52 protein-coding genes and 1 riboswitch (1 of these 53 only partly in view) are annotated in these 56,929 nt (G+C 71.6%); of the genes, 25 read left to right on the forward strand and 27 right to left on the reverse strand.

Annotation, left to right across the window (positions count from 1 at the left end; all coding sequences use genetic code 11):
* Positions 1-124 precede the first annotated feature (124 nt).
* The 4 genes from QRN23_RS04440 to QRN23_RS04455 all read left to right on the forward strand — a co-directional run bounded on the left by QRN23_RS04440 (position 125) and on the right by QRN23_RS04455 (position 5,316).
* Positions 125-1,252 (forward strand): aminotransferase class V-fold PLP-dependent enzyme, encoded by a 1,128-nt coding sequence (locus QRN23_RS04440; protein WP_056048799.1) that lies wholly within the window; start codon positions 125-127, stop codon positions 1,250-1,252.
* A 258-nt stretch (positions 1,253-1,510) separates the two neighbouring features.
* On the forward strand, positions 1,511-2,854 hold the full coding sequence (phoH2, locus tag QRN23_RS04445; protein ID WP_285062780.1) for an RNA 5'-3' helicase PhoH2: 1,344 nt from the start codon (positions 1,511-1,513) through the stop codon (positions 2,852-2,854).
* Positions 2,855-3,895: 1,041 nt separating this feature from the next.
* Complete coding sequence (locus QRN23_RS04450) at positions 3,896-4,504, forward strand: putative endonuclease domain-containing protein (RefSeq protein ID WP_285062713.1); 609 nt, start codon at positions 3,896-3,898, stop codon at positions 4,502-4,504.
* Entirely contained in the window at positions 4,501-5,316 is an 816-nt protein-coding gene (locus tag QRN23_RS04455) for an A24 family peptidase (RefSeq protein ID WP_285062714.1), read from the forward strand. Before QRN23_RS04450 ends, QRN23_RS04455 begins: the two co-directional genes overlap by 4 nt.
* Positions 5,317-5,574: 258 nt before the next feature.
* Here the strand turns inward: QRN23_RS04455 and QRN23_RS04460 are convergent, their stop codons facing one another.
* The 5 genes from QRN23_RS04460 to xseA form a co-directional block, all read right to left on the reverse strand.
* Entirely contained in the window at positions 5,575-6,975 is a 1,401-nt protein-coding gene (locus tag QRN23_RS04460; RefSeq protein ID WP_255350807.1) for a class II fumarate hydratase, read from the reverse strand.
* Positions 6,976-7,060: 85 nt separating this feature from the next.
* Positions 7,061-7,651 carry a carbonic anhydrase gene (locus tag QRN23_RS04465; protein WP_056049244.1) on the reverse strand — a complete coding sequence of 197 codons (591 nt, stop codon included), beginning with the start codon at positions 7,649-7,651 and terminating at the stop codon, positions 7,061-7,063.
* A 142-nt stretch (positions 7,652-7,793) separates the two neighbouring features.
* Positions 7,794-8,477, reverse strand: a complete 684-nt coding sequence (locus tag QRN23_RS04470; protein WP_056048791.1) for a DUF4245 domain-containing protein — start codon at positions 8,475-8,477, stop codon at positions 7,794-7,796.
* Complete coding sequence (locus QRN23_RS04475) at positions 8,474-8,704, reverse strand: exodeoxyribonuclease VII small subunit (protein ID WP_285062715.1); 231 nt, start codon at positions 8,702-8,704, stop codon at positions 8,474-8,476. Before QRN23_RS04475 ends, QRN23_RS04470 begins: the two co-directional genes overlap by 4 nt.
* Before the next feature lie 9 nt (positions 8,705-8,713).
* Positions 8,714-10,003 carry an exodeoxyribonuclease VII large subunit gene (xseA, locus tag QRN23_RS04480; protein ID WP_285062716.1) on the reverse strand — a complete coding sequence of 430 codons (1,290 nt, stop codon included), beginning with the start codon at positions 10,001-10,003 and terminating at the stop codon, positions 8,714-8,716.
* Between the two features lie 124 nt (positions 10,004-10,127).
* On the opposite strand from xseA, the gene QRN23_RS04485 reads away from it, so the two are divergent.
* Positions 10,128-11,192 carry a 4-hydroxy-3-methylbut-2-enyl diphosphate reductase gene (locus QRN23_RS04485; RefSeq protein ID WP_233568507.1) on the forward strand — a complete coding sequence of 355 codons (1,065 nt, stop codon included), beginning with the start codon at positions 10,128-10,130 and terminating at the stop codon, positions 11,190-11,192.
* Positions 11,189-11,770 (forward strand): DUF6264 family protein, encoded by a 582-nt coding sequence (locus tag QRN23_RS04490; protein ID WP_159825643.1) that lies wholly within the window; start codon positions 11,189-11,191, stop codon positions 11,768-11,770. Before QRN23_RS04485 ends, QRN23_RS04490 begins: the two co-directional genes overlap by 4 nt.
* A 76-nt stretch (positions 11,771-11,846) precedes the next feature.
* Here the strand turns inward: QRN23_RS04490 and fbaA are convergent, their stop codons facing one another.
* Positions 11,847-12,875, reverse strand: a complete 1,029-nt coding sequence (fbaA, locus tag QRN23_RS04495; protein WP_159825645.1) for a class II fructose-bisphosphate aldolase — start codon at positions 12,873-12,875, stop codon at positions 11,847-11,849.
* A 111-nt stretch (positions 12,876-12,986) separates the two neighbouring features.
* On the opposite strand from fbaA, the gene glpX reads away from it, so the two are divergent.
* Complete coding sequence (gene glpX / locus QRN23_RS04500) at positions 12,987-13,985, forward strand: class II fructose-bisphosphatase (protein ID WP_043597850.1); 999 nt, start codon at positions 12,987-12,989, stop codon at positions 13,983-13,985.
* A gap of 65 nt (positions 13,986-14,050) precedes the next feature.
* Here the strand turns inward: glpX and QRN23_RS04505 are convergent, their stop codons facing one another.
* Both QRN23_RS04505 and QRN23_RS04510 read right to left on the reverse strand, forming a co-directional pair.
* Entirely contained in the window at positions 14,051-15,319 is a 1,269-nt protein-coding gene (locus QRN23_RS04505) for a DNA recombination protein RmuC (RefSeq protein WP_285062717.1), read from the reverse strand.
* A gap of 112 nt (positions 15,320-15,431) precedes the next feature.
* The gene (locus QRN23_RS04510; RefSeq protein ID WP_173152827.1) at positions 15,432-16,061 is read right to left on the reverse strand and encodes an exonuclease domain-containing protein; all 630 of its coding nucleotides are present in this window, start codon (positions 16,059-16,061) and stop codon (positions 15,432-15,434) included.
* Positions 16,062-16,180: 119 nt separating this feature from the next.
* Between QRN23_RS04510 and ychF the strand changes: the two genes are divergently transcribed.
* On the forward strand, positions 16,181-17,254 hold the full coding sequence (gene ychF, locus QRN23_RS04515) for a redox-regulated ATPase YchF (protein ID WP_159825651.1): 1,074 nt from the start codon (positions 16,181-16,183) through the stop codon (positions 17,252-17,254).
* 42 nt (positions 17,255-17,296) lie between these two features.
* Positions 17,297-18,484, forward strand: coding sequence for a N(5)-(carboxyethyl)ornithine synthase (locus QRN23_RS04520; protein ID WP_285062718.1), 1,188 nt, complete (start codon positions 17,297-17,299; stop codon positions 18,482-18,484).
* Between the two features lie 35 nt (positions 18,485-18,519).
* Here QRN23_RS04520 and QRN23_RS04525 read toward each other — a convergent pair whose 3' ends face one another.
* Positions 18,520-19,068, reverse strand: coding sequence for a TetR/AcrR family transcriptional regulator (locus tag QRN23_RS04525; RefSeq protein ID WP_285062719.1), 549 nt, complete (start codon positions 19,066-19,068; stop codon positions 18,520-18,522).
* A 53-nt stretch (positions 19,069-19,121) separates the two neighbouring features.
* On the opposite strand from QRN23_RS04525, the gene QRN23_RS04530 reads away from it, so the two are divergent.
* Positions 19,122-19,835 carry an MBL fold metallo-hydrolase gene (locus tag QRN23_RS04530; RefSeq protein ID WP_285062720.1) on the forward strand — a complete coding sequence of 238 codons (714 nt, stop codon included), beginning with the start codon at positions 19,122-19,124 and terminating at the stop codon, positions 19,833-19,835.
* Between the two features lie 51 nt (positions 19,836-19,886).
* Here QRN23_RS04530 and QRN23_RS04535 read toward each other — a convergent pair whose 3' ends face one another.
* From QRN23_RS04535 to mobA, 5 genes are read right to left on the reverse strand one after another with little or no spacing between them, the layout of a single operon-like run.
* Positions 19,887-22,199, reverse strand: a complete 2,313-nt coding sequence (locus tag QRN23_RS04535) for an FdhF/YdeP family oxidoreductase (protein WP_285062721.1) — start codon at positions 22,197-22,199, stop codon at positions 19,887-19,889.
* Positions 22,196-23,203, reverse strand: coding sequence for a formate dehydrogenase accessory sulfurtransferase FdhD (fdhD, locus tag QRN23_RS04540; RefSeq protein WP_350224685.1), 1,008 nt, complete (start codon positions 23,201-23,203; stop codon positions 22,196-22,198). The genes QRN23_RS04535 and fdhD overlap by 4 nt, the downstream gene beginning before the upstream one ends.
* A 53-nt stretch (positions 23,204-23,256) precedes the next feature.
* Positions 23,257-24,429, reverse strand: a complete 1,173-nt coding sequence (locus QRN23_RS04545; RefSeq protein ID WP_285062722.1) for a molybdopterin molybdotransferase MoeA — start codon at positions 24,427-24,429, stop codon at positions 23,257-23,259.
* Positions 24,426-24,683 (reverse strand): DUF6457 domain-containing protein, encoded by a 258-nt coding sequence (locus QRN23_RS04550; RefSeq protein WP_285062723.1) that lies wholly within the window; start codon positions 24,681-24,683, stop codon positions 24,426-24,428. Before QRN23_RS04550 ends, QRN23_RS04545 begins: the two co-directional genes overlap by 4 nt.
* Before the next feature lie 9 nt (positions 24,684-24,692).
* Positions 24,693-25,313, reverse strand: a complete 621-nt coding sequence (gene mobA, locus QRN23_RS04555) for a molybdenum cofactor guanylyltransferase (protein WP_056048759.1) — start codon at positions 25,311-25,313, stop codon at positions 24,693-24,695.
* A gap of 187 nt (positions 25,314-25,500) precedes the next feature.
* On the opposite strand from mobA, the gene QRN23_RS04560 reads away from it, so the two are divergent.
* Entirely contained in the window at positions 25,501-26,208 is a 708-nt protein-coding gene (locus QRN23_RS04560; protein WP_200413464.1) for a RodZ family helix-turn-helix domain-containing protein, read from the forward strand.
* Between the two features lie 70 nt (positions 26,209-26,278).
* Here the strand turns inward: QRN23_RS04560 and QRN23_RS04565 are convergent, their stop codons facing one another.
* Positions 26,279-27,259, reverse strand: a complete 981-nt coding sequence (locus tag QRN23_RS04565) for a bifunctional methionine sulfoxide reductase B/A protein (RefSeq protein ID WP_082460582.1) — start codon at positions 27,257-27,259, stop codon at positions 26,279-26,281.
* Between the two features lie 123 nt (positions 27,260-27,382).
* Between QRN23_RS04565 and QRN23_RS04570 the strand changes: the two genes are divergently transcribed.
* Complete coding sequence (locus tag QRN23_RS04570; RefSeq protein WP_285062724.1) at positions 27,383-28,999, forward strand: ABC-F family ATP-binding cassette domain-containing protein; 1,617 nt, start codon at positions 27,383-27,385, stop codon at positions 28,997-28,999.
* A gap of 44 nt (positions 29,000-29,043) precedes the next feature.
* On the opposite strand, the gene QRN23_RS04575 is transcribed toward QRN23_RS04570, so the two are convergent.
* The 3 genes from QRN23_RS04575 to QRN23_RS04585 all read right to left on the reverse strand — a co-directional run bounded on the left by QRN23_RS04575 (position 29,044) and on the right by QRN23_RS04585 (position 33,879).
* Complete coding sequence (locus tag QRN23_RS04575) at positions 29,044-29,970, reverse strand: glycerophosphodiester phosphodiesterase (RefSeq protein ID WP_285062725.1); 927 nt, start codon at positions 29,968-29,970, stop codon at positions 29,044-29,046.
* A 71-nt stretch (positions 29,971-30,041) separates the two neighbouring features.
* A complete protein-coding gene (locus QRN23_RS04580; RefSeq protein ID WP_285062726.1) occupies positions 30,042-31,703 on the reverse strand; it encodes a glycoside hydrolase family 53 protein in 1,662 nt (553 codons plus the stop codon).
* A 136-nt stretch (positions 31,704-31,839) separates the two neighbouring features.
* The gene (locus QRN23_RS04585; RefSeq protein WP_285062727.1) at positions 31,840-33,879 is read right to left on the reverse strand and encodes a beta-galactosidase; all 2,040 of its coding nucleotides are present in this window, start codon (positions 33,877-33,879) and stop codon (positions 31,840-31,842) included.
* 195 nt (positions 33,880-34,074) lie between these two features.
* Between QRN23_RS04585 and QRN23_RS04590 the strand changes: the two genes are divergently transcribed.
* The 5 genes from QRN23_RS04590 to QRN23_RS04610 all read left to right on the forward strand — a co-directional run bounded on the left by QRN23_RS04590 (position 34,075) and on the right by QRN23_RS04610 (position 39,280).
* Positions 34,075-35,382: an ABC transporter substrate-binding protein gene (locus QRN23_RS04590; RefSeq protein ID WP_173152794.1), complete on the forward strand. Its 1,308-nt coding sequence runs from the start codon at positions 34,075-34,077 to the stop codon at positions 35,380-35,382.
* A gap of 81 nt (positions 35,383-35,463) precedes the next feature.
* On the forward strand, positions 35,464-36,474 hold the full coding sequence (locus tag QRN23_RS04595; protein WP_123571571.1) for a carbohydrate ABC transporter permease: 1,011 nt from the start codon (positions 35,464-35,466) through the stop codon (positions 36,472-36,474).
* Positions 36,475-36,476: 2 nt separating this feature from the next.
* Positions 36,477-37,433: a carbohydrate ABC transporter permease gene (locus QRN23_RS04600; protein ID WP_285062728.1), complete on the forward strand. Its 957-nt coding sequence runs from the start codon at positions 36,477-36,479 to the stop codon at positions 37,431-37,433.
* A 79-nt stretch (positions 37,434-37,512) separates the two neighbouring features.
* Positions 37,513-38,526, forward strand: a complete 1,014-nt coding sequence (locus QRN23_RS04605; protein WP_056048744.1) for a LacI family DNA-binding transcriptional regulator — start codon at positions 37,513-37,515, stop codon at positions 38,524-38,526.
* A 67-nt stretch (positions 38,527-38,593) separates the two neighbouring features.
* A complete protein-coding gene (locus tag QRN23_RS04610; RefSeq protein ID WP_159825683.1) occupies positions 38,594-39,280 on the forward strand; it encodes an SDR family NAD(P)-dependent oxidoreductase in 687 nt (228 codons plus the stop codon).
* A gap of 19 nt (positions 39,281-39,299) precedes the next feature.
* Here QRN23_RS04610 and QRN23_RS04615 read toward each other — a convergent pair whose 3' ends face one another.
* The 7 genes from QRN23_RS04615 to QRN23_RS04645 form a co-directional block, all read right to left on the reverse strand.
* Positions 39,300-39,791, reverse strand: a complete 492-nt coding sequence (locus tag QRN23_RS04615) for a MarR family winged helix-turn-helix transcriptional regulator (protein ID WP_043596034.1) — start codon at positions 39,789-39,791, stop codon at positions 39,300-39,302.
* 97 nt (positions 39,792-39,888) lie between these two features.
* Positions 39,889-41,457 carry a hypothetical protein gene (locus tag QRN23_RS04620; protein ID WP_285062729.1) on the reverse strand — a complete coding sequence of 523 codons (1,569 nt, stop codon included), beginning with the start codon at positions 41,455-41,457 and terminating at the stop codon, positions 39,889-39,891.
* Between the two features lie 44 nt (positions 41,458-41,501).
* Positions 41,502-42,386, reverse strand: coding sequence for an ABC transporter permease (locus QRN23_RS04625; RefSeq protein WP_056048738.1), 885 nt, complete (start codon positions 42,384-42,386; stop codon positions 41,502-41,504).
* Entirely contained in the window at positions 42,373-43,359 is a 987-nt protein-coding gene (locus QRN23_RS04630; RefSeq protein ID WP_056048734.1) for an ABC transporter ATP-binding protein, read from the reverse strand. The genes QRN23_RS04625 and QRN23_RS04630 overlap by 14 nt, the downstream gene beginning before the upstream one ends.
* A gap of 46 nt (positions 43,360-43,405) precedes the next feature.
* Positions 43,406-44,500 (reverse strand): LolA family protein, encoded by a 1,095-nt coding sequence (locus QRN23_RS04635; protein WP_285062730.1) that lies wholly within the window; start codon positions 44,498-44,500, stop codon positions 43,406-43,408.
* 158 nt (positions 44,501-44,658) lie between these two features.
* Positions 44,659-44,970, reverse strand: a complete 312-nt coding sequence (locus QRN23_RS04640; protein ID WP_285062731.1) for an antibiotic biosynthesis monooxygenase family protein — start codon at positions 44,968-44,970, stop codon at positions 44,659-44,661.
* Between the two features lie 83 nt (positions 44,971-45,053).
* On the reverse strand, positions 45,054-45,536 hold the full coding sequence (locus QRN23_RS04645; RefSeq protein ID WP_056048726.1) for an FBP domain-containing protein: 483 nt from the start codon (positions 45,534-45,536) through the stop codon (positions 45,054-45,056).
* 56 nt (positions 45,537-45,592) lie between these two features.
* Here QRN23_RS04645 and QRN23_RS04650 point away from each other — a divergent pair, with 56 nt between their 5' ends.
* Entirely contained in the window at positions 45,593-46,480 is an 888-nt protein-coding gene (locus QRN23_RS04650) for a putative protein N(5)-glutamine methyltransferase (RefSeq protein ID WP_285062732.1), read from the forward strand.
* A 37-nt stretch (positions 46,481-46,517) separates the two neighbouring features.
* Here QRN23_RS04650 and QRN23_RS04655 read toward each other — a convergent pair whose 3' ends face one another.
* Complete coding sequence (locus tag QRN23_RS04655) at positions 46,518-47,000, reverse strand: hypothetical protein (RefSeq protein WP_192122749.1); 483 nt, start codon at positions 46,998-47,000, stop codon at positions 46,518-46,520.
* Between the two features lie 118 nt (positions 47,001-47,118).
* Here QRN23_RS04655 and QRN23_RS04660 point away from each other — a divergent pair, with 118 nt between their 5' ends.
* The 4 genes from QRN23_RS04660 (at position 47,119) to gcvP (ending at position 52,645) form a co-directional block, all read left to right on the forward strand.
* A complete protein-coding gene (locus QRN23_RS04660) occupies positions 47,119-47,571 on the forward strand; it encodes an SseB family protein (protein WP_054144917.1) in 453 nt (150 codons plus the stop codon).
* Positions 47,572-47,715: 144 nt separating this feature from the next.
* A riboswitch (glycine riboswitch) is annotated at positions 47,716-47,819 on the forward strand.
* 375 nt (positions 47,820-48,194) lie between these two features.
* Positions 48,195-49,316 carry a glycine cleavage system aminomethyltransferase GcvT gene (gcvT, locus tag QRN23_RS04665; protein ID WP_216844374.1) on the forward strand — a complete coding sequence of 374 codons (1,122 nt, stop codon included), beginning with the start codon at positions 48,195-48,197 and terminating at the stop codon, positions 49,314-49,316.
* A 27-nt stretch (positions 49,317-49,343) separates the two neighbouring features.
* A complete protein-coding gene (gene gcvH, locus QRN23_RS04670; RefSeq protein ID WP_056048718.1) occupies positions 49,344-49,721 on the forward strand; it encodes a glycine cleavage system protein GcvH in 378 nt (125 codons plus the stop codon).
* A 104-nt stretch (positions 49,722-49,825) separates the two neighbouring features.
* A complete protein-coding gene (gene gcvP / locus QRN23_RS04675) occupies positions 49,826-52,645 on the forward strand; it encodes an aminomethyl-transferring glycine dehydrogenase (protein WP_249408433.1) in 2,820 nt (939 codons plus the stop codon).
* Between the two features lie 279 nt (positions 52,646-52,924).
* Here gcvP and QRN23_RS04680 read toward each other — a convergent pair whose 3' ends face one another.
* Positions 52,925-53,683, reverse strand: coding sequence for a CPBP family intramembrane glutamic endopeptidase (locus QRN23_RS04680; RefSeq protein WP_123571560.1), 759 nt, complete (start codon positions 53,681-53,683; stop codon positions 52,925-52,927).
* Positions 53,684-54,040: 357 nt separating this feature from the next.
* Between QRN23_RS04680 and QRN23_RS04685 the strand changes: the two genes are divergently transcribed.
* From QRN23_RS04685 to QRN23_RS04695, 3 genes are all read left to right on the forward strand, one after another.
* Positions 54,041-55,663, forward strand: coding sequence for a peptide ABC transporter substrate-binding protein (locus QRN23_RS04685; protein WP_056048711.1), 1,623 nt, complete (start codon positions 54,041-54,043; stop codon positions 55,661-55,663).
* A 149-nt stretch (positions 55,664-55,812) separates the two neighbouring features.
* Complete coding sequence (locus tag QRN23_RS04690) at positions 55,813-56,742, forward strand: ABC transporter permease (RefSeq protein WP_043595472.1); 930 nt, start codon at positions 55,813-55,815, stop codon at positions 56,740-56,742.
* Positions 56,732-56,929: the beginning of an ABC transporter permease gene (locus tag QRN23_RS04695; RefSeq protein ID WP_056048708.1), read on the forward strand. The gene runs 756 nt beyond the window's last position; only the first 198 of its 954 coding nucleotides appear in the window; its start codon is at positions 56,732-56,734; the stop codon falls past the right edge of the window. The genes QRN23_RS04690 and QRN23_RS04695 overlap by 11 nt, the downstream gene beginning before the upstream one ends.

Raw genomic sequence — 56,929 nt, forward strand, 5'->3', positions numbered from 1 at the left:
AGTTGCCGGCCGCGTGCGGGCCGCCCGCGCACGGCCCCGCGCGGAGGACCGGACGAGGAGGCGCGGGTCGGCGGACCGCGGACGGCACTACGGTGGACCAGTCACCGCCGCCTAGGAGAACACCGTGAAGACCATCGACGACCTCGCCTCGGGGTTCACCGACGAGCCCGGATACTTCGACTTCGCGAAGTGGGGTCCCATCTCGAGCTCCGTCGCCGACGAGCAGCGCTCGTTGGTCGAGGTGCAGGCGAGGGCCCGCTTCGGGTCCGAGATCGCCCTGACCGAGCAGGCCGGTCGCGTCGGACGGGCGATCTCGTCCCTCGTCGGCTTCGCACCCGACCACGTCGTCTTCCAGCCGAACACGAGCGAAGGGCTCACGCACACGCTGTTCGGTCTCACCGGGCAGGTGCTCATGTCGCCGCGCGACTACCCGAGCATGCCCGTCGCGGCGACCCGCTCCTCCGAGGCCCTGCGCGTGCTCGAGCCGGTCTGGATGGACCTCGACCACGACGTGGTCACGCCGGCCGTGGTGCAGCGTCACCTCACCGACTCGGTCACCGCCGTGGCCGTCAGCCTGGTGGACTACCGCACGGGGTACCTGGTGGACCTCGAGGGCATCCGCCAGGTGATCGGCGACCGGTTGCTGATCGTCGACGCGATCCAGGGGTTCGGTGTGGTCGACGCGCCCTACGCCGTGGCCGACGTCGTGGCGTCGGGCGGTCAGAAGTGGGTCCGCGCCGGGTGGGGGACGGGCTTCCTGGCCCTGAGCGACCGGGCGCTCTCGGCCCTGACCCCGGTGTTCAGCGGTGTCGCCGGGAGCGACCTGACCCTCGGCGGCTCGTACCACGGACGGCAGCCGACCCGCCCGGGTGCTGCGGCGTTCCAGTTGACGAATCCCGACCCCATCGCCCAGGCGCGCCTCGCCACGGCCCTCGAGGACCTCGCCGACGTGGGCGTCGCCGCCGTCTCGCGGGCCGTGGCCGAGCGGGCCACGCGGGTGATCGACCTCGCCGACGAGTTCGCGGTGCCGGTGGTCTCGCCGCGCGACGAGGCGGAGCGCGCCGGCATCGTCGTGCTCGAACCCGCCCTCGACCAGATGACGACGCTGACGGCCGCACTGATCAACCACGGGGTCACGGCCACCGTGCGGGACACGACCGTGCGGCTGAGCGTGCACGTGTCCACGGGCGACGATTCGTTCGAGATGCTGCGGGGTGCGTTCACCTCGTTCGGCACGACCGTCTTCTACTAGGCGGGATCGCTCTGCGGGGTGGGGCTCGCGCGCTGCACCCTCGACCGTCACATGAGGGTCGTTCACCTGATCGTCACACGACACGGTGGCGTCGATGATGCGGATGTCGGAGGCGCGTCGTAGGTTCGTCACATCGGGCAAGGAGCCCGATCGAGACGGCCACGAAAGTTCGCCTCGCAACTGCTCCGCGGCCGTCTCTGCCGAAGGTACCCGGGTGCCCAGCCGCCCGAGGACGGAGTGGTCGTGACCGCGTCGAACATCACCTCAACCGAACGCAACACCGCAGCAACCGCGGGGGGTGACCAGTCGGTCGCCCAACGCACGTACGTGCTCGACACCTCGGTGTTGCTGTCCGATCCGCAGGCGCTCTTCCGCTTCGCCGAGCACGACGTGGTGCTTCCCGTCGTCGTCGTCAGCGAACTCGAGGGCAAACGTCACGACCCCGAGCTGGGCTACTTCGCGCGCCAGGCCCTTCGCCTCCTCGACGACCTCCGCGTGAAGCACGACCGTCTCGACTTCCCGGTGGCCGTGGGTGACGGGGGCTCCCTACGGGTCGAGCTGAACCACTCGAACATGTCGGTGCTGCCCTCGGGCCTGCAACTGAACGACGCCGACTCGCGCATCCTCGCCGTCGCGTCGAACCTCGCCGCCGACGGGCTGGCCGTCACGGTCGTCTCGAAAGACCTGCCCCTGCGGGTGAAGGCCGCGTCGATCGGACTGGCCGCCGAAGAATACCGGGCCGAACAGGTCGTCGACAGCGGGTACACCGGGCAGACCTCGATCGACGTCTCGAGCGACCAGATGGCCTCGTTCTACGAGTCCGAGAAGATCTCCGTCCGCGCACTCGCGGACGTCCCCGTGAACACCGGGGTGGTCGTGCACTCGGAGCGGGGCTCGGCACTGGGGCGCGTGGTCGCCCGCGGCGAGGCCCGTCTCGTCCGCGGCGATCGCGACGTCTTCGGGCTGCACGGTCGATCGGCCGAGCAGCGCCTCGCGATCGACCTGCTGCTCGACCCCGAGGTGGGCATCGTGTCGCTGGGCGGCAGCGCCGGCACGGGCAAATCGGCCCTCGCGCTCTGCGCCGGCCTCGAGGCCGTCCTCGAGAAGCAGCAGCACAAGAAGATCATGGTGTTCCGCCCGCTCTACGCGGTGGGTGGCCAAGACCTGGGGTTCCTCCCGGGCGACGCCGGCGAGAAGATGAACCCGTGGGCGCAAGCCGTCTTCGACACGCTGGGAGCGATCGTGTCCCAGAACGTCCTCGACGAGGTGGTCGAGCGGGGCATCCTCGAGGTCCTGCCCCTGACGCACATCCGGGGTCGGTCGTTGCACGACGCCTTCGTGATCGTCGACGAGGCCCAGTCCCTCGAGCGCAACGTCCTGCTGACCGTCCTGAGCCGCATCGGCCAGAACTCGCGGGTGGTGCTGACCCACGACGTGGCGCAGCGCGACAACCTGCGCGTCGGCCGGCACGACGGGGTCGCCTCGGTCATCGAGACGCTCAAGGGTCACCCGCTGTTCGGTCACGTGACGCTGACCCGCTCCGAGAGGTCCGCGATCGCCGCCCTCGTCACCGAGATGCTCGAGTCGAACGACCTGGTGTAGCAGGGACGCAGGAGGCGCGGGTCACCTGACCCGCGCCTCCTTGCGGTCTGGCGCTGCGCCTCCCGCGGTCTGGCGCCGCGCCTCCTGCGTGTCCGGCGCCGCGCGTCCTGCGTGTCCGGCGCTGCGCCTCCTGCGTGTCCGGCACCGCGCGTCGTGTCGGCAACTCCGGCGATCGGCAGGCTGCGAGGAGTCAGGGCCGCACCTGGTCGCCGTTCTCCTGAGTTGCCCACCGGACCAGGCTCGGGGTCGCGTGGTGCTCAATGGTCCGTGACGAGTCGGCGTCTCGGTGCGATCCGTGCCGTGCTCGACCGGCACGAGGGACCACCTGCCGGTCGGCAACTCAGCAGTCCGACACGGTTCGAGGCCGTGTCGAGGTCGGTGGGCGGCATTCTCCTGACTTACCAGCACGGTCGGGAACGCCCGGACGGGCGCGGGGCTTGGTCGGGAACGCCCCGACGGGCGCGCCACGGGGTCGACGAACCGCGCTGCGGGACGCCTCGGCCCCACCTCGCGCGACGCGGACGTTCTCCACCGGCGGGCTCTCGTGCGCCGCGGAGGAGGTGCGGGTCGCGTCAGCCTGTCGGCATGCAGCAGATCGCGACCCACGTCAGGAGGGCAGGCGGCGTCCTCCACAAGCGGGAACTCGTCGCCCTCGGAGCCACCGACCGGATGCTCACCGCAGCAGTGCGATCCGGGCACGTTCACCGGGCCCGACGCGGGTGGTACACGACCTTCGCGCCGGGGGAGGCACGGTACGAGGCCGTGCGCATCGGGGGCCGGTTGACCGGGGCGTCGCACTTGGCCCTGCTCGGGGCGTGGATGTGGACCACCGTTCCGATCGTCAGCGTCGTGGTGCCCCCTGGAGCCTCACGACTTCGGGCCAGGCACGGTGCGAGGGTGCTGTGGCGCTCCGACGGGCGCGTTCCCCCTCGTCCGTCACCCGGGACCGTGCCCCATCCGCCGGATGACGACGAACACGGATCGGAAGACGCACGGCGTGCGGCCTGGGCCGTTCCCATCGGCACCGCTCTGGTGGACGCCGTGACGGTGGCTCCTCTCGACGAGGCCGTCGCCCTCCTGGACTGGGCGCTGTCGAGCGGTCACTTCTCGGTCGCCGGACTGCACGCGGCCTTCGCCGAGGCTCCCGCGGATGTGAGGGGCATCGTCGACTGGGCCGACCCACGGAGCGAGAGCTTCATCGAGAGCGTCATGAGGGTGACGTTCGCCGACCTGGGGCACCGCGTCGAGTCCCAGACCCGGGTCGGCCCGCAGGACCTCCGCCGCATCGACATCGTCGTCGACGGTGTCGTCGCCCTCGAACTCGACGGGCGCAGGTGGCACGGCGACACGTTCGACGCGGACCGTCTGAAGGACCTCGCGATCACGGTCCAGGGACGAACCGCCCTTCGAGCGAGCTACGAGATGGTGCGCGACCATCGATCGCTCATCGTCGAGGCCGTGCACGCGGTGCTCGACGACGCCCGGCGACCTCGACGGCGACTCGTCGTGACGATGGGCCGTGCCCCCCGTCCGCGAACCCGGCGCACGCGAGGTCGACGCCCGTGGCATCTGGTCCGACCAGCTCGGGGACGTACTCCGCAGCCGGGTCGGTCAGGATCGGCGTCGGCTTCGTCATCAGGAGCATCGTGAGCTCGCCGGAAGGTCTCGTGGACGAGACGGTGTCGCCGGACGGGACGGGCTCGCCGGACGGGACGGTGTCGCTGGACGAGACGGTGTCCCCGGACGGAACGGTGTCCCCGGACGGGACGGGCTCGCCGGACGGGACGCGCCCGTCGGACGGGGAAGCGGTTCGAGGCGGTGATGGGCCGCGACAGGAGCGCACGCAGGCCCTCGAAGCAGTCGCCGCGGCTGCACTGTCGGCGGTCACGGTCGCTGCCGCCACACTGCATGCCGGTCCCCTCACGGGCGCGAGCGCCGGGGCGGTGATGCTCGTCGGGTGTCTCGGAGTCGCAGCCGTGACTCCGGCCCTGGTCCGGATCGACATCGCCGAGCGTCGACTGCCGAACGTCCTCGTCGGAGTGGCCGCGGGTGCGTGGGGGGTGTCGACCGTCCTGCTCGTCGCAGGGGGCGGTATCGCCACGGCGGCCACGAGCTTGGCCTTCGCCCTGGTCGCCGCCGGGCTCGGCCTGGTGGCTGCCATCGCCGGCGGCCTGGGCATGGGGGACGTCAAGCTCGGCGCCGTGTTGAGCGGACTCGTCGCGACGGGTAGCCCGGCGGCCCTCCTGGGTCTCTGGGCTCTTGCCGGAACGTTTGCGATCGGTGTGGCCGGCGTTCGGACGTTGGGCTCGAGGCCGCGACGGGCCGGCACGCCTCCGCGGCCAGGGCTGGCATCGGTCAGCCGAGGCATCCCTTTCGGGCCGTGCCTGCTCGCGGCCTTCTGGTGTGTCGTGGCCAGCCCGTCGGTGGCCGTCGCCGTCGATGCCGTCGTGACGGTTCCGTGAGGTCCGCGTCGCGGCGTGCCACCGTCGACGGGAACGGGAACGGGAACGGGAACGGGAACGAGAACGGGAACGGGAACGGGAACGGGAACGCGAACAGGCAGGCGAGAGAGGGTAGAGAAGCCGAAACGCCGAGGAGGCGCGTGTCCGTCGATGACGGACGCGCGCCTCCTCGACGTGCTGTGGTCCGGGCCGGCCGGGGATGGGCTCAGGCCGGAGGGCTCGACCCGGACCGCTCTGGGCTGGACGCAGGCCGGAGGCTCAGCCCGGGTGGGTCATGCTGAGCACGTCGAGTGCGGTGTCGAGCTGCTGCTCGGTGACCTCGCCCCGCTCGACGAACCCGAGATCGACGACGGCCTCGCGAACGGTGAGCTTCTGGGCCACCGCGTGCTTGGCCACCTTCGCCGCGGCCTCGTAGCCGATGACGCGGTTCAGCGGCGTCACGATCGACGGAGACGACTCGGCGAGGGCCCGGGCGTGCTCGACGTTGGCCTCGAGGCCGTCGACGGTCTTGTCCGCCAGCGCTCGGGTGGCGTTCGAGAGCAGGCGGATCGACTCGAGCAACGCCGTCCCCATCACGGGGATCGCCACGTTGAGTTCGAAGGCTCCGGAAGCGCCGGCCCAGGCGATCGTCGCGTCGTTGCCGATCACCCGTGCCGAGACCATGAGGACGGCCTCGGGGATGACCGGGTTGACCTTGCCCGGCATGATCGACGAGCCGGGCTGCAGGTCGGGGATGTGCAGCTCGCCGAGACCCGCGTTGGGCCCCGAGCCCATCCAGCGGATGTCGTTGTTGATCTTGGTGAGGCTCACGGCGAGCACGCGCAAGGCACCGGAGGCCTCGACGAGCGCGTCGCGGGCCCCCTGCGCCTCGAAGTGGTCGAGCGCCTCGGTGACGGGCAGCCCGCTGTCGTCCGCGAGGGCGGCGATGACCCGCTGCGGGAAGCCTTGGGGCGTGTTGATGCCGGTGCCGGTGGCCGTTCCGCCCAGGGGGACCTCTGCCACGCGCGGCAGGGCGCTCTGCACCCGTTCGATCGCGAGACGGATCTGGCGGGCGTAGCCGCCGAACTCCTGCCCGAGCGTGACCGGCGTGGCGTCCATGAGGTGGGTGCGGCCCGCCTTCACCACGTCGGACCAGGCCGTGGCCTTCTTCTCGAGGGCGACCGCCAGGTGGTCGAGGGCGGGCACCAGGTCGTGCAGCAGCGCGCCCGTGACGGCGACGTGCACCGAGGTCGGGAACACGTCGTTCGACGACTGCGACGCGTTGACGTGGTCGTTGGGGTGGACGGCGACGCCGTCGACCGTTCCGGCGAGGGTGGCGAGTACCTCGTTCATGTTCATGTTCGAGGACGTGCCGCTGCCGGTCTGGTAGACGTCGACCGGGAACTGGTCGTGATGGCTGCCACCGATGATCTGGTCCGCGGCCGAGACGATCGCATCGGCGACGGGTCGGTCGATGATGCCCATCTCGCCGTTCACCAGGGCGGCCGCGCGCTTGATGCGAGCGAGCGCGACGATCTGCGCCGGCTCGAGACCGGCCCCGCTGATGGGGAAGTTCTCGACGGCACGCTGCGTCTGGGCGCGGTAGAGGGCCGATGCGGGCACCCGCACCTCGCCCATCGTGTCGTGCTCGATGCGATACTCGGTCTCGGATGTGGTCACGACGTCGTGGTCCTTTCCTCGGGCCCTGCCGGGCTGCTGCGCCCATGGAGGGCGCGGGGCGTCGGAGCGTTCGCCCCGACTCGGTTCAGAGTCGGCCGACGACGACCGAAGGGTCGACCCGCCCGTTGGCGAGGTCGTAGTTCGCGCCGACCACGGCCAACTTACCGTCCGCGACGGCGGACGCGATGAGGGCGGACCGGTCGACGAGCGTGCGGACCGACGCCTCGATGTGCAATTGGCCGACCGTGCGGGGGTCGAGGTCGGCACCCGTCTCGAGGTCGAGCTGGGCACGCTCGACCGACGGCATGATCATGTCGATCAGCCCACCCAGGAAGGCCGACCCGGGGGCGGCGTCGGAACCGATGGAGTCGATGGCCGAAGCGACGGCGCCGCAGCTGTCGTGGCCGAGCACCACGATGAGGGGGACGTGGAGCACCGAGACCGCGAACTCGAGCGAGGCGATGACGGTGTCGCCGACCACCTGGCCGGCGTTGCGCACGACGAAGAGGTCACCGAGGCCGACGTCGAAGATGATCTCGGCGGCCAGTCGCGAGTCGGCGCATCCGAAGAGGGCTGCCACGGGCTCTTGACCGGCAGCGAGGGACGATCGCCGGTCACTGTCCTGGTGGGGGTGGCGAGGTGCCCCCTCGACGAAGCGGTGGTTGCCGTCCACCATCCGGCTCCATGCCGTCCCCGGCTCGGACGCGCTCGCCGGCGCGATGGCCGAGACGTCCGTGGGCAGGGACGTCGCGGTGTTCTCGGGTGCGGAAGGGGCCGCGGTGGCGGGCACACCGGCGGCGGGGTCGTGTCGGGTCACGTCATTCGCTTTCTTGGCTGGAGATCTGCTCGGCCAGGGAGGTGGCCAGGACGTCGAACTCGGCGTCGTCGGCCGTGCCGTAGAGCACGTACGAGCTGCGGTCGACCGTGGTGGTCAGGGCATAGGCGTAGTTGCCCGGGTCGTCGGCGTCGCGCCGATCGTAGACGTCCCAGGTCAGACCGCCGATCGACCGGGTCGACGTCGCCGCCGCGTTCTGCACCTGCAGGCTGACCCAGGTCGGATTGGCGTCGATGCCCTGTTCGAGCCCGATGAACTGCTGGGCCGGCGTGATCAACCCCACGTACCAGGTCGGTACGTCGTCGCGGGTCGTGGAGCGGACCTCGGCGGCGTTCGAGCTCCAGCCGTCGGGCAGCGGAGGCGCGGCCAGGGGGGCGTCGACGCTCGCCTGGGCCTGCGACGCGACCTGGACGTAGTCGATCTCCTGCCGGTTCACCGTGCCACTCGGGCGGACCACGACGAGCACCAGGAAGAGCACGATGCCGAGCGAGGCGACGATCGACAGGGTCAGGTTGATCGCCGTCTGGTTCGCGTAGTGCTTGCGGGTGTTCTCGGCCTTGCGCGCGGCGGTCTCGTCCGGGGTCTCGGGTCGGCCGAGTTCGGCGACGATGCGGGGCTCTCGGGGGCGTCGCGAGCCCCGGGGGCCGCCGTCGGAGGGGGAGGTCATTCTGCCGACACCTGACGGCGGGCCGCCTCGAGGCGCTCGCGCGCCCCCATCAACCATTCTTCGCAGCGCCGGGCGAGCGCCTCGCCGCGTTCCCAGAGGGCCAGCGAGCGCTCGAGGGTCGAGGCGCCCTGCTCGAGTTCGGACACGACGGACACGAGCTCGTCGCGGGCCTGCTCGTAGCTGAGCGACGAGACGTCGGGCTGGGTGCTGGTCGGGGTGGTGTCCACGTGACGATCCTAACGAGGGGTGCTGGCGGAGGTCGTGGCGGACGCCACGGGTGACGACTCGTCGGGAGCGTCGGAGCCTGGGGAGGAGGCGCCGGTGCTGACGGCGCCCACCGCGCCTCCGTCGGTGGTCACGAGCAGGCGCGTCTCGGCGGGGGCCTCGGCGGGGGACCGCAACACCCCGCCCGACGGCAGCTGCACGATCGCGTAACCGCGGCGCAGCGTGCCCTGCGGCGACAGGGCGCGCAGCTGTGCCGTCAGCTCCGAGACGCGGGTGTGCGCCCTCTCGACGGCCCGGCCCACGAGTTCTTCGCCGCGGGCCACCGCCCGGACGACCTCGTCGGCCCGGACGTCGACGAGGGTCTGGGGCGACGCCAGCACCGGCCGGCTGCGGATCTGTTCGAGCCGGTCGATCTCGGTGGCGACCAGCGAGGTCAGACGCACGCCGATGCGGGTGCGCGCCTGTTGCACGCGCGACAGTTCTTCGGTCACGTCGGGGACGACCCGTTTCGCGGCGTCGGTGGGCGTGGACGCGCGCAGGTCGGCGACGTCGTCGAGCAGCGGCCGGTCCGCCTCGTGTCCGATCGCGCTGACGACCGGCGTGGTGCACTCCGAGACGGCGCGGACGAGGCCTTCGTCGCTGAAGCCGAGGAGGTTCTGGAAATCGCCGCCGCCTCGCGCGACGATGATGACGTCGACCTCGTCGTCGGCGTCGAGGCGCTGGATCGCCGCCGTGACCTCGCCGACCATGCGGTCGCCCTGCACCGCCGCGTGCACGACGCGGAACGAGACCGAGGGCCATCTCAGCTGGGCGTTGCGCAGGACGTCTTTCTCGGCGTCGCTGTCCTTGCCGGTGACGAGGCCGATGCAGCCGGGCAGGAATGGCAGGGCCCGCTTGCGCTCGGGGGAGAAGAGCCCCTCGGCCGTGAGCTGGCGTCGGAGGCGCTCGAGTCGTTCGAGGAGGTCGCCGAGCCCGACGTGGCGCATGTCGAAGACCTGCATCGTGAGGCTGCCGCCCTTGACCCAGTAGTTCGGCTTGACGGCGGCGATGACCCGGTCGCCCTGCTTGAGGTCGGCGGGTACGCGTGACTTCACGCTGGACCAGATCGAGAACGAGACGGTCGCGTCGTGTTCGAGGTCGCGGAGCTTGCCGTAGACGTTGCCGCCCGAGACGTTCCACTGGGTGATCTCGCCCTCGACCCAGGCCGTCCCGAGGCGGTCGATCCAGTCGCGCACCTTGCTCGCGAGGAGGCCGACGGGCCACGGGGACTCGGCGGTGGGGGGAGGGGGAACGATCGTCATGGAGCTCCGTTCGAGGGGTGGTCGACACCGGCAGGACGAGCGGCGACCCCGGTGATCGACCGGTCGCGCGGTCGCTCCCAGTACGCGACCAGTCCGGCACACCTAGACTCGTCGGGTGAGCCACATCTCCAACGGCGCCCTCGCCATCGACCTGCCGACACCGCGTGTTCCTGCGGTGCGGAACAGGCTAAAGGATACCCCCGTCAACGGACGCAAGCAGGTGCTGCTCGCGGCACCCCGCGGGTACTGCGCCGGCGTCGACCGCGCCGTCATCGCGGTCGAGAAAGCCCTCGAGCACTACGGCGCGCCCGTCTACGTCCGCAAGCAGATCGTCCACAACGTGCACGTGGTCGCGACCCTCGAGAGCCAGGGGGCCATCTTCGTCGACGAGGTCGACGAGGTCCCACCGGGGTCGCACATCGTCTTCAGCGCGCACGGCGTCTCGCCGGCCGTCGTGAAGGGTGCGGCGGATCGCGAGCTGCAGGCCATCGACGCGACCTGCCCCCTCGTCACGAAGGTCCACCGCGAGGCCGTGCGCTTCGGCAACCAGGGCCGGCACATCATCCTGATCGGCCACGCCGGGCACGAAGAGGTCGAGGGCACGATGGGCCACGCGGCGGATCGCACCACCCTCGTGCAGAACCCGGGCGAGGTCGACGACCTCGTCGTCGCCGACCCCGACAACCTCGTCTGGCTGTCGCAGACCACCCTCAGCGTCGACGAGACGATGGAGACCGTGCGTCGACTGCGTGAGCGGTTCCCGAACATCCAGAACCCCCCGAGCGACGACATCTGCTACGCCACGCAGAACCGCCAGGTCGCCATCAAGAAGGTCGCCCAGGGCGCCGACCTCGTCATCGTCGTCGGATCGGCGAACAGCTCCAACAGCGTGCGTCTCGTCGAGGTCGCCCTCGAGCACGGCGCCAAGGCCGCCTACCGCGTCGACTACACGAATGAGATCAAGCAGGAGTGGCTCGACGGCGTCGAGACGGTGGGGGTTACCTCCGGCGCGTCGGTTCCCGAGGTGCTCGTCGACGAGGTGCTGGCCGACCTGTCGGACGCCGGCTACGTCGACGTCCACGAGGTCGTCACGGCTGAGGAAGACCTGATGTTCTCACTGCCGAAAGAGCTGCGGAAAGACGCGACGGGCCAGGTCGACGCCCGCGGCCTCGGCGGTCGCACCCGATGACGGACGACCGACCGAAGCCGCGCTACGGCGAGTACGCGCCCGAGGGCTGGGTCAATCCGGCCGCGGCCGAGGCCGACGCCACCGAGGAGGCGCGGGTCGCCGGTCAGGACGCCCGGCCCGCGGTCTCGACCGACGTCCGCCCCGGTGACGAGACCCGCACCGCGCCTCCTGCGCTCTCGACCGGGCGGCGCATCGACCGGGTGGCGACGTTCGCCCTGATCGGACTGGGAGCCTTCGGGGCGATCCAGGCCGTCGCCCGCGTGCCCGGTTACGCGACGACGCAGCTCGCCCAGTTCGAGACGTTCGGGCTCGACCTCTCGGGGTTCGGCTCGTCCGCTGCGCTGCAGACCTTCGGGGTCGTCATGGCCGTGTTGGCCGTGACGCTGTTCGCCGTCTCGACCTGGTGGACCCTCCGGCGGCTGCGCGCCGGGCGTCTCGGCTTCGTGGTGCCCCTCGTCGCCGGTGTGGTCTTCGGCCTCGTGCAGGGCTTCGGGGCGGCAGCGATCTTGATGGGCGATCCGGCTTTCGCCGAGGCGATGCAGAGCTTCACGAACGACTACTTCTCGGGGTCGAACTGACGTCCACCCCTCGCTCCCACGACGAAGCCCCCGAGCACTCGCTCGGGGGCTTCGTCGTGCGACCAGGAGGCGCGGGTCAGCTCGCCGACTGACCGTACGACCCGAGCTGCTTCGTCGCCTCGACGACGCGGGCGGCCATGGCGCTCTCGGCGACCTTGCCCCAGGCGCGGGGGTCGTACTGTTTCTTGTTGCCGACCTCGCCGTCGACCTTGAGGAACCCGTCGTAGTTCTTGAGCACGGTGTCGGCGATGGACCGGCTGAAGGCGTACTGCGTGTCGGTGTCGAGGTTCATCTTGACGACGCCGTTCGAGACTGCCTCGGCGATCTCGGCGTCGGACGACCCCGAACCACCGTGGAAGACGAGTTCGAGGGGCTTCGCGGCGGTGCCGAACTTCTCTTGGATGCCCTGCTGGATCTCGCCGAGCAGTTCGGGACGCAGCTTGACGTTGCCCGGCTTGTACACGCCGTGCACGTTGCCGAAGGTGAGGGCGGCGATGTAGCGGCCGTGTTCGCCGAGGCCGAGCGCCTCGACCACGCGGGTGACGTCGCCCACCGTGGTGTAGAGCGCATCGTTCGTGCCTTCGTGCTGCACGCCGTCTTCTTCGCCGCCGACGACGCCGATCTCGACCTCGAGGATGGCGTTGATGGCCTTCGTGCGCTTCAGCATGTCCTGCGCGATCGAGATGTTCTCGTCGAGCGGGACGGCCGAGCCGTCCCACATGTGCGACTGGAACAGCGGGTTGCGACCGGCCCGGACCTCTTCTTCGGAGGCGGCGATGAGCGGGAGCACGAAGCCGTCGAGGGCGTCCTTCGGGCAGTGGTCGGTGTGGAGGGCGACGGTCACCGGGTAGTTCTTCGCGACCTCGGTCGCGAACTTGGCGAAGGCGATGGCGCCCGCGGCGCGGTTCTTGACGGTGTGGCCGGCGAAGTAGTCGGCGCCGCCGGTGGTGACCTGGATGATGCCGTCGCTGCCCGCCTCGGTCAGGCCCTGCAGCACGGAGTTGATCGTCTGCGACGACGAGACGTTGACGGCGGGGTAGGCGAAGCCCTTGTTCTTCGCCTTGTCGAGCATCTCGGCGTACTGCTCGGGGGTTGCGACGGGCATTGAATCTCCTTCGATCACGGCTGGTGGCTCATCCACCCTAGTCAGCGCACGTCTGTTCGTCCTGGTCGTCGGAGCCCGGTCGGGAGGCGCGGCGCGGGTAAGATCCGGAGCATGGCTGACACGGATTCCGGAACCCTCTACTCGCACCCCGACCGCAACCTCGGCATGGAACTGGTCCGGGCCACCGAGGCGGCCGCGATCCGTTCGGCGCCGTTCATCGGCAAGGGCGACAAGAACGCCGCCGACAAGGCCGCGGTCGACGCCATGCGCAAGTTCTTGGGCACGGTGGCGTTCGACGGCGTGGTCGTGATCGGCGAGGGCGAGAAGGACGAAGCCCCGATGCTCTTCAACGGCGAGCACGTCGGCAACGGCTTCGGCCCGGCCTGCGACATCGCCGTCGACCCGATCGACGGCACGAGCCTCACCGCGGCGGGACGCATGAACGCCCTCTCGGTGATCGCCGTCAGCGACCGCGGCAGCATGTACGACCCCAGCGCCGTCTTCTACATGGACAAGATCGTGACCGGCCCCGAGGGCCGCGGCATCATCGACCTCGACCGTCCCATCGGCGAGAACATCACCGCCCTGGCCGCGGCCAAGGGCATCGCCGTCGAGGACATGCAGATCGCCGTCCTCGACCGTCCCCGTCACGCCGACCTCATCGCCGAGATCCGGGCCGTGGGCGCGTCGACCCGCCTGCTCCTCGACGGTGACGTCGCCGGTGGCATCAACGCCGCCCGTCCCGACTCCCGCATCGACATGTGCGTCGGTGTCGGTGGCACGCCCGAGGGCATCATCACGGCCTGCGCGGTCAAGGCCCTCGACGGCCTGATCCTCGCCCGCCTCGCCCCGAAGGACGACGCCGAGCGCCAGAAGGCGATCGACGCCGGTCACGACCTCGACCGCGTCCTCGACCAGGACGACCTCGTCACGGGCGACAACGCGTACTTCGTCGCCACGGGTGTCACCGACGGCGCGCTCGTCGCGGGCGTCACGCGCAAGCAGGGCATGATCCGCACCTCGAGCATCGTGCTGCGCTCGCACTCGGGCACCATCCGCCGGGTCGAGGCCGACCACCTCGTCTCGAAGTGGTACGGCGAGAAGGCCTGACCGGCGCGACACCCGCCTGACACCACGAACGCCCGGCCTCGGCCGGGCGTTCGCCGCATCAGGGGTCAGTCGTGGTCGGTGCTGCGGTCACCGAGAGCCGACGCGAGCTCGGGGGCGGTGAGTTCTCGGGGGGACTCCTCGACGGTCGTCGGGGTCGCGAGGACCTTGGACTCGTCGAGCATGCTGAGCCGACGGGCCGACGGGAGGACCGCCCGCTCGAGCGACCCGACGAACCGGTTGTAGTCCGTGACGCCGGCGCGCAGCGACCGGCCGAGCTTGTCGACGTGGCCGGCCATGGTCGACAGTCGACCGTAGAGTTCGCGGCTGAGGTCGAAGAGCTCTTTCGCCTCGGCGGTGACGACGTCCTGTTGCCAGCTGAAGGCGACGGTCTTGAGCACCGACCAGAGGGTCACGGGCGAGGCGAGGGCGACGCGCTTCTGGAAGGCGTAGTCCATCAGGGCCGGGTCGGCCTCGAGGGCGGACGACACGAGCGACTCGCTCGGGATGAACGCGATGACCAGCTCGGGCGAGGACTCGAGCCCGGCCCAGTACGTCTTGCCCGCCAGGGCGTCGACGTGGGCCCGCAGCGCCTTGACGTGCTGCCGGACCAGCTGGTCGCGTCGTGCGCCCTCGTCGCCCGTGGCGGATGCGGGGATGGCGCTGGCCTCGAGGTAGGCGGAGAACGGCACCTTGGCGTCGACCGCGATGTTCTTGCCGCCGGGGAGGTGCACCACCATGTCGGGGCGACCGGAGCCGGCGTCCGACGAGATCGACGTCTGCACGTCGAAGTCGACGCGCTCGACGAGACCCGCTGCCTGCACGACGTTGCGCAACTGGGTCTCGCCCCACACGCCGCGGGTGCTGTTCGACTTCAGCGCGGAGGCCAGCGACTCGGCCGTCCCGCGGAGCCGTTCACCCGATTCGGCGGCGGTGCGGAGCTGCTCGCTGAGGGCGCCGTACTGGAGGGTGCGTTCGGCTTCGAGCTCGGCCACCTTCTGCTGGACGGCCTGCAGGCTCTCGGCCACCGGGCTGAGCGCGACGAGCACCTGACCGTCGGTGCGCGCCCTCTCGGCCTCGGCGATGCGGACGTCGCGGAGGCGGTCCTGGAACTCGCGGAGGCGGTCTTCTTGCTGCGCGATCTGTCGACGGTACTGGTCGTCCTGACCTTCGAGGCGCTCGCGCGACGCGTCGGCCACGGCGCGGGCTGCGGCGAGGTCGGACGACAGGCGTGCCGTCGCCTCCGCGGCGCGGGTACGGGCGACGAGTGCCCCGACGGCGACGCCGAGGACGAGACCGAGCAGCAGGGCGAGGAACAGCGCGAGCGGAAGGGGCATGGCGGAAGTGTGGCAGCGGCCACCGACACCGGTCGGGAGTCGACGCGATGGGGTCGGGGGAGACCGACGCGCCCCGGGGGCGTCGGGCGTCGGACTGGCGGGAGGGAGGCGCCTAGCCGAAGGCCATCGGGCGTCGGTCGGCCCGGGGCACGGCGGGCGCCGTCGGCGCCCCGGCCGGCTGCAGCACCTTCACCTTGACCGACGCGATCGTCGCGAGTTCGGCCAGGTCGGAGGCACCGTGGAACAGTGCGGCGTGGGCGACGATGGCCGCGCAGGCCTCGGCGTCGGCGAGGGCGTCGTGGTGGGAGAAGGCGTCGAACCCGGCGGCCGTCGCGGCGACCGGCAGCCGGTACGAGTCGAGCGAGTAGGTCTTGCGGGCGACCTGCAGGCTGCAGAGGTACGACCACGGGGGAGGGGTGAGCCCGGTCGCCGCGCAGGCGGCCTTGATGACGCCCATGTCGAAGCCGGCGTTGTGGGCGACGAAGACGTCGTCGCCGGCGAAGTCGGCGAGCAGCTCGAACTGTTCGGCCCAGCCGAAGGCGCCGACGACGTCGTTCGCGACGATGCCGTGGATGCGGGTGTTCCACTCGGAGAACTCGTCGTGCCCGGTGGGTGGCTGGATCAACCAGCCGACCTTGTCGACGACGACGCCGTCGCGGACCTTGACGAGGCCGACGGAGCAGGCACTGGCGCTGCTCGAGTTCGCGGTCTCGAAGTCGATCGCGGTGAAGTCGATGGGCATTGACTCATGCTCTCACGCGCCTCCGACACCGCCTCCCCAGGCGCGGTGGGCGACCGTTCCCTCCACAGCGGACGCGGTTCCGACGGCACGGCTCGGCAGGCCCGGTACGCTTGACCCTCGTGGCTCTCACTATCGCGATCGTCGGACTGCCCAACGTCGGCAAGTCCACCCTGTTCAACGCCCTGACCAAGAACCAGGTGCTGGCGGCGAACTATCCGTTCGCGACCATCGAGCCCAACGTGGGCATCGTCAACCTGCCCGACCCGCGCCTCCAGGTGTTGGCCGGTCTCTTCGGCAGCGAGAAGATCCTGCCCGCGCCGGTGTCGTTCGTCGACATCGCCGGCATCGTCAAGGGGGCGAGCGAGGGCGAGGGCCTGGGCAACAAGTTCCTGGCGAACATCCGCGAGGCCGACGCCATCGCCGAGGTCGTGCGCGGCTTCGACGACCCCGACGTCGTGCACGTCGACGGCAAGGTCGACCCCGAGAGCGACATGGGCACGATCAACACCGAGCTGATCCTCGCCGACCTCGAGACGGTCGAGAAGGCGCTCGTCCGGTACGAGAAAGAGCTGCGGCTGAAGCGCGTCGAGCCGATCGTGCACGAGACGGCCGTCGCCGCCAAGGAGGCGCTCGAGCGAGGCGAGGCGCTCTCGGCCACGAGCATCGACCTCGAGCCGATCCGCGAACTCGGGTTGCTCACCGCGAAGCCCTTCATCTACGTCTTCAACGTCGACGAGGCCGTCCTGACCGACGAGGGGCGCAAGGCCGAACTGCAGGCCCTGGTCTCGCCGGCCGAGGCGATCTTCCTCGACGCGCAGGTCGAGTCCGAGCTGATCGGCCTCGACGACGAGGACGCCGCCGAGCTGCTCGCGTCGCTCGGGCAGGACGAGTCCGGTCTCGACCAGCTCGCCCGCATCGGCTTCGAGACTCTGGGCCTGCAGACCTACCTGACGGCCGGCCCGAAAGAGACCCGCGCCTGGACGATCGGCAAGGGCTGGAAGGCCCCGCAGGCCGCCGGGGTCATCCACACCGACTTCGAGAAGGGCTTCATCAAGGCCGAGGTCATCTCGTTCGACGACCTGGTCGAGACCGGCTCCATCGCCGAGGCCCGCTCGGCCGGCAAGGCCCGCATCGAGGGCAAGGAATACGTCATGCAGGACGGCGACGTGGTGGAGTTCCGCTTCAACAACTGACCCTCCGGCTCGGGGGCGAGCGCCACTCATCTACTCTCAAGCATGAGCCAAACGGATTCCCCGCCCACCGGCACCACCTCCGGCGCCCCCGCACTGCTGCGCCTCGGCGTCCTGGCCACCTCGCGCAAGCCCGACGAGCGGCGCCTGCCGATCCACCCCGCCCACCTCGACCGCATCGACGCCGACCTGCGCGCGAGCATGACCCTCGAGCGCGGCTACGGCCTGCGCTTCGGCATCCCCGACGCCGACCTCGAGCCCCTCGTGGCGATGGCCGACCGCGAGCAGATCGTCGCGGACAGCGACGTCGTCCTGCTGCCCAAGCCCCAGGCCGCCGACCTCGAGGGCCTGCGCGACGGTCAGAGCCTATGGGGCTGGCCGCACTGCGTCCAGGACCGCGAGATCACCCAGCTCGCCATCGACAAACGGCTCACCCTCATCGCGTGGGAGGCCATGAACCACTGGCAGTCCGACGGCGGCTACGGCCTGCACGTCTTCCACAAGAACAACGAGCTCGCCGGCTACTGCTCGGTGCTGCACGCCCTCCAGCTCTGCGGCTCGACCGGCGACTACGGCCGTCGCCTCAGCGCCGTCGTCATCGGCTTCGGCGCCACCGCCCGCGGCGCCGTCACGGCCCTCAACGCCCACGGCATCCACGACGTGCGCGTCCTGACGAACCGCAACATCGCCGCCGTCGGGTCGCCGATCCCGTCGGTCGACATCTTCCAGTTCGAACACGACCCCGAGACGCCCGGCGCCAGCACCGTGAACACCCCCGACGGGCCGGTCGCCCTCGCTCCGTTCCTCGCCGCCGCCGACATCGTCGTCAACTGCACCCTCCAGGACCCGAACGCCCCGCTCACCTACCTGCGCGAGACCGACCTCGACGCCTTCCGCCCCGGCAGCCTCATCGTCGACGTCTCGGTGGACGAGGGCATGGGCTTCGACTGGGCCCGCGCCACGACGTTCGCCGAACCGCTCATCACCGTGGGCGCCACCACGAACTACTACGCCGTCGACCACAGCCCGTCGCTGCTCTGGAACTCCACGACGTGGGAGATCAGCGAAGCCCTCCTCCCGTTCCTCCGCACCGTCATGGAGGGGCCGACCTCGTGGGCGGCGTCCGACACGATCCGTCGTGCCGTCGAGATCGCGGAGGGGCGGGTCGAGAACGAGGCGATCCTCGAGTTCCAGCACCGCGCCTCCTCGTACCCGCACGCACCGCTCGACTGAGCGGAGCCGCAGGCCGGGCGGTCGTGGGGGACGGCTCAGACCGCAGGAGGCGCGGCGAGGGCCGCGAGGACGCGCTCGGCCCCGAAGTCCCACGCCCCGTCGACGTCGCCGCCCAGCTGGAAGCCGCCGTTGAGCTCCATGATGACGAAGCCCGCCACCCACGCCGTGAGCGTGCGGGCGGCGTCGAGGGCCCGCTCCGGCCCGACGAGCTGCTCGCCGACCCGGAGGGCGGCCGCGCTCGCCGCGGCGCCGAACTCGCGTCGCGCGGTGGGGACGCCGGGCCCGGGCGTCATGACCAGTTGGAACGCGGCCGGACGTTCGTGCCCGAAGGCCCGGAAGGCGTCGAGCACCTCGCGGGCCGACCCCGCCCCGTCGAGCCGCGCGGCCAGGTCGGTGAGGGTGGCCTCCGCGACCGACCGCAGCAGCGCCTCCCGGTTCTCGACCCTCTTGTAGAGCGAGGGTGCACGCACGCCGACCCGTGCCGCGACCGCGGCCATCGTGAGGCCGGACGGGCCGTCGGCCTCAAGCAGCTCGCGCGCGGCGAGCAGGATGGCGTCGGGTGAGGTGCGGTCGGGTGTGGGCATCCGTCGAGTATAGCTATTGACAATAGCCATGATGGCTAACTACCGTAGCCATCATGGAACTCGCCCCCTCCCTCCACCGCATCGGCAACGACATCGTCGCCGCGTACCTCGTCGTCACGCCCGCGGGCGTGACCGTGATCGACGCCGGTCTGCCCGGCCTCTGGTCCGAACTCGTCTCCGAGCTGGCCTCCGTCGGACGCACCCTCGACGACGTGAAGGGCGTCGTCCTCACCCACGGTGACTCCGACCACGTCGGCTTCGCCGAGCGGCTGCGTCGCGACCACGGGGTGCCCGTGTACGTCCACGCCGCCGACGCCTCGCGGTCGAAGGGCAGGCCGAAGCCGAAGAACGGCATGCCGCCGATGAAGCTCGGCCCCCTGCTGGGGTTCGCCGGCTACAGCCTGCGCAAGGGCGGGGCGAGGACCGCCTGGCTCACCGAGGTCGTCGAGGTGCACGGGGGCGAGACGCTCGACCTGCCGGGTGCGCCTCGGATCATCCCGATGCCCGGGCACTCCGAAGGCAGCATCGCCGTGTTCGTCCCGGGCGTCGACGCCGTGTTCGTGGGCGACGCCCTGACCACGCGCCACGTGACGACCGGGCACGTCGGGCCCGCACCGGCTCCGTTCACCGACGAGCCCGAGCAGGCCCTGGCGTCGCTCGACGCCCTGCTCGACACCGGTGCCACCTGGGTGCTGCCCGGCCACGGTGCCCCCTGGGACGGTGGCGTGGCCGCGGCCGTCACCGCCGTCCGCGCCGCCGCCCGCTGACCCGACCGGGCCGGCTCGGCCGGCGCCGCACGGCGACGGGCCGACCCGGGGTCAGACCCCGACCGGCACCGCCGCCGGCGTCACCCGCACCAGCACGGCCTTCGACACCGGGGTGTTGCTGCCGATCGACGCGCTGTCGAGCGGCACGAGCACGTTCGCCTCGGGGAAGTACGCGGCGGCGCACCCGCGGGCCGTGGGGTAGGCGACGATGCGGTAGTCGCGGAGCACCCGTTCGACGTCGTCGGTCCAGACCGTCGACACGTCGACCTTCTGGCCGTCGGTGAGCCCGAGGTCGTCGAGGTCGAGCGGGTTGACGAAGACCACGTGCCGACCCTTCTTGATGCCGCGGTAGCGGTCGTTGAGGCTGTAGATCGTGGTGTTGTACTGGTCGTGCGAGCGCAGGGTCTGCAGCAGCAGCGTCCCCTCGGGGCGTTCGACGTGCTCGAGGTCGTTGACCGTGATCATCGCCTTGCCGACCTTCGTCGCGAAGGTCCGCGAGTCGCGCGGCCCGTTCGGCAGCACGAAGCCGTCGCGGCTGCGCACCCGCTCGCTGTAGCGCTCGAAGCCCGGCACGACCCGGCTGATGTGGTCGCGCAACGTGTCGTAGTCGTCCTCGAAGCCCTTCCAGTCGATCTCGAGGTCGGCCCGGTCGCCGAGCGTCGCCCGCGCCAGCCGACTGACGATGGCGACCTCGCTGAGCAGGTCGGGCGCGACCGGCGGCACCTGGCCGTGGCTGCCGTGCACCGAGCACACGGTGTCCTCGACCGAGACGAACTGCGGCCCGGCCTCCTGCACGTCGATCTCGGTGCGGCCGAGCGTCGGCAGGATGAGCGCCTCGGCGCCGACCACGGCGTGCGAGCGGTTCAGCTTCGTCGACACCTGGACGGTCATGTCGGTCCCGCGCATCGCGGCCTCGGCGAGCTGGGTGTCCGAGATCGCGGCCACGAGGTTGCCGCCCATGCCCATCCAGAACTTGATCCGCCCCTCCTGCATGGCCTTGATGCCCTTGAGGGCGTCGACGCCGTGCTCGCGCGGCGGGTCGAAGCGGAACTCCTTCTGCAGGGCGTCGAGGAACTCGTCCGAGACCTGCTCCCAGATGCCCATCGTGCGGTCGCCCTGCACGTTGCTGTGCCCGCGGATCGGCGAGGCGCCGGCACCCGGCTTGCCGATGTTGCCGCGCAGGAGCAGCAGGTTGATGATCTCCTTGATGGTGTCGACGGCCTTGCGGTGCTGCGTGATGCCCATCGCCCAGGTGATGATCACGCGGTCCGAGGCCAGGTAGCGGTCGGCCAGCTCGTCGATCTCGGCCCGGTCGAGCCCGGTCGCCAGCAGCACCTCGTCGTCGTCGACCTGCGCGATGTGCTCGCGGAAGGCCTCGAGCCCGACGGTGTGCTCGGCCAGGAACTCGTGGTCGAGCACCGTGCCGGGGGCGGCGTCCTCGGCCTCGAGGACGCGCTTGGCGACGGCCTGCAGCAGCGCCATGTCGCCACCGAGCCGGATCTGCAGGAACTGGTCGGCGATCTCCGTGCCGCGACCCGCGACGCCGCGAGGCAGCTGCGGGTTCTTGTAGCGACGCAGGCCGGCCTCGGGCAGCGGGTTGACCGCCACGATCTTCGCGCCCTTGAGCTTGGCGTCCTCGAGGGCCGTCAGCATGCGCGGGTGGTTGGTGCCCGGGTTCTGCCCGAGGATGACGATCAGGTCGGCCTGCTCGAAGTCGTCGTAGGCGATGGTCGACTTGCCGATGCCGACCACCTCGGCCATGGCGAGGCTCGTCGACTCGTGGCACATGTTCGAGCAGTCGGGCAGGTTGTTCGTGCCGAAGGCGCGCACGAACAGCTGGTACGCGAAGGCCGCCTCGTTCGAGGTGCGGCCCGAGGTGTAGAACGACGCCTCGTCCGGGCTGTCGAGCGACCTCAGCTTGTCGCCGACGATGCGGAACGCCTCGTCCCACGACACCTCGCGGTAGTGGTCGCTGCCGGCGGGCTTGTGCACGGGCTTGGTGATGCGGCCCTGCATGCCGAGCCAGTACTCGGTCTTGTCGAGCAGGTCGGTCACCGAGTGCTCGGCCCAGAACGTGTCGGGCACGAGCACCGGGTTGGCCTCCCAGGTGACCGCCTTGGCGCCGTTCTCGCAGAACTCGGCGACCTTGCGGTGGTCCGGGTCGGGCCAGGCGCAGCTCATGCAGTCGAAGCCGTCCTTCTGGTTCAGCGACGTCATGAGCTTGACGGTCCGGGCCAGCCCGAGCTGCTTGATGGCCGGGTCCATCGAGTGCAACACGCCGGGCACGCCGGCGGCCCACTCGCGCGGGGGGCCGACCTCGATGTCGGCGTCGGTCACGTCGGAGACGGGGGGTTTCTCGGTCACGGTCTGGTTCCGATCGTCAGGGGGACGGGCGAGGAGGCGCGCGTCGCGCCGCCGGGGAAGTCGGGGGCGTGGGCGTCGGCGGCGTCGGCGGAGTCGGGGGACGAGGAGGCGCGGGTCGCGTCGCCGGCGTCGCGCGAGCGGGCCGACGGCTCGGTCCCGTCGGGCTCGCCGAGCCGGTCCGGTCGCGAGTAGACGACCATCGACCGGCCGCGGAGGAACCCCACGATCGTGACGCCCAGCTCGGTCGCGAGGTCGACGGCGAGCGAGGACGGTGCCGACACGGCGGCGAGCACCGGGATGCCGGCCATCGACGCCTTCTGCGTGAGCTCGAACGAGGCGCGACCCGAGACCATCAGGACGGTCCCGCCCAACGGCAGCCGCGCCTCCTTGACGGCCCAGCCGACGACCTTGTCGACGGCGTTGTGCCGACCGACGTCCTCGCGCAGGACGAGCAGCTCGCCCGTGCGGCCGTCGAAGAGCGCCGCGGCGTGGAGCCCGCCGGTCTTCTCGAAGACGTCCTGGCCCTCGCGCAGGCGGTCGGGGAAGGTGGAGAGCAGTGCGGGGTCGACGACGAGGGGGTCGTGCCGCACGTCGTGCTGCGACGTCGTGCGGACGGCGTCGATCGAGGCCTTGCCGCATAGCCCGCACGAGCTCGTCGTGTAGAACGCCCGCTCGAGGCTCGGGTCGGGCGCCGGCACCCCGGGCGCGAGCGTGACGTCGAGCACGTTGTACGTGTTGAGCCCCTCGGCGGTGGCCCCGGCGCAGTAGCGGGCGGCGAAGAACTCGTCACCGGTCGAGATGACGGCCTCGGACACGAGGAACCCCGCGGCCAGGTCGAAGTCGTGACCGGGCGTGCGCATGGTGATGGCGAGCGACGTGCCGCCGACGCGGATCTCGAGGGGTTCCTCGACCGCGAGGGTGTCCATGGTCTTACGGACGCCGGCGCTGCCGTCGTCGCCGACCGTGATGCGGGTCACCGGTTTGCGGGACGTGATGCGTGCCATGAGTCAGGTCTACCCCTCGAACCCCGGAATCGAAAGCCGGCGGGGTCCGCGCCTCACCACGGGAGGCCGAGCGAGGGGACGACGTCGCCCGCCCGCGCCCCGCCCTCGGGCACGACGAGCAGCCCGTCGGCGTCGGCCAGGCCGCGCAACATCGCCGAGGACTGGCGCTCGGTCGGCACGGCTCCGTCCGGGGTCGCCCGGTACGCCTGCACGAGCGCGCCGGATCGGGGGTGGGCCACGTCGACGGCGAGCGTGACGGACCCGGGAGGCGCGGGTCGCCTCCCGAGGAGGCCGTCCACCACCGCGGTCCCCACGACCACGAGCCCCACGTAGGCGGCCATCGGGTTGCCCGGCAGGCACAGGTAGACCGTGTCGCCGCGGCGCGCGACGACCAGGGGCTGCCCCGGACGCATCGCGAGACCGTCGACCACCAGCTCGGCGCCCAGCCGGTCGAGGGCGGCGCGGACGTGGTCGGTCGGGCCGTGCGCGGTGCCTCCGGTCGTCACCACGAGGCGACGGTCCGAGCGGTCGAGGGCGGCGATCGTCGCGTCGAGGTCGTCGGCCACCCGCGTCGTGGTCGCGGACGCCGTGCCGAGGGAGCCGAGGAGGCGCGGCACCGGCACCGAGAACACGTCGCGGACCGTGCCGCGCTCGGGCACGCCCTCGGCCACGACCTCGTCGCCGAGCACGGCCAGGGCCACCGTCGGGCGGGTCACCACGGGCACGGCGTCGTGCCCGCCGAGGGCCAGCACGGCGACGCGGGGCGGGGTGAGGAGCGTGCCCGCGGTGATCAGGGCGTCGCCGCGGTCGATCTCTTCTCCGGCTCGCCGGACGTGCGGCGGACGGCGGGGGTCGTCGTCGGCCGTCAGGACGCCGTCGGCCACGTGCCCGGACTCCGAGCGCAGCACCCGGTCCGTCCCGTCCGGGACGACGGCGCCCGTGGTGACCGGTCGCGCGACCCCGGTCGGCAGCGAGCCGTCGTCGTCGGCGACCCGGCCCGCGACGATCGACGGGCCGAGTCGCCAGGGGCCCTCGCCGGCGACCGCCCAGCCGTCCATCGCCGAGACGTCGGAGCCGGGCACGCGCGCGAGGCTCGTGGCGTCCCGGGCCAGCGTGCGACCGACCGCGTCGGCGAGCAGGACGGTCTCGAGGTCGCGGGGCAGGGCCCGGGCGGCGTCGGACGCCTCGGCGCGGGCCACCCGCCAGTCGGCCCGCCGGACCGTCACGCCGGGTCGGCCGTGGCCAGCGCGGTGGCGGTCGCGGTCGCCCGGTCCAGCTCGGCCTGCGATCCGCCGGCGAGCCCCGCGGCGAAGCCGACGAGGAACGTCGTCAGCGGGGCGGCCGGGCGGGCGACGCCGTGCGCCGCGTCGCGGGCGAGGTCGAGCACCACGGGGACGTCGACCACGAAGTCGTCGGGCAGGCCCAGGGCCCGGACGAGTCGTGCGGCCCAGGCGTCGAGTTCGGCAGGTGTGTCGGTCATGGTCGACACTCAACCAGTCGCGTCGGCCTCGCGCCGGACGACACCCAGGCGGTCGGCGTCGGCGACGGTGTCGACGTCGGCGCAGAGCGCGTCGGGCACGGGGACCTCGAGCAGGTCGAGCCCGTCGAGCAGACGGCGGAGCGACAGGCCCTCGAGGGGGCCGTCGGCCCGCAGTCCTCCGAGTCGCGTCCGCAGGGCGTCGGTCCGGTAGAGAGCGAGCAGTGGCTGACGTCGCCCGCCCGAGTCGACGGCGAGCCGACCGTCCCGGTGTTCGTCGTCCTCGGCGCCGCCGGCGACAAGGGCCGCCACGGCCTCAGGCGCCCGCGGCAGGTCGCAGGCCAGCACGAGTGCCCACGGTGCCGGGTCGCCGACGACGGCGAGACCGGCCGCGAGGGCGGCCACCGGCCCGGACCAGGCAGGCTCCTCACGGGTGAGCAGGGCTCCGGCGGGCGGCACCCGACCGTCGCGCAGGCCGACCACGACGAGGGTCCGGGCTCCGGCCGCCGCCTGGACGGCCCGGTCGAGGAGCGTCGCGTCGCCACTCGTGAAGCCGGTCTTGTCGGCACCGTGCACCCGGGAGGCGCGACCCCCGGCGAGCAGGACGGCGTCGAACCCGGCGTCCCCGGTCATGCCCTGCCACCCGCGTCCACGCCGCGAGCCTAGACCTGCCCTCGACCGGCGTCCTCGGGGCGAGGCCATCCCGGAGGATGATCCGATGTCGTCCTCGGAGCCGAGGCTTCCTCGTGTCGTTGTCGTTAGGCTGGAGAGATCAGCCGACAGACCGGTCCGGCATCGGCCTGGCGAGGGGGAGACGACCATGAAGCGTTCCGTGAACACCGCCCTCGTCGGTCTTGCACTGGCCGGACTGCTGGCCGGTTGCGCGCCGGCGACGGGTGGAGCGGGCGCGTCGACGTCCGGTCCGACCGCCCCGGCGACCGACGTCGCCGCCTCGCCCGAGGCCACCGCGACCCCGTCGGAGACCCCGACGGCGACTCCGTCGCAGACCCCGACGACGCGGCCCGTGTCGATCCCGACGGACTGCACCGACCTGGTGGACGCCGCGACCTACGCCGCCACGATGGGCGACGCCCCCCTCAACGACCCCGCCTACTTCGGTCAGCCGATGGGACAGGTCGCTCCCACGGCACCCGGCGCCGACGCCGACCTGAGGGACGTCGTGGCGTCCGCCCAGGTGCTCCGCTGTGGCTGGGCCGACATGCGGGCCGACGTCACGGGCCTCTTCGCCGACGTCAGCACGGTGGACGCCGCGACGGCCGCGGCGTATCCCGCCTGGCTCGCCGAGGGACGCGAACCCACCTCGGTCTTCTGGCTCGACGGCGTGGTCTACGACTGCTCCGAGGCGTACGGCGGCTCGCTCTGCCAGTACGTCACGACCCACCCGATGTACGGCGTCGACATGGCGGACACCGTGCTGGTGCGCGACGACGTCGTCGTCACGGTGTCGCAACGGAATTTCCCGACCGACGACCTCATGGGATCGATCGTCACGCGCCTCTGGGGCTGAGGAGCGACCGGACGCCAGGAGGCGCGGTGCCGGTCGAACCGGCACCGCGCCTCCTAGGGTCCGACGGGCGTCAGCCCGCGGCGACCTGCTGGTCGCGCTTCGGCAGCACCCAGCCCGGACGGACGAAGTGGCAGGTGTAGCCGTAGGGGTCCTTCTCGAGGTAGTCCTGGTGCTCTTCTTCGGCCTCCCAGAAGTCGCCGGCCGGGGTGACCTCGGTGACCACCTTGCCGGGCCAGAGGCCGGACGCGTCGACGTCGGCGATGGTGTCGAGGGCCGTCGCGCGCTGCTCGTCGTCCGCGTAGAAGATCGCCGAGCGGTAGCTGTCGCCGACGTCGTTGCCCTGGCGGTCCTTCGTCGACGGGTCGTGGATCTGGAAGAAGAACTCGAGGATCTCGCGGTACGAGGTCAGACCCGGGTCGAACACGATCTCGACGGCCTCGGCGTGGCCGCGGTGGTTGCGGTACGTCGCGTTCGGCACGCTGCCGCCCGAGTAGCCGACGCGGGTCGAGACGATGCCCGGTCGGCGGCGGAGCAGCTGCTGGGCGCCCCAGAAGCAGCCGCCGGCGAGGATCGCGGTCTCGGTCGTGCCGCTGGGGGCGGGGGTGGATTCGGGGGAGAAGAGCGTCATGTAGGCACCGTATCCTTCGGTTTCGAGTGAGGCGTAGGGGACGAAGCGGAGAGCCGCCGAGTTGATGCAGTACCGCAGCCCGCCGGTCGCGGTGGGTCCGTCGCGGAAGACGTGGCCGAGGTGGCTGTCCCCGGCGGTCGAGCGCACCTCGGTGCGCTTGAAGAACAAGCCCTCGCGCTTCTCGACGACGTGTTCGGCGTCGATGGGTCGCGTGAAGCTCGGCCAGCCGGTGCGGCTGTCGAACTTGTCGACCGAGGCGAACAGGGGCTCGCCCGAGACGACGTCGACGTAGATGCCCGCGTCCTTCGAGTCCCAGAACTCGTTGCGGAAGGCGGGTTCGGTGCCACCGCCCTGGGTCACGCGGCGCTGGGTCGAGGTGAGGCGGGCGACCGCCTCGGGGTCTTTCCGGTACTGGTCCGACATGATGCCTCCTGTTCGTCGGCGTCGGTGCGATCGGATGGGTCGGATGCCCGCGGTCGCCTCGATGCCTCTCACGACAACAACCGCGCGGCGCCGGGTGTTCCGTCGGCCTGCGAGGATCGACGCATGAGCCTGATCCGACTGAACGACGTGACCGTCCGCTTCGACGGCACCCCGGTGGTGCGCGAGGCGTTCTTCCGCCTCGACGAGAAGGAGCGCGTGGGGATCGTCGGTCGCAACGGCAGCGGCAAGTCCACGCTGCTCAAGCTGATGCTCGACCAGGTGCAGCCCGACGAGGGCACGGTCACGCTCGAGCAGGGCGTCCGGGTGGGGTACTTCTCGCAGTTCTCCGAACTCGACGGCACGCAGACCATCGTCGAGGTGCTGACCGGGCTCTTCGCCCACGAGCGGGCGATCGAGGCCGACCTGGCGCAGATCGACGCCGACATCGCCGTGGTCGCGATGGACCCCGACGGCGGGGACGCCCTCGACCAGCTGATCCACCGACAGTCCGAACTGTTCGCCGAGATGGACCGGGTCGACGGCTGGGAGTACCCGCGCCGCATCGACACGGCACTGAGCGTGCTCGGATTCAGCGACGCGCACCGCACCAGCCCGATCGACGACCTCAGCGGTGGTTGGCGCAACCGGGCGGCCCTCGCGAAGATCGTCCTCGAGGACCCCGACGTGCTGCTGCTCGACGAGCCCACGAACTTCCTCGACGTGGCCGGCGTCGAGTGGCTCGAGTCGTGGTTCCGCGACTTCCACGGCGCGGCCGTGGTCGTCTCGCACGACCGCAGCTTCCTCGACGCGGTCGTCACCCGCATCGTCGAGGTCGAGAACTTCCACCTGCACGACTACCCGGGGGACTTCGCCGAGTACGTCGTGCAGAAGCAGTTCCGGCTGAAGAGCCTCGAGCAGCAGTTCGTGCACGAGTCCGAGCTGCTCGCGTTCGAGGCCGAGGGCATCTCGGACCGCCGCGACGCCGCCAAGGCCGCCAAGCGCCAGGACGGCGGCGACCTGCTCAAGCAGCTCGCCAAGGTCAAGAAGTCGCGGGCACCCCGCCCCGTCGACCAGATCATCACCGAGATCTACTCGGGGCTGCACGTCAAGGACGTCCTGTGCCGGGTCGACGGTCTCGGCAAGGCCCGCGACGACCGGACGCTCTTCGACGACCTCACGTTCGAGCTGCGGCGCGGCGACCGCCTGGTGATCACGGGGGCGAACGGCAGCGGCAAGAGCACGTTGCTGCGGGTGCTGACGGGGGAAGAACGTGCCGACGCCGGTCGGGCCGCCTGGGCGGGCGGGGTCAAGGTGGTCTCGTACGACCAGGTGCTGGCCGAGCTCGACGACGACGACACCGTCACGCACTCGGTCAACGCGATGCCCGACAGCCTCGCCCTGACCGCGACGCGGAAGTCGGTCGGGCGGTTCCTCGCGATGTTCCAGTTCAGCGAGGCCGATCTCAAGAAGCGCATCGGCACGCTCTCCGGTGGTCAGCGGGCCCGCGTCGCGATGGCGCAGTGCCTGCTCTCGGGGGCCTCGGTGCTGCTGCTCGACGAGCCCACCAACCACCTCGACGTGCCGAGCGCCCAGGTCATGGAGCGGGCGCTGCAGCACTTCCCCGGGGCGGTCGTCGTGGTCAGCCACGACCGGTTCTTCGCCGACAAGGTCGCCACGCGGCGTCTGGTCTTCGGCGCGGACGCCGACCGTCCCGAGCGCGTGGTCGTCACCGCCGCCTGAGCCGCGGGGCGCCGGGCGGGGGTCGGGTCCGCGTGCGGCCGGGCTCAGCCCTCGGTCGTCAGCTGCCGGACGACCTCGGCGACGCCTGAGACGACGAGCCCGGACGCACCCCCGTCGAGTGCGGCGCGAGCGGCGTCCAGGTCGGACACGATGTGGCCGAGGACCGGCTTGCCGGTGGCCGTCATCGTCGCCCAGGTCGCGGCCGGGGCGGACCAGTCGAGGCCCAGCATGCTCCAGCTGGCGGAGGTCCGGGTGAGCAGCTCGGGGTCGTCCGCCAGCTCGTCGGCGTAGTAGTACCCCCAGGTCGCGCACCCTTCGGAGGCGGCGAGGTCGCCCCACTCGGTCTGCGTGCAGTACCCCTTGCCGACGAAGGTCTGCGCCACCTCGGACGTTCCGAGCTGCATCCACGCGATCTCGAACAGCTCGGGGTAGAAGCGGGGGTCGACGTACTTCGGGTCGACGAACAGGGCGTGTTCGCGGCCGAACTCGCGCACGATGTCGTCGAAGCGGGCGTACGGCTGGTCGGACTGCTCGGGGTCGTTCGTCTCGGCCGCCGAGATGCGGTACTGCTGCACCTCGCTCCACGTGTGGTCGGCGGGGACGAACCCGGTCGTGCCCGAGGTGCGGTCGAGGGTCTCGTCGTGCAGTCCGAACCAGACGCCGTCCGAGGTGCGGGAGAGCGACACCTCGAGCCCGTCCACCCCGGCGGCGACCGACTGCCGGTAGGCGAACATCGACATCTCGGGCCAGTCGCCGGACCCGCCGCGGTGGGCGACGGTGGAGGGTCGAGCCGCCAGGAGGGTGTCGACGGGCCGAGGAGGCGCGGCTCGGGTGACCGGCGCCTCCTCGCTCAGTCGCGCGGAACGCAACCCGAGGGCGACGGCGGCCGTCCCGAGGACGGCGACGCCGCCGACGCCGAGCAGGACCGTTCGACGGGAGAGGCGTGCCAGGGGCTCGGGCGTGCGGGGCATGTGCCCACTATGGGGGGAGACCGGGTGCCGCGCCGACCACCGCCCGCCGGATCACCCGTCGTTCGCCCGGTTCAGTCGGCCGCGTACTCGTCGAGTGCGGGCAGCGGGCGACCGTCGTGGTCCCACATCGCCTGGTTCTCCCACGCGTTGCCCGAGGTCGGGTCGTCCGGGTCCCATCCGGCACCGTCGACCGCGGTCCACGCGGGTTCCCACGCGACGACGCCGATTCCGCGGCCGCCCGGGGCCGAGGCCACGACGTCCTGGATCGCACGGAAGTTCGCGGCCTGCCCCTCGGGCGTCGCGGGGTAGCCCGCGACGAGCTGCGACGGGTCGACGACGACGTTCTCCCAGAGGTGGTCGGGGTCGTCCTCGAGCGTCCAGGGGTACGACGTCTCGACGATCAGCACGTCGCGGTCGTAGCGCTCGGACAGCGTCGTGACCGCCTGCTGCATGCCCGACAGTCCGCCGTGCCAGTAGCCGTAGTACGACAGGCCGATCAGGTCGAACGGCACGCCGCGTGAGGTCGCCTCGTCGAACCACCAGGTGAGGCCGTCGACGCCGGCGTTGATGTTGGTCAGGTGCAGCACGACCTGCGACGTGGGCGAGGCCTCCTTCACCGCCGTCGCTCCGGCCGTGAGGAACATGGCCAGGTTGCTCCACTGTGCGCCGCTGACGCCGTCGCTCGGGTCGACGTCCCAGGTCTGGCCCAGCGGCCAGACCATGCCGGGGTTGATCTCGTTGCCGACCTGCACGGCGTCCGCCGTGATGCCCTCGGCGGCGAGGGCGTCGAGCACGCTGCGGGTGTGGTCGTGGATCCTCGCGGCGACCTCGGGGGCGCTCAGTCCGAGCCAGGCCCTCGGCATGGTCTGGGCGCCCGGGTCGGTCCACCGGTCGCTGTAGTGGAAGTCCACGAGCAGCTGCATGCCCGCCGCCTTCGCCCGCGCCGCCATCGCGACGACGTCGTCCTGGTCGTTGTAGCCGTCGGTCGGGTCGACCCAGACCTTCAGCCGCACCATGTTCGCCCCGTGGTCCGCCAGCTGCGTCACCGGGTCGGTGGGGCGGCCGGCGGCGTCGAGGTAGACGGCTCCGCGATCCTCGTTGCGGGGCAGACCCGACAGGTCGGCACCCCGCACGTCGCGCGTCACCCGCCCGGGCGTGACGGTGACGTCGTCGATGCTCGCCCAGGCACCGGCCGCACCACTCGTGGTGAACGTCGGAGTGCACTGGCTGTGCGTCACCTCGGCCGAGACCGAGAGGCGCAGCCACCCGTCGTCGGACTCGGTCGAGGGGATCACCGTCGTCGCCGCGGCGTCCTTGCTCGCGCCGGTGCCGCACCCGGTCAGCGACAGCGTGCTCGAGGCCAGGCCGCCACCGCTCTTCACCCAGGCCGAGAAGGTCCACCACCCGGGCGTCACCTTCTTGAGCTTCTGGCTGGTCGTGGCCGTGCCGGCCGTCGGCAGCACGTGCGTCAGGCGCGTGGCCGAGTCGTGCCCACCCGCCTCGAGCGTCGTGGTGCCCGACCCCTTCGAGACCCAGCCCGTCGCGCCGTCCTCGAAGCCGGGGTCCTGCACGACGACGGGGCGAGGAGCCGGGCCGCCGGGCACCGCGGTCGCGGGGGCGCCCGACAGCAGGCCGGCTCCCAGGGCCGCCGTGGCGAGGGCGGCGCCGACGGCGAGACCGCGCCGGCCCCTCCGGTCGACGGGGGGCCGGGGTGTGGTGGTGGGTCGTGTCATCGCGTCGTCCTCCTTGACGATCGGTGTGGCGGGGTGCTGCGGGGGCGGTACGGGGTTCGGGACGGTGGGGCGCAGGAGGCGCGGTGCCGGTCTCGACGCCGGCACCGCGCCTCCTGCGGTCGCCTCGCGTCGCGGCTCAGCCGCGCGGGCGGCTCACGACGCGGACCGCACCGGCGGGGACGCCCACGCGGCCGTCGACGGCGTCGCCGGTGATCAGCTCGGTGCCCTGACCGACCACGACGTCGGTCGCGGTCTCGGCGTGGTTGACCAGGAAGGTGAAGTCGACGTCGTCCCCGTGGCGCACGACGACCTCGAGCCCCTCGGGGTGGTCCACCGGCAGCGGCACCCCGGCGTCGTCGAGCACCGACCGGACGAGACCCTCGAGGTCGGCCCCGGTCGTGCGCGTCGAGACGTACCAGGCCGAGCCGTCGCCGTGGGCGTGGCGGGTGACCGCCGGACCTCCCGCCGCCGGGCCGTCGACGTAGCTCGCGACCGCCACGGCGCCCTCGAGCACGATGTCGTCGGACCAGCCCGTGCCCGTCGTGCCGTCGTCGAGGGTGACGACCTGGTCGGCGTACAGGGGCAGGAACTCGGGCACCGAGAGGCCGAGCACCTCGCGCAGGGCGCCGGGTGCACCACCGGCGTGGACGGTGTCGTTCTCGTCGACGACGCCCGAGAAGTACGACGCGACGAAGGTGCCGCCCTCGCGGACGAACGCGCCGAGGCCGTCGGTCGTCCGCCGGTCGGCCAGGTACAGCGAGGGCGCGAGCACGAGGTCGTAGCCCGACAGGTCGTCGTGCGGGTGGCGGAAGTCCACCGTCACGCCGAGCTGCCACAGGGCGGAGTACCAGGCGACGACGCGCTCGCGGTGCTGGAGTTCGACCGACGGCCGCCATTCGAGGTCGTGGGCCCAGAAGGACTCGACGTCCCAGAGGATCGCGACCCGCGCCTCCACCCGGCTGCCGCGGACGGCCGAGAGCCGACCCAGGTCGGCGCCGAAGTCGACGACCTCGCGCCAGGTGCGGGTCGAGGTGCCGGCGTGCGGCAGCATCGCGGAGTGGAACTTCTCGGCGCCGTACCGCGACGCCCGGAACTGGAAGAACAGGATCGCGTCGGCGCCCCGGGCCAGGTGGCTCGCGGCGTTCCGGGCGAGCTCGCCGGGGCGCTTGGCGATGTTGCGTGGTTGCCAGTTGACGGCCGAGGTCGAGTGCTCCATCAGCATCCACGGGGCACCGCCGGCGAGCGAACGGGTGAGGTCGGCGTCCATGGCGAGCAGCACGTGGTTGTCGCGGCGCTCGGCCACGAGGTAGTGGTCGTTCGCGACGACGTCGACCTCGCGGGCCCACCTCCAGTAGTCGATGGAGGGGCAGTTGGTGGCCATGAAGTTCGTGGTGACCGGGAGGTGCGGCGCGTGTCGTTTGATCGCGTCGCGTTCGGCGGTGAAGCAAGCCAGCAGGGCGTCGGAGGTGAAGCGGGCGAAGTCGAGGCGCGAGGTCTGGTTCACGACCGTGGCCGAGGTGCGCGGGGCGTCGATCTCGTCCCACTCGCCGTAGGTCTGGCCCCAGAAGCGGGTGCCCCAGGCCTCGTTGAGCGCGTCGAGGGTGACGTACTTCTCCTCGAGCCAGGTGCGGAAGGCGAGCACCGAGTGGGGGCCGTAGTCCTCGCTGATCGGGGCGCCGTACTCGTTGTGGACGTGCCAGAGCACGACCGCGGGGTGGTTCGCGTAGCGCTCGGCCAGCCGCTCGGTGATCGCGAGGGCCGCCCGGCGGTAGTCGGGGCTGCTCGGGCTGACCATGCCGCGGGAGCCGCGACCCAGGGTGACGCCGTCCCGCGTGACCGGGTGGGAGTCGGGGTAGGCCTTCCAGAACCAGGCCGGCGGGACGGTCGTCGGGGTGGCGAGGTCGACGTCGATGTCGGCGTCGTGCAGCAGGCCCAGGATGTCGTCGAGGAAACCGAAGTCGTACTCGCCCTCGCGGGGTTCGAGCAGGGCCCACGAGAAGATGCCGACGCTGACCAGGTTGACGCCCGCCTGCTTCATCAGGGCGATGTCCTCGAGCCAGACCTCGCGCGGCCACTGTTCGGGGTTGTAGTCGCCGCCGTAGCGCAGGTCGGCTCGGCCGGGCAGCCAGGTCGTGGTGGCCTGGGGCGTGGGTCGGGCGTCGAGCTCGAGTGACATGCGGTGATCTCCTTTGACTGTGTGCGCTCCCAGTTGTAACACACCGGTATCGAGCGGCGAAAGGGCCCGTAACGGTGTTGACAAGCGAAAACTGCTGTGCGTAACTGTAACCGCTCACAGGCACAGCGACGTGGTTCTCCGAAGCACGCGCTGTCCCGCCCCCACCACAGCTCTTGCTTTCCTCAAGGAGGACGAATGCGCAGCTCATTCCGCCGTCTCGGTGTCGCCACGGTCGCGACCGCCGCCCTACTGCTCACCGCCGGGTGCTCCGGCGCCGGGGGAGGCGCGGCCGACGACGGTCCCGTCGAGCTCAGCTACTGGGCCTGGGCCCCGAACCTCGACAAGGTCGTCGACCTCTGGAACCAGGACAACCCCGACATCCAGGTCACCGTCAACAAACAGGACGGCGGAGACCCGGCCATCACCAAGCTGCTCACCGCCATCAAGGCCGGGAGCGGCGCGCCGGACCTGATCCAGGCCGAGTACCAGAAGATCCCGACGCTCGTGTCCTCGGACGCGCTCGCCGACATCTCCGACCAGGGCGCCGCCGACCTCGAAGGCGACTTCTCGGAGGGCACCTGGTCGTCGGTGACCCTCGGCGGTGACGGCGTCTACGCCATCCCGCAGGACTCCGGCCCGATGATGGCGTACTACCGCACCGACGTCCTCGACCAGTACGGCCTGAGCGTCCCGACCACGTGGGACGAGTACGCCGACGTCGCCACGAAGCTCCACGCCGCCGACCCGACGAAGTACCTCGGCACCTTCTCGGCCAACGACGCCGGCTGGTTCGCCGGCCTCACGCAGCAGGCCGGTGCCTCGTGGTGGTCGATCGACGGCGACAGCTGGGGCGTCGACATCGAGGGCGGCCCGACGGAGAAGGTCGCCTCGTACTGGGGCGGGCTCGTCGAGAGCGGAGCGATCGACAACAAGCCGATGTACACGCCCGAGTGGAACGCCGGTCTGAACGACGGCAGCCAGGTCGGCTGGATCAGCTCGGTCTGGGCGCCGGGCGTGCTGGGCGGCAACGCCCCCGACACCGCCGGCAAGTGGACCGCGGCCCCGATGCCGCAGTGGGACGCCTCGAAGCCGGCGGACGGCAACTGGGGCGGCTCGACCACGGCCGTCACGACCCAGTCCGAGCACAAGGAGGCGGCGGTCGAGTTCGCGACGTGGCTCAACACCGACCCCACGGCCGTGGCGGCGCTCGCCGACATCGCCGGCGTCTACCCGGCGGCCACCGACGCGGCCTCGGACGCGCTGACCACAAGCCCCGAGTTCTTCAGCCAGCAGGACGACTTCTACGACATCGCCGCCGAGGCGTCCGAGTCGGTGCAGCCGTTCACCTACGGCCCGAACGTCAACGTGGCCTTCAGCGCCTACAACGACGAGTTCGCCAAGGCGGCCGACGCCAAGACGCAGGCGGCCTTCGAGGACGCGGTCGCGGCCATGCAGAAGATCACCGTCGACGACCTGACCAAGAGCGGCTTCTCGGTCAAGTAGCGACATCGGGCGGGGCGGCCGGGGTCGCCCCGCCCGCCCCGTCACCCCTCCGTCACACCCGTCTCGACCCAAGGACACGGCATGGCCGACACCCTCACCCCCCTCAGCCCGCGAACCGACGGGGCCGGCCCTCCGCCGTCGTCGGCCGGCCGCGAGGCGCCCCGCCCGGCGACCCGCAAGGGCAACGGCAGCTTCCGCACGCGGGTGCTGACCCCCTACGCCATGCTGGCCCCCGGCATCGTGCTCTTCGTGCTGTTCATGGCGGCGCCCATCGTCTACACGCTGTTCCTCAGCTTCCAGAAGAAGCAGGTCGTCGGCCTGGGGCTCGGCTCGGGCGGCGAGAGCCAGGTGTTCGCCGGGTTCGAGAACTACGTCGGTTCGCTGACCGACCCCGAGTTCGCCTCCAGCGTCGGTCGCGTCCTGCTCTACGGCGTCGTGCTGATCCCGTGCATGCTCGGCCTCGCGCTGCTCTTCGCCCTGCTGCTCGACTCGAAGCGCACGCGGGCCACCGCCTTCTCGCGGGTCTCCATCTTCCTGCCCTACGCGGTGCCCGCCGTGATCAGCTCACTGCTCTGGGGCTTCCTCTACCTCCCGGCCGTGAGCCCCTTCTACTACGTGTTCGACCGGCTCGGCTGGGACGTCGACGGGGTGCTCGGCTCGGGAACCGTGCTGTTCGCGATCGCCAACATCGCCCTCTGGGGCGGTGTCGGCTTCAACATGATCGTCATCTACACCTCGCTCAAGGCCGTCCCGACCGACGTCTACGAGGCCGCCCGCCTCGACGGTGCCAGCGAGGTGCAGATCGCCCTGCGCATCAAGATCCCCATGGTCGCGCCGGCGCTCGTCATGACCGCGCTGTTCTCGATGGTGGCCACCCTGCAGGTGTTCGCCGAGCCGACCACCCTCCGTCCGCTCACGAACAGCCTGTCGACCAGCTGGTCGCCGCTCATGCTCGTCTACCGCGACGCCTTCACCCGCGACGACATCTACTCGGCGGCGGCGACCTCGGTCGTCATCGCGCTCGCCACCTTCATCGTCAGCTTCTTCTTCCTCCGGGTCGTCCAGAAGCGCGCATTCGGCCAGGAGGACTGACCATGACCACCATCGACCTCGACGGCTCCCGAGACGCCACGGCCCCGGTGCCCGACCCGACCCGCGCCTCCTCGACGGGCCGCCGCCCCTCGGGCAGGGTGCCGCGCGACCCGTCCGCACCGCGCCTGCACGCCGAACGGCCGAGCGTCGTCTCGACGGTGCTGCTGCTGATCGGCGCCGTCTACTGCCTGTTCCCGGTGCTCTGGGTCGTCATGGCCTCGACCAAGGACGGCGGTGAGCTCTTCTCGACCTTCACCCTGGCGCCGAGCGGTCACCTGCTCGACAACGTCGTCGCCCTGACGCAGTACCGCGACGGGCTGTTCTGGCGATGGATGCTCAACACGGCCCTCTACGCCGGCATCGGCGCGATCGCCTCGACCTTCGTCTCGGCGCTCTCGGGCTACGTGCTCGCGAAGTTCGAGTTCCCGGGCAAGAAGGTCGTCTTCAACGTGCTGCTGATGGGCGTGCTCGTGCCCGGCGTCATCCTGGCGATCCCGCAGTACTTCCTGCTCGCGAACGTCGGCCTGACCAACACCTTCTGGGGCGTGCTGCTGCCGCAGATCATCAGCCCCTACGGCATCTACCTCGCCCGCATCTACGCCGCGGCCGCCGTGCCCACCGACGTGATCGAGGCCGCGCGCACCGAGGGGGCCCGCGAGATGGGCATCTTCTCGAGGATCGCCGTGCCGATGCTGCTGCCCGGGCTCGTGACGATCTTCCTGTTCCAGTTCGTCGCCATCTGGAACAACTTCATGCTGCCGTACATCATGCTCGGCGACGACTCGCTGTTCCCGCTCACGGTGGGACTCAACGGGCTGCTCAACCAGGGGGCCTCGGCGCCGGCGTTGTACACGCTCGTCATCACGGGTGCCCTGCTCTCGGTGATCCCGCTCATCGCGATCTTCCTCGTGCTGCAGCGGTTCTGGAAGGTCGACCTCGCGGCCGGCGCGGTCAAGTAGTGCGGCCTGGACGACCGGTCGTGCCGGCGGGGCGGAGCGCACCGCCGGCCCGGCGGTCGCCGCACCCTATGCTGGCCGCGTGAGCAGCACGACCGGCCGCGGCCGACCGACCATCGACGACGTCGCGACCGCCGCCGGCGTCTCGCGGGGCACGGTGTCGCGGGCCCTGAACGGCGGCCGGTGGGTCAGCCCCGAGGCCAAGACCGCGGTCGACGCCGCCATCAAGGCCACCGGGTACCGCGTCAACCCGCACGCGCGCAGCCTCGCGACGAACCGCACCGGCTCGGTCGCCTTCCTGCTCACCGAGGACCACGAACAGCTCTTCGAGGACCCGAACTTCTCCATCCTGCTGAGGGGGGCGGCCTCGGCGCTCGCCGAGCGCGACGTCTCGCTCGTGCTGATCATGGCCGGGTCGCCTGCCGAACAGCAGCGGGCGTTGGCCTACATCGGGGCCGGGCACGTCGACGGCGTCCTGCTCGTCTCCGCGCACAGCGGCGGAAGGCTGCTCGCCGACGTGGTCGAGTCGGGGGTCCCCGCGATCGCCTGCGGCATCCCGATCGGCCACGAGAAGAAGATGGGGTGGGTGGCCGCCGACGACCGCGAGGGCGCGCGCGAGATGGTCGCGTACCTCCGCGGCCTGGGGCGCAGGCACATCGCCACGATCGCCGGCCCCGCCGACACCCCCGGCGGCATCACCCGCCTCGAGGGCTACCGGGCCGAGCTGGGCGACGACGCCGACGACGCGCTCGTGCGCCACGGTGACTACGGGCGTGAGAGCGGCCGCGTCGCGATGCAGTCCCTGCTCGCCGAACGGCCGGACCTCGACGCCGTCTTCGCCGCCAACGACCGCATGGCCGCCGGGGCGATCGACGCCCTGACGGCCGCGGGGCGGCTCGTACCCGACGACGTCGCGGTCGCGGGCTTCGACGACTCGAGCGTCGCGACCGCGACCTCGCCGGCCCTCACGACCATGCGTCAGCCGTTCGACCGCATCAGCAGCGAGATGGTGCGCCTGCTCCTGCAGGTCATCGACGGCGAGAAGCCGGCCGCCATGACGTTGCCGACCGAGCTGGTGGTGCGCGCGTCCGCCTGACGCGACCCGCGCCTCCTGCGGTCCTCGCCCCGGCGTCCCCCCGGGACGCGCGCGTAGGGTCGGCGGCATGACCGATCTCGACGGAGCCGTGGTGCTCGTGGCCGGTGCGTCCGGCGGACTGGGGCAGCGTCTCGCGGCGATGCTCGAAGACGAGGGGGCCGTCGTCGTCCGCGCGGCCCGACGACCCGAGTCGCTCTCGGGCCCCGGCGCCTACCTCGCCGACCTGCGTGACCGGTCGGGAGGCGCGGCGCTGGTCCGGTCGGCGCTCGACGAGCACGGACGCCTCGACGGCGTCGTGGTCGCCGCGGGCGTCGTCGCGTTCGGAGCGGCGAAGGACCTCGACGACGACACGCTCGACGAACTCGTCGAGACGAACGCTCTCGGGCCCATCCGTCTGGTGCGCGCCGCGCACGCCGCCCTCGCGGAGTCCGCGGCGGCCGGTCGCGAACCCTTCGTCGTGACGATCAGCGGCGTCGTGTCCGAGGCCGCGACCGTGGGGATGGCCGCGTACTCGGCGTCCAAGGCGGCCCTGGCGTCCTTCGCGTCGGCCGCCGGACGCGAGTACCGGCGAGACGGCATCCGCGTGCTCGACGCGCGCCCGGGGCACACCGACACCGGTCTCGCCACGCGGGCGGTCGCCGGGAAGGCGCCGGCGTTCGGTGCGGCCCTCGACCCCGACGCGGTGGCCGAGCGGATCGTGCGGGCGATCGTCGACGGCGAGAAGGACCTGCCGAGTTCGGCGTTCTCGAGCTGACTCCCGACCGGCGACGCTGCTAGCTGAACTCGTCGCCGACGAGCCGCAGCAGGTCGGCGAGCTGGGCCTGCTGGGCGGGTGACAGCGAGTGCAGCCGGGCGCTCTCGGCGTCGACCAGGCTCAGCATGGCGGCGTCGACCCGCGCGATGCCGTCCTCGGTCACGCGCACCAGCACACCGCGGCCGTCGCTCGGGTCGCCGTGGCGTTCGACGAGGCCGCGCTCGACCAGACGGTCGAGTCGGTTCGTCATGGTGCCGCTCGTGACCATGGTCGCCGTGACGAGGTGCTTCGGGCTGAGCTGGAAGGGGTCGCCGGCCCGACGGAGGGCCGAGAGCACGTCGAACTCCCAGATCTCGAGGCCCGCATGGGCGAACGCCTCGCTGCGGATCCGGTCGAGGCGCCGCGACAGGCGGCGGAGGCGCGAGAAGACGTCGAGGGGTGCGAAGTCGATGTCGGGGCGCTCGCGGGCCCAGGCGTCGATGATGAGGTCGACTTCGTCGTTCGTGGCCACGGTGCTGCGTTCCCATCGGTCGGTTTCGGACTCCTCATCTTCGTCCACCTGCCGGTGAATCGTCCGCACGGGTCGCCGGGGCGACCCGGGTGGCGCGCTACTGGTAGGTCACGAGGTCGGGCGTCGGCGACACGTCGGCCATCGTCTGCTCGGGGCTCAGCACGGGCACGTCCTCGTCGTAGAAGTTCTTCCAGCCCCAGGCGACCCCGGCCGGAGCGCCGTCGTGCAGCGCGCGCCAGGTGGCCTGCTTGTCGGGCTGTGAGCCCTGACCGTCGGCGTGGATCAGCGTGGCCAGCTCGGGCCGCGACGTGTCGATCGACGCCCGGTCGCGCAGCATGTCGAGTCGGAACTGGTGCAGCACGAACATCTTCGGCGGCAGACCCTTCGAGGCCACGAGGTCGGCCAGCCAGGTCGACACGGCGTTCACCTCGCCCGCCTCGACCCCGCCGATCTGGCGCAACGGCACCTGGTCGGCCTCGAGGCGCCATTCGGGGTCGAGGGCCAAGCCGACGTTCGGCCGCGAGAGCAGCGACTCGTAGCGCTTCGCCTGGCTGAGGAAGTCCGCCCGACCCGGCTGCAGGTCGATCACCACGTACTGCCCCGCGGCGGCGGCCGCGTCCACGTAGGGCTCGATGCTCTCGACCGACAGCTCGTTCGAGTAGTCGCCGTCGTCCCCGGCGGCACCGGCGGCGACCGTCGCGATGACCTCGAGCATCGGCACCACGGGGCGGTCGCTCGCCGCGTCGTAGCTCGCCGCGACGTCGGCGGCACGCTGCACGGTCGCGGCGACGTCCTGCTCGCCGAGGACGCCGAGCGCCCCGGTGCCGGGCGCGCCGTAGAGCGCCACGAACCGCCGGTCCGGGAAGAACCGTTGGCCGCCGCCGGGCAGCTGTGCCCCGGACCGGGCCGCCGCGACCGACCACGCGGCGTCGCGCACGGTCGAGAAGGACGAGCCGATCAGGACGGTGTCGGTCGTCGTCGAGGCGTGCAGGGCGTCGATCGCCTCACCGGAGGCCTGCAGGTCGACGACCCCCTCGGGCAGGGCCTGGACCTCGGCCCCCGCGGCCCGGGCGGTGGCCGTGGCCGCGACGTCCTCGGCTCCGGCCACGACGGCGAGGACGTCGTCCAGGGGCGTCGCCGGGTCGGGCACGTCGACCGAGGAGGCGCGGGTCGCGATCTCGACGCCCGCCCCGTCGATCGTCCCCACGTCGCCGACCGCCAGCACGGTCTCGACGTCGAGCCGGTCGAGCTCGGCCGCCAGGACGGACGGCCCGGTCGAGGGGCTGTCGCTCGACGGGCCGGCGGACGGCGACGCCGCTGGCGCCCCCGCCGGGGCGAGCAGCAGGGGCACGCCCAGTCGCTCCGCCTCGTGGGCCGCCTCCGCCTGGCCCGCCGCGTCCCCGTCCGCGGCCAGGACCGCGACCGGACTGGAGGCGAACAGCGCCCGGCTGGCCTCGACCGCCCTCTCGGGGGCGGTGGCACCGCCGACGACCGTGACCGGCGCCTCCTGCTGGTGGGTGACGAGGGCCGTGCGCCCGTCGGCGTCGTCGGTCGACGTGGACGTGCAGCCGGTCGCGGCGAGCAGGGCCACGGTGGCGAGCGACGCCGCCACGGTCAGGCGGAACGGGCGGGAGGGGACGCGGGATCGGCGGGTACGGGAAAGCACCGATCCACGGTAACCGCGACCGCCGACACGGGCGCGCCGACGGCTCAGCTCAGGACGTCCTTCGTGGTGAACCGGCCGAGTGCCAGGGCACCGAAGACCACGACGTAGCCGGCCTGCAGCAGGGCGTTGGCGCCGAACGAGTCCCACGAGACCGGGTCGCGCATGAGGTCGGCGAATCCCAGCCAGTGGTGCGTGAACAACCAGGGGTCCAGGACGTCCAGTTGCGGCAGCGCATCGACGATCTGGGCGACGGTCGAGAGCACGATCGTGGCCGCCATGGCCCCGACGGGCACGCTCGTCAGCGTCGAGGCGAACAGGCCGATGGCGCTCAGGCCGAGCAACGACATCGTGACGTAGAGCGCCATCAGCAGCAGCCTCAGGGCGTACTCGCCCAGGCCGATCGTCTGCCCGGAGAGCAGGGTGACCGGCCCGACCGGGAACAGCGCGGCCCCGGCGATCGCCCCGAACACGACCACCACGAGCGTGGCGGCGAGGCAGAACGCCGCGGCCGCCGCGAACTTGACGAGCAGGAGGCGCACCCGGCCCACCGGCGTCACCAGCAGGTACCGCAGGGTGCCGAGGCTCGCCTCGCCCGCGATCGTGTCGCCGGCGACGACGCCGACGGTCAGCGGGAGGAAGAGCGGGATCGCCACCGTGAGGGCGGTGAGCGAGACGAAGAGGCCGTTCTGGGTGATGTCGCCGAGGAAGGCGGGCCCGCGACCACCGCCGCCGTCGGACGACGTGACGCGCACGGCGACCGCGAGCAGCACCGGGATGAGGGCCAGCGCGGCGAGCAGCGCGATCGTGCGGACGCGGCGGAAGAGCACCGCCAGCTCGCTGCCCAGCAGGCCGAGGCCGAGCGCGCTCCGGGGGCGGTCGACGGTGGGGGCGGCGTCGGGACGCGCGCCCGTGGACTCAGCCGGCGACATCGAAGCCCTCCCCGGTCAGGTCGACGAACCGGTCCTCGAGGCTGGCGCCGGCCACCTCGAACCCGCGGACGCGCACGTCCGCGGCGACGAGCGCCGCGACGACCGACTCGGGCGAGAGCCCGTCGACCGCGAGCTCCGCCTCGACGCCGACCGCACCACCCGCGGTCGCGGGCGTCGCGTCGGGCCGTGCCCGTGCCTCCGGGGAGAGCCCCAGGCGGACGAGCACGTCGCGGGCGGCGTCCGGATCGGGCGTGAGCAGGCGGACCCGGTGCGTGCCGAGCGCGCGCAGGTCGTCGAGCGTGCCCTGGGTCAGCAGCCGCCCGGCGCTCATCACGCCGATGTGCGTGCACATCTGCTCGACCTCGCTGAGCAGGTGGCTCGAGACGAAGACGGTCGTGCCCTCGTCGGCCAGGGAACGGATGAGGGTGCGGACCTCGCGCGTGCCCTGCGGGTCGAGGCCGTTGCTGGGCTCGTCGAGCACCAGCAGGTCCCGCGGCATCAGCAGGGCGTTCGCGATGCCGAGGCGCTGCTTCATGCCGAGCGAGTAGGCGTGGGCCTTCTTCGACGCCGCGTGACCGAGGCCGACGCGGTCGAGGGCGGCGTCGACCCGGGCGCGTCGCGTCGAGGCCGGGGCGGAGCGGTCGCCCGAGTCGAGGCGGTGCAGGTTCGCACGGCCCGAGAGGAACGGGTAGAACGCCGGGCCCTCGACCAGGGCGCCGACGCGGGGCAGCACGCGGCGCAGGTCGTCGGGCATCGACCCGCCGAGCACCCTGATGTCGCCGCTCGATGCCGAGGTGAGCCCCAGCAACATGCGGATCGTGCTGGTCTTGCCCGAGCCGTTCGGACCGAGGAACCCGTAGACGCTGCCGTGCGGCACCGCGAGGTCGACTCCGTCGACGGCGCGCTGGCGTCCGAACTGCTTCGTCAGGCCCGTCGTCTCGACGGCGAACGCCCCTCGGGGTGCGTCGCCCACGGCGGGTGCCTGGGCGACGGGGGTGTCGAGGCTCACCGGCCGGAGGTCACTGCCCGGCCACGGCGGCCTGCAGGGTCGAGGCGTCGACCGCCCCGGCGAACACCCGACCGTCGTCGGTCAGCAGGACGGACACCAGCGACGTCTCGAGTACCCGGCCACCGTCGACCTTCGTGGTCAGCTGGTCGAGCAGACCCTGGGCGTCGGCATCGGTCGACGAGGTGCCGTCGCTCGACCCGGAAGCCGGGGTGACCCCGACGATCGTGCTCCAGCCGGAGCCGATGACGGTCTTCTCGGCGTGCGCCGCGTCACCGTGCGACCGTCCGGAGGCGCCGGTCGGCACGGTCACGTCGGTCACGGTCGCGTCCGCCGGGGGAGTGAACGCGAAGACGGACGCCGCGGGGGCGCCGAAGTCGACCGAGGTGAAGCCGGCCGACAGCGCCGGATCGCTCTGCCCCTTCGCGGCGACGACCACCTTGAGCGGGACGCCGGTCTCGGCGTCGACGGTGAGGGTCGCGCTCGCGACGAGCGTCGAGGAGTCCTTCGGGGTCAGGACCACCTGGTACGCGTCGCGTCCGGCCACCCTCACGTCGGAGTCGGCCGTGACGGTCGTCGTGGGCTCGACCGACGACAGGACGAGGTCGGCCAGTTCGGCGGGCGTCTGCGGCACGGCGGTGCCGTCGGGGAGGGCGCTCGGCGTCGGGGTGCTCCCCTGGTCGGGCAGCGTCGCGTGCGTCGCTTCCTTCGTCTTCGAGTCGTAGGCCCACACGCTCGACCCGTCACGGATGACGTCCCGCTCGGCGAGCTGGTCGATCACCTGGACGCGCTGCTTCGTGGCGCCGTCGGCGTAGACCTTGGCCGTGTGGCTGCCGGTCAGCAGTTCGAGGGCACCGGCGGCGTCGGACGACGATCCGCCGCCCGTGGCCTGGGCCGACACGTCGGGCAGCCCGAGGTCGGAGGTCTGCTCGACCGTGCCCGAGTAGGACGCTCCCGAACTCGAGGCGGCGAGGGCCAGCACCTGCTGCGGCGTCTTGTCGGGCAGGTCGACGTCCGCCGTGGCCGAGACGGCGGGGACCACGATGCTCGCGGCGATGACGGCCACGGGGACTGCGGCGGCGGTGGCCCAGCGGGTGGACTTCTTCATGACGATCGCGACCTCTCACGCCGGGCCCCGAGCGGGTCGGCGATTGGGCAGGAGACTACGCGCGAAGCCTGGAGATCGCTGTCATCCTCGCCCCCGGTCGCTCGACGTCGAACGAGCCGTGCCGACGCCGGCCGGACGCCCCGGCGCGACCGTCCCGGTCAGAGGTCGACGACCTCGAACTCGAGCAGGTCGGCACCCGTCGCGACGGGCCCGCGCGGGGCGTCGCCGGATGCGGCGGGGCGGGCGTGGGCGGCCTTGGCGCCGTCGACCGACCAGGCCGCGAAGTCCTCTTCGCTGCGCCAGGTCGTCACGACGAAGTAGCGGTCCTCGCCCTTGACGGGACGCAGCAGCTGGAACCCCTCGAACCCCTCCGCCCCGTCGACCGAGTGCTTGCGGGCGGCGAAGCGCTTCTCTAGCTCGGAGCCGGAGCCCTCGGGGACGTGGATGGCGTTGATCTTGACGACGGACACGACGGTGCCTTTCGGTGGTGACGGGAGGGGGAGCGGGTGGGGGACGACGGGAGGCGCGGTGCGGTCGGCGGAGCGGCCGCGCGTCAGGCGGTCTTCATGACGTTGGCCGTGAAGCCCTGCACCCGTTCGGCGAGGCCGGCCGAGCGGCGGGCGATCTGCTCGGGCGGGTTGAGGTGCGGGGGAGCGACCCGGATCAGCAGCGAGCAGGCGAGGTCTTCACAGATGTAGGTGCCGAGCGTGTTGCCGTTGAGCCCGGCCTCGCCGGCCTTGGGGGCGGTGAAGAGGCGTACCTGCGTGGCCGGCTGGGGTGAGTGGCAGAGCGAGCACATGGCGGCGATGCCGGGGCGCAGCGAACTGCTCGACGACCGGACGACGAGTCCGACGGGTCGGCCGTCCATCCAGTGGACGATGTAGCCGCGGTGGTGGGCCTGCGGGTCGCGCCAGCCGAGGAACTCGCGTTCCTCCCAGAGCATCTCGTGCAGTCCGGGGATCGGCAGGCGGTCGAGGTCGCCCGGCAGGGCGTTGACGAACGACTCGCGGATGTCGGTCTCGGTCAGCGGCTTCATGTTCTCCCTCGTGCCGTCGGGTCTCGTCAGCCTACGCGTCGGTCTAGCGTGGGCGCGTGACGATCCCGGAGGCCGACCGCGAGCTGATCGTCGCGCGCCGCCTCCGAGCCGCGGGCTGCGTCTTCGCCGAGGACGAGGCGCGCCTGCTGGTGGCCGCCGCCGACGCCGGAACCCGGCCCGACGCCGACGCCGGAACCGAGGCCGACGCCGAGGCCGACGCCGACGCCGACGCTGACGCGCTCGAGTCGATGGTCGTCGATCGCGTCGCCGGACGACCGCTCGAGCAGATCCTCGGCTGGGCGGAGTTCGCGGGGCGGCGGATCGTCGTCGAGCCGGGCGTCTTCGTGCCCCGCCGTCGGACCGAGCTGGTCCTGGGGCAGGCCTCGGCGGCGCTCGTGGACGATGCGGCACCCGTGGACGACGGCGACGGTCCGGCGACCCGTTCCCCCGCCGTGCTCGAGCTCTGCTGCGGTGCCGCCGCCGTCGCGACCGTGCTCGCCGCCGAGCACCCCGGTCTCGACCTCTGGGCCACCGACCTCGACCCGGTCGCCGTGCACTGCGCCCGTCGCAACCTCGACGGGAGGGGGACCGTCGTCCGGGGCGACCTGTTCGACGGGCTGCCCCCGTCGCTGCGCGGCCGGTTCCGGGTGATCGCGGCGAACGCGCCCTACGTGCCGACCGGGGCGATCTCGTCCCTGCCGCCCGAGGCGCGCCTCCACGAGTCGTCGCTCGCACTCGACGGCGGGGCCGACGGGCTCGACCTCCACCGACGGATCGCCGCCGAGGTCGGCGAGTGGCTGGCACCGGGCGGCACACTCGTCCTCGAGACGAGCGAGCGTCAGGCTCCCGACACGCAGGAGGCGCTGGTCGCCGCGGGCCTGCGGGCCCGGGTCGTGCGCGACGGCGAGATCGACGGCACGGTCGTCGTCGCCGTCGCGCGGTGAGGCGGTCGGCCCCCGGCGCGGTGGTCCGTGACCGGACTCAGACGTCGGCCGGGGTGACGGAGTCGACGACCGGGGCGTCGGGGGTGCCCGAGATCTGGCAGGTCCACTCCGTCGCGGGGCGGCCGTCGGCGAGGTGGCCCATCGTGACGGTGGCCACCGCGCCCGTGGCGCTGTCGCGGACGTCATCGGCCTCGTAGGCCCACACGTCGCCGAGGTACGGCAGGTCGGGGTACTGCTGACCGATCGCCGTGACGCACGCGTGCCAGGCGGGGGGCGCCTCCTGGGCCTGGGCCGTGGCGGGGGCGGGCGGCTCGGTCGTCGGGAGCGCGGTGGCGTCGGGCAGGGCCGTCGCGTCGTCCGAGGCCGTGGGCGTGGGCGTCCGCGACGCCGCGGCCGTCGGGCCCGGCGACGAGGCCGGCGCGCCCCCGGCGCACCCGGACACGAGCAGCACGAGGGCCAGACCCGTGACGGCGAGGGCCGGGGCGGTGGTTCGGGGGGACGGGCGGAGGCTGCGGGGCACGAGGGCTCCTCGAGGTGGGTGCGACACGGCGGGGTGTTGCACAGGGTAGCGAGTGGCCGGGCCGCCCACCACGCGCGACGCTGAGCCGACACGGAGGTTCGCCCGGCAGGCTGGTCGGATGACCGACACGGACAACCGCGAAAAGACCGCACTCGAACAGGCCATCAGCAAGGGCCAGGCGGGTGAGGGCGACATGAACAGCGTGCTCGCCGAGTTCGTCAACGCCCAGGTCGTCGTCGCCACGGCCACCGACGCGCAGGAGTCGCTGAACGACCTGCAGCCCGTGCTCTTCGACCGCGAGGGCGTGCCCATGCTGGCCGCCTTCACCCACGTCGACATGATCGGCGAGCAGGTCAAGGGCGTCGCCGAGTTCTCGGCGACCCTCCCGGCGGCCGAGCTCGTCCAGGCCATCCCGGCCGAGACCGGCCTCGTCGTCAACCCGGGCAACCGCGAGGGCTTCGAGATGCTGCCTGAGGGCGTCGCCCAACTGGCGGACGACGTGCGCAAGCTCGTCGCCGAGCACGAGGCGGCCGGTTCGCCCGAGCCCGGGCAGCCCTCCCGCGCCGTCTGACGCACCCGCACGACCCCACGACGCCCCGACCGCACCCGGTCGGGGCGTCCGTCGTCGTCCGGGTGGCCCGGATCGCGTGAGATCCCGAAACCTGCGTGTCACACGACGACGCTAGGCTGGCGCCACAATCGAACATCGGGCCACGAACACGTCGCGGGAGAGCCCCGGTGCGCAGAGACTGCGCCGACCGGGCACCGAAGGAGCAAGCTCCCCGCCAATCTCTCAGGTACGCGTACCGCGACGGACTGGCCACTCTGAAAAGCAGGAGGCGCGAGGCGGTCGACAGACCCCCTCGCCGGTCCTCGCCCACGGTGAAAACCGGCCTCGGCCGGTGAAGCTCTCAGGCCCATGACAGAGGGGGAGCCCCGACCGGCGGACCGCCGGACGGGGCTGCCCCGTCGTGCCCCATCCGCACGACACCGTTCCCGGCCGAGACACCTGGCGGCCGGTCCGTCCCTCTCAGGAGCACGATGTCCGACGCAGCCTCGAACCTTCCCGCCGCCCCCGGGCCCGACGACGACGACCTCGGCGGTGCCGACGCGTCCGCCGTGCTCGACGGCGACGTCGTCCTCTCCGACGACGGCACCGAGGGCATCGCCACCGGGCCGGGCGACGCCCACGACCTGACCGGTACCGACGAGCCCGACGAGCGCTACAGCCCGTTGCACGAGGTCCACGTCGCCGCCGGCGCCGTCTTCACCGACTTCGCGGGGTGGCAGATGCCGGTCCGCTACGACTCCGACCTCGCCGAGCACCACGCCGTCCGCACCGCCGCGGGGCTGTTCGACCTCTCGCACATGGCCGAGATCGCCGTGGTGGGGCCCGACGCCGGCGCCTTCCTCGACCACGCCCTGGCCGGCACCCTCTCGACCATCGCCGTCGGGCGGGCGAAGTACTCGCTCCTGCTCGCCGCCGAGGGCGGGATCGTCGACGACCTGGTCGTCTACCGCCTCGACGAGCACGACTTCCTGGTCGTGGCCAACGCGGGCAACCGCGAGGCGGCGTTCGCGGCCTTGGCGACCCGCGCCTCCGGGTTCGACGTCACCGTGGACGACGAGAGCGACGACACCGCGCTGATCGCGGTCCAGGGGCCCGAGAGCGAGGGCGTGCTCGACGAACTCGTCACGGCCGACCGCCTCCAGCCCGACGCCCCGCTGTCCACCCTGCGGTACTACCGCGTGCTGCAGGCCACCTTCGACGACGCCCCCGTGCTGATCGCGCGCACCGGGTACACCGGCGAGGACGGCTTCGAGCTCTACGTCGACCCCGAGACCGCCCCGTCGCTGTGGGCCGCGATCGCCGAGGCCGGCGGACCACGGGGGATCGTCCCCGCGGGGCTGGCCAGCCGCGACACGCTCCGTCTCGAGGCCGGCATGCCGCTCTACGGCCACGAACTCGGCCTCGACGTCCGCCCCGACCAGGCGGGGCTCGGCCGGGTCGTCGACACCTCGAAGGACTTCGTCGGGCGCTCGAACGTCGAGCCCGCCGCCGGCGCCCGCGTCCTCGTCGGACTGACGCTCACCGGGCGCCGGGCCGCCCGGGCGGGCTACCCGGTCGTCACCGACGACGGCACCGTCGTCGGCGAGGTCACGAGCGGCGCGCTGTCGCCCACCCTCGGCCACCCGGTGGCCATGGCCTACGTCGACCCCGACGTCGTCGACCGCGGTCCCGCCCTGGCCGTCGACGTCCGCGGCACCGCCGTCGCCGCCACCGTCGTCCCGCTGCCCTTCTACAAGCGCTCCTAGGCACCCCCTCCCTCGAAAGGACCGGCCATGACCGATCTCACCGCACTGAAGTACACCGCCGAGCACGAGTGGCTCCTGATCGACGGCGACACCGCCACCGTGGGCATCACCGACTACGCCGCCGACAAACTGGGCGACGTCGTCTACGTCGACCTGCCCGCCGAGGGCACCGAGGTCGAGACCGGCACGGTCGTCGGCGAGATCGAGTCGACCAAGTCGGTCGGCGAGCTGTTCGCCCCCGCGCTCGGCACGGTCCTCGAGGCCAACCAGGCCGTCGTCGACAGCCCCGACCTCGTCAACAGCGACCCGTTCGGCGACGGCTGGCTCATCAAGATCACCCTGTCGTCGACCGACGGCCAGGGCCTGCTCTCGCGCGACGAGTACGTCGCGCTGACCGCCGAATGAGCGCCGAGCAGACGGGCGGGTCCGTCTTCGGCGGCTGGTCCGACCAGGTCGCCACCGGCTTCGTCGACCGCCACGTCGGCACCACCCCGGACGACCAGGCGACCATGCTCGCCGCTGTTGGGCACGACAGCGTCGAGTCGCTCGTCGCGGCCGCCGTGCCCGACGCGATCCACGCCGCGCCCGTCGAGGGCAGCGTGCTGCCCGAGCCGATCGGCGAAGAAGAGGCGCTCGCCGAGCTGCGGGCCCTCGCGGGGCGCAACCGCGTCTCGCGCAGCCTCCTCGGTCTCGGGTACTACGACACCGTCACCCCGGCCGTCATCCAGCGCAACGTGCTCGAGAACCCCAGCTGGTACACCGCCTACACCCCCTACCAGCCCGAGATCTCGCAGGGTCGACTCGAGGCCCTCATCAACTTCCAGACGATGGTGGCCGAGCTGACCGGGCTCTCGACCGCCAACGCGTCGATGCTCGACGAGGGCACGGCCGTCGTCGAGGGCATGTTGCTGGCCCGCCGTGCGTCCAAGGCGAAGACCGACGTCTTCGTCGTCGACAGCGACACCTTCCCGCAGACCAAGGCCCTGCTCGCCGGCCGCGCCGAGGCCGTCGGCATCGAACTCGTCGAGCTCGACCTCTCGGTGCTCGACCCCGCCGAGCTGCCCGAGTCGTTCGGTCTCTTCGTCCAGTACCCCGCGGCGTCCGGGTCCGTCTGGAGCCCGCGCGCCGTCGTCGAGGCGGCCCACGCCCAGGGCGGTCTGGCCGTCGTAGCCGCCGACCTGCTCGCGCTCACGCTGATCGAGGCACCCGGCGAGTTCGGGGCCGACGTCGCCGTGGGCACCAGCCAGCGCTTCGGCGTGCCGATGGGCTTCGGCGGTCCGCACGCGGGCTACATGGCCGTCCGCACGGGGCTCGAGCGTCAGCTGCCCGGGCGCCTGGTCGGGGTCTCGCAGGACGCCCTCGGGCAGCCCGCCTACCGCCTCAGCCTGCAGACCCGCGAGCAGCACATCCGTCGCGAGAAGGCCACGTCGAACATCTGCACCGCACAGGTGCTGCTCGCCGTGATGGCGTCGATGTACGCGGTCTACCACGGCCCCTGGGGGCTGCGGCACATCGCGACGCGCGTGCACGGCCACGCCTCCGACCTGGCGGCCGCCATCGGGGCGAGCGAGCTCGAGCTCGAGCGGGACTCGTTCTTCGACACCCTCCAGGTCTTCGTCCCGGGTCGGGCGGCCGAGATCGTCGCCGCGGCACACGCTCGGGGCTACCTGCTGCACGCCGTCGACGACGACTGCGTCCGTCTCTCGTTCGACGAGACCACGACGCGGGACGACGTCCGGGTCGTCGCCGAGGTGCTCGGCGTCGACCTGCTCGACGATGCCGCGCCCTCAGGCCTGCAGGAGGCGCTGCTGCGGACGAGCGACTACCTCACGCACCCGGTCTTCCGCACCCACCGCAGCGAGACCAGCATGATGCGCTACCTCAAGCACCTGGCCGACAAGGACTACGCGCTCGACCGCGGGATGATCCCGCTCGGCAGCTGCACGATGAAGCTCAACGCGGCGACCGAGATGGCCGCGGTCACCTGGCCCGAGTTCGCCGGCGTGCATCCGTTCGCCCCGGCCGACGACGTGGCAGGGTACCTCGACCTGATCGGTCAGCTCGAGGGATGGCTGGCCGAGGTCACGGGCTACGACACGGTCTCGCTGCAGCCCAACGCCGGCAGCCAGGGCGAACTCGCGGGTCTCCTCGCGATCCGCGGTTACCACCTGTCGAACGGCGACGGCGAGCGGACGGTGTGCCTGATCCCGCAGAGCGCGCACGGCACGAACGCGGCCAGCGCGGTGCTCGCGGGCATGCGCGTCGTCGTGGTGGCCTGTGACGAGGGCGGCAACGTCGACCTCGACGACCTGCGCGCCAAGGTCGAGCAGCACGCGGCCCAGCTCGCGGCGCTCATGATCACCTACCCGTCGACGCACGGCGTGTACGAGCACGACATCGTCGCCCTCACCGACGCCGTGCACGCGGCCGGAGGCCAGGTCTACGTCGACGGGGCGAACCTCAACGCCCTGCTCGGGGTGGCGCGCTTCGGCGACTTCGGCGGCGACGTCTCGCACCTCAACCTGCACAAGACCTTCTGCATCCCGCACGGTGGGGGCGGTCCGGGCGTGGGCCCGGTCGCGGCGAAAGCCCACCTCGCGCCCTTCCTGCCCGGTCACCCGATGGCCCAGCAGGCCGACCGTCGCACGGGTTCGGCCCCCGCGGCCGAGGGGGACCGTCTCGCCCACGCCGGCGTGCCCGTCTCGAGTGCTCCGTACGGGTCGCCGAGCATCCTGCCGATCAGCTGGGCCTACGTGCGCATGATGGGCACCGAGGGCCTCACCCGGGCGACCGGGGCGGCCGTCCTGGCGGCCAACTACGTCGCCGCCCGCCTCCGTGAGCACTTCCCCGTGCTGTACGCGGGCGAGAACGGCCTCGTGGCGCACGAGTGCATCCTCGACCTGCGGCCGTTGCGCGACGCGACCGGGGTCACCGTCGACGACGTGGCCAAGCGCCTCATCGACTACGGCTTCCACGCCCCGACCATGTCGTTCCCCGTCGCGGGCACCCTCATGGTCGAGCCGACCGAGAGCGAGGACCTCGCCGAGATCGACCGCTTCGTCGACGCGATGATCGCGATCAAGGGCGAAGCCGACGCCGTGGCGGCTGGTCGGTACACCGCCGAGTCGAGCCCGTTGCGCGGTGCGCCCCACACGGCCGAGTCGGTCGTCGTGGGCGAGTGGACCGCCGAGTACGGCCGCGAAGAGGCCGTGTACCCGGTCCGCTCGCTCGTGCGCAGCAAGTACTGGCCGCCGGTGCGTCGCATCGACCAGGCCTACGGTGACCGCAACCTGTTCTGCAACTGCCCGCCGGCCGAGGCGTTCGCCTAGATCGCGTCGGGCGCCGACCGCGCCTCGGACGGGAAACCGCCAGCACCCGATCCCGTCGAGTGCTGGCGGTTCCCTCTGGGTCCCTCGGGCGTCGGCCGCCGAGTGTCGCGGAGGGCGTTCACGTAGCGGCGACCGTCCCGATCGACGCCCGGGGGACAGCTCACGCTGTGTGGCTAGCTCGGGGTGCTCCGACCCGTGGGTACATCAGACTCGCCCCCCGAACGAGTGTCAAGACCCAGTTCCGCCCGCGAGCGTCCCCGGACGATCCCTCCCGGTGCGTCAGGACGGCAGCCCGAAGAGGGTGGGGAAGGTCGTCGCGGCCCACGGGTAACCCACGAAGACGGCCGCGTCCATCAGGACGTGCGCGACGACGAGCGGCAGCACCCGGCCGAACCGTACGTAGAGCCAGCCGAAGGCGACGCCCATGACCACGTTGCCGACGAAGGCGCCGAACCCCTGGTAGAGGTGGTAGCTGCCGCGGAGCAGGGCCGCCGTCACGATGATCGACCACGTGCGCCAACCGAGGTCGCGGAGGCGCGCGAAGAGGTACGCGACGACGATCACCTCCTCGGTCACCCCCGCGCGCAGCGCCGAGAGCAGCAGCACGGGGACGGTCCACCAGTGCTCGCCGAGGTTCGTCGGCACGACGGTGACCGTCAGGTCGAGCGCCTTGCCCACGAGGTAGAGGCCGATGCCGGGGATGCCGATGGCGAGGGCCAGCCCGACGCCGCCGAGGGTGTCCCGTCCGGCACGCGAGAAGTCGACGCCGAGACGTCCCAGGTGGGGTCGCTCCTCGCGCCACAGCAGGAAAGCCACGAGCACCACCGGCACGAGGTCCACCGCGACGCCGAGCACCTGGTAGGCGAGGTCGAAGAACTCCCGACTGCTCAGTGGTGAGTTCAGCGTGGCGGTCTGCTGCGAGAGGGCGGTCTGCTGGGTGAGCCGGTTGACGATCGAGAGCACCGAGTACACGGCCGACGCGCCGAGCGAGAGGCCGAGGACGATCGCGATCTCGACCCGGAGGCGCGCACGGGTCATCGGGGCCGGGCGCGGTGCGAGGGCATCACGTGGCGTCACGGCGGAGGCGGGGTCCTGGGGGCGGCTCACGGGGGCGATCGTACGGGACCGGCGTGAGTGGGCCGACCCGCGCCTCCTGCCGTGGCGGAGAACAATACCTGCCAGGTGGCGGATTTCTCGCAGCCGATTCATGCGAACTTCAGGCCCCACGCGCAACGAACCGGGTGCCGACGCAACGATCCGGCGAGTTGGTTTCCGTCGTGTAACCGTTGACGTCGGGGTTTGGTGATGCCCGAACGGGGTGCCTAGGCTCACACCATCCAACGCGGCACGGCCCCTGGGCACAGTGCTGCGTCCTTTCCCGCATCAGGAGGAACATTGAAGAAGACGCGCATGGGCCTGTCGGCCGTCGCCGTCGTGGGGACGGCAGCACTCGTCCTCACCGGTTGCGCCAGCGGCAGCGGGGACGACGACACGTCGTCCGGTGACGCTACCGCGATCATCAAGACGAACGGCACCGAGCCCGAGAACCCGCTCGTCCCGTCGAACACCACCGAGACCGGTGGTGGCCGCATCGTCACCTCGATCTTCGCCGGTCTCGTCAGCTACAACGCCGACGGCACCACCAAGAACGAGGTGGCCGACAGCATCGAGAGCGACGACGCCACCGTGTGGACCGTCACGCTCAAGGACGGCTGGAAGTTCACCGACGGCACCGACGTCACGAGCGAGTCGTTCACGAAGGCCTGGAACTGGGCGGCGAGCTTCGACAACGTCGCGAACTCGTCCGGCAGCTCGTTCTTCGAGAACTTCAAGGGCTACAGCGACACCGAGCAGAGCGACCTCGACCTCACCGTCGAGAGCCCGACCGAGTTCACGGTCACGCTCAACACCCCCGAGGCCGACTTCCCGCTGCGCCTCGGCTACTCGGCCTACTCGCCGCTGCCCGAGTCGTTCTACGCCGACCCCGCCGCGTTCGGCGAGAACCCGGTCGGCAACGGCCCGTACATGCTCGACGGTGAAGGCGCCTGGACGCACAACCAGGGCATCAAGCTCAAGACGAACCCCGACTACGACGGCAACCGCAAGCCGAAGAACGGCGGGCTCGACATCAACTTCTACACCTCGCTCGACTCGGCCTACGCCGACGTGCAGGGTGGCAACCTCGACGTGCTCGACCAGATCGGCCCGGCGGCGTTCCAGACGTACCAGAGCGACTTCCCCGACACGAACGTCAACCAGCCCGCCGCGGTCTTCCAGGGCATGACGATCCCGCAGTACCTCGCTCACTTCGGTGACGACGAAGAGGGCGACCTGCGTCGTCAGGCCATCTCGATGTCCATCAACCGCGACGACGTCACGAAGGTCATCTTCCAGGGCACGCGGACGCCGGCCAAGGACTTCACCTCGCCCGTCATCCCCGGTTACACCGACGAGCTCGAGGGTGAGAGCGTCCTCTCGTTCGACGCCGACAAGGCCAAGGACCTCTGGGACCAGGCCGACGCGATCTCGCCCTACGGCGACACCACGTTCACCATCGGCTACAACTCCGACGGTGGACACCAGGAGTGGGTGGACGCGGTCACCGCGAACATCTCGAAGACGCTGGGCATCAAGGCCGAGGGCAAGCCCTACCCGACCTTCGCCGAGTTCCGCACCGACGCCTCGGGTGGTGCCATGACCGGTGCCTTCCGTTCGGGATGGCAGGCCGACTACCCGTCGCTGTACAACTTCCTGTACCCGACGATGGCCACCGACGGCAGCTCGAACGACGGCAAGTACTCGAACCCCGAGTTCGACGACCTGCTCGCCGAGGGCAGCGCCGCGAGCGACGTGGACGACGCGAACGCCTCGTACCAGAAGGCCCAGGAGGTCCTGCTCAAGGACCTGCCGATCATCCCGCTGTGGTACGCGAACGTCAACGGCGTCTGGGCCGACACGGTGAGCAACGTCGAGTACGGCTGGGACTCCGTGCCGATCTACGAGAACATCACCAAGTAACCAAGTAAGGTCGTCGCTCACGCGCTCGACCGACGCTCGACGGGGTCCGGGCAGTGTTCGCACTGTTCGGACCCCTTCGGCGGGCCCACCCACCTCTCCCTCCACACGATTGCGATAACGATGCACGCGCAGACGTCCGAGGAAGCCTGATGCTCTGGTACACCGGACGCCGGCTCCTCCAACTGATCCCCGTCTTCTTCGGGGCGACGTTCCTCATCTACTTCATGGTCTTCGCGCTGCCCGGTGACCCCGTGGCGGCGCTGTTCGGCGACAAGACCCCGTCGCCGGCCGTCATCGAGGCCATCCGCGCCGAGTACAACCTCGACCAACCGTTCATCGTGCAGTACCTGCTGTACATCGGCGGCCTGTTCACCGGCGACCTCGGAACGACCTTCTCCGGGCGTCCCGTGGTCGACGAGCTGATCCGCGCGTTCCCGATCACGTTCCGGCTCGCGATGCTCGCCCTGCTCTTCGAGGCCGTCGCCGGCATCGTCGTGGGCCTGATCGCCGGGCTCCGCAAGGGCAAGCTCTTCGACACGAGCGCCCTTGTCGTCAGCCTGCTGCTCATCTCGGTGCCGACGTTCGTCATCGGCTTCCTGCTGCAGTACGTCTTCGGCATCCAGCTCGGCCTGTTCCGCACGACGGTCAGCTCGCAGGCGCCCTGGGACGAACTCGTCCTGCCGGCCATCGTGCTCGCCTCGGTGTCGTTCGCGTACATCGTCCGCCTGACCCGCGCCTCCGTGTCCGAGAACTCGAGCGCGGACTTCGTGCGCACCGCGTCGGCGAAGGGCCTCACCCGTGGCCGCGTCGTCACGGTGCACATCCTGCGCAACTCGCTCGTCCCCGTGGTCACCTACCTCGGCGTCGACATCGGTTCGCTGATGGTCGGTGCCATCGTCACCGAGGGAATCTTCAACATCCAGGGCGTCGGCGGAACCGTCTACCGGGCGATCACGCTCGGCGAGGGCCCCACCGTCGTCTCGTTCGTCGCCGTGATGGTGATCATCTTCATGATCGCCAACCTCCTCGTCGACCTGCTGTACGCCCTTCTCGACCCGAGGATCCGCTATGCCAAGTAACGACTCGTCGGCGTTGTCCGCCGACCACTTCGTCGCCGATCTCGACGAGACGCCCGTCAAGGCCGTCGACGCGATCGACGAGTCCGAGAAACCCCGCAGCAGTTGGAACGACGCGTGGGACGCCATGAAGCGTCGCCCGACGTTCTGGATCGCGGCGTTCCTCATCGTCGTCGTCATCATGGTGGCG

Source organism: Frigoribacterium sp. ME-P-080, assembly GCF_030209595.1.
Lineage (GTDB): Bacteria > Actinomycetota > Actinomycetes > Actinomycetales > Microbacteriaceae > Frigoribacterium.

What these genes read in the sequence shown, in the direction of transcription:
- QRN23_RS04465 (WP_056049244.1), bottom strand. Translation starts at nt 7,651, where the DNA reads ATGGTGGACGGCAACCACCGCTTCGTCGAGGGGGCACCTCGCCACCCC.
- QRN23_RS04470 (WP_056048791.1), bottom strand. Translation starts at nt 8,477, where the DNA reads ATGACCTCCCCCTCCGACGGCGGCCCCCGGGGCTCGCGACGCCCCCGA.
- xseA (WP_285062716.1), bottom strand. Translation starts at nt 10,003, where the DNA reads ATGACGATCGTTCCCCCTCCCCCCACCGCCGAGTCCCCGTGGCCCGTC.
- QRN23_RS04490 (WP_159825643.1), top strand. Translation starts at nt 11,189, where the DNA reads ATGACGGACGACCGACCGAAGCCGCGCTACGGCGAGTACGCGCCCGAG.
- fbaA (WP_159825645.1), bottom strand. Translation starts at nt 12,875, where the DNA reads ATGCCCGTCGCAACCCCCGAGCAGTACGCCGAGATGCTCGACAAGGCG.
- glpX (WP_043597850.1), top strand. Translation starts at nt 12,987, where the DNA reads ATGGCTGACACGGATTCCGGAACCCTCTACTCGCACCCCGACCGCAAC.
- QRN23_RS04505 (WP_285062717.1), bottom strand. Translation starts at nt 15,319, where the DNA reads ATGCCCCTTCCGCTCGCGCTGTTCCTCGCCCTGCTGCTCGGTCTCGTC.
- QRN23_RS04510 (WP_173152827.1), bottom strand. Translation starts at nt 16,061, where the DNA reads ATGCCCATCGACTTCACCGCGATCGACTTCGAGACCGCGAACTCGAGC.
- QRN23_RS04520 (WP_285062718.1), top strand. Translation starts at nt 17,297, where the DNA reads ATGAGCCAAACGGATTCCCCGCCCACCGGCACCACCTCCGGCGCCCCC.
- QRN23_RS04525 (WP_285062719.1), bottom strand. Translation starts at nt 19,068, where the DNA reads ATGCCCACACCCGACCGCACCTCACCCGACGCCATCCTGCTCGCCGCG.
- QRN23_RS04530 (WP_285062720.1), top strand. Translation starts at nt 19,122, where the DNA reads ATGGAACTCGCCCCCTCCCTCCACCGCATCGGCAACGACATCGTCGCC.
- fdhD (WP_350224685.1), bottom strand. Translation starts at nt 23,203, where the DNA reads ATGGCACGCATCACGTCCCGCAAACCGGTGACCCGCATCACGGTCGGC.
- QRN23_RS04550 (WP_285062723.1), bottom strand. Translation starts at nt 24,683, where the DNA reads ATGACCGACACACCTGCCGAACTCGACGCCTGGGCCGCACGACTCGTC.
- mobA (WP_056048759.1), bottom strand. Translation starts at nt 25,313, where the DNA reads ATGACCGGGGACGCCGGGTTCGACGCCGTCCTGCTCGCCGGGGGTCGC.
- QRN23_RS04560 (WP_200413464.1), top strand. Translation starts at nt 25,501, where the DNA reads ATGAAGCGTTCCGTGAACACCGCCCTCGTCGGTCTTGCACTGGCCGGA.
- QRN23_RS04565 (WP_082460582.1), bottom strand. Translation starts at nt 27,259, where the DNA reads ATGTCGGACCAGTACCGGAAAGACCCCGAGGCGGTCGCCCGCCTCACC.
- QRN23_RS04570 (WP_285062724.1), top strand. Translation starts at nt 27,383, where the DNA reads ATGAGCCTGATCCGACTGAACGACGTGACCGTCCGCTTCGACGGCACC.
- QRN23_RS04575 (WP_285062725.1), bottom strand. Translation starts at nt 29,970, where the DNA reads ATGCCCCGCACGCCCGAGCCCCTGGCACGCCTCTCCCGTCGAACGGTC.
- QRN23_RS04580 (WP_285062726.1), bottom strand. Translation starts at nt 31,703, where the DNA reads ATGACACGACCCACCACCACACCCCGGCCCCCCGTCGACCGGAGGGGC.
- QRN23_RS04585 (WP_285062727.1), bottom strand. Translation starts at nt 33,879, where the DNA reads ATGTCACTCGAGCTCGACGCCCGACCCACGCCCCAGGCCACCACGACC.
- QRN23_RS04590 (WP_173152794.1), top strand. Translation starts at nt 34,075, where the DNA reads ATGCGCAGCTCATTCCGCCGTCTCGGTGTCGCCACGGTCGCGACCGCC.
- QRN23_RS04595 (WP_123571571.1), top strand. Translation starts at nt 35,464, where the DNA reads ATGGCCGACACCCTCACCCCCCTCAGCCCGCGAACCGACGGGGCCGGC.
- QRN23_RS04600 (WP_285062728.1), top strand. Translation starts at nt 36,477, where the DNA reads ATGACCACCATCGACCTCGACGGCTCCCGAGACGCCACGGCCCCGGTG.
- QRN23_RS04610 (WP_159825683.1), top strand. Translation starts at nt 38,594, where the DNA reads ATGACCGATCTCGACGGAGCCGTGGTGCTCGTGGCCGGTGCGTCCGGC.
- QRN23_RS04625 (WP_056048738.1), bottom strand. Translation starts at nt 42,386, where the DNA reads ATGTCGCCGGCTGAGTCCACGGGCGCGCGTCCCGACGCCGCCCCCACC.
- QRN23_RS04635 (WP_285062730.1), bottom strand. Translation starts at nt 44,500, where the DNA reads ATGAAGAAGTCCACCCGCTGGGCCACCGCCGCCGCAGTCCCCGTGGCC.
- QRN23_RS04645 (WP_056048726.1), bottom strand. Translation starts at nt 45,536, where the DNA reads ATGAAGCCGCTGACCGAGACCGACATCCGCGAGTCGTTCGTCAACGCC.
- QRN23_RS04660 (WP_054144917.1), top strand. Translation starts at nt 47,119, where the DNA reads ATGACCGACACGGACAACCGCGAAAAGACCGCACTCGAACAGGCCATC.
- gcvH (WP_056048718.1), top strand. Translation starts at nt 49,344, where the DNA reads ATGACCGATCTCACCGCACTGAAGTACACCGCCGAGCACGAGTGGCTC.
- gcvP (WP_249408433.1), top strand. Translation starts at nt 49,826, where the DNA reads ATGCTCGCCGCTGTTGGGCACGACAGCGTCGAGTCGCTCGTCGCGGCC.
- QRN23_RS04680 (WP_123571560.1), bottom strand. Translation starts at nt 53,683, where the DNA reads ATGACCCGTGCGCGCCTCCGGGTCGAGATCGCGATCGTCCTCGGCCTC.
- QRN23_RS04690 (WP_043595472.1), top strand. Translation starts at nt 55,813, where the DNA reads ATGCTCTGGTACACCGGACGCCGGCTCCTCCAACTGATCCCCGTCTTC.